Origin of the sequence: Longimicrobium sp. (assembly GCA_036389135.1) — a bacterium.
Taxonomy (GTDB): Bacteria; Gemmatimonadota; Gemmatimonadetes; order Longimicrobiales; family Longimicrobiaceae; genus Longimicrobium.
In genome coordinates this window covers 1-57671 of sequence record DASVQP010000104.1, presented here as the reverse complement: position 1 = coordinate 57671, position 57671 = coordinate 1, and the positions used below count along the sequence as shown (strand labels likewise).

40 protein-coding genes and 1 tRNA gene are annotated in these 57671 nt (G+C 70.6%); 26 read left to right on the top strand and 15 right to left on the bottom strand.

Going from position 1 to position 57671, the window contains the following annotated elements:
* Positions 1 to 39: 39 nt before the first annotated feature.
* From VF584_21975 to VF584_21955, 5 genes are all read left to right on the top strand, one after another.
* Positions 40 to 348, top strand: a complete 309-nt coding sequence (locus VF584_21975; GenBank protein HEX8212859.1) for a HigA family addiction module antitoxin — start codon at positions 40 to 42, stop codon at positions 346 to 348.
* Positions 349 to 577: 229 nt separating this feature from the next.
* A complete protein-coding gene (locus VF584_21970) occupies positions 578 to 1870 on the top strand; it encodes a DEAD/DEAH box helicase (GenBank protein HEX8212858.1) in 1293 nt (430 codons plus the stop codon).
* Between the two features lie 420 nt (positions 1871 to 2290).
* Complete coding sequence (locus VF584_21965) at positions 2291 to 4795, top strand: PBP1A family penicillin-binding protein (protein ID HEX8212857.1); 2505 nt, start codon at positions 2291 to 2293, stop codon at positions 4793 to 4795.
* Positions 4796 to 5481: 686 nt separating this feature from the next.
* Positions 5482 to 7698 carry a BamA/TamA family outer membrane protein gene (locus tag VF584_21960; GenBank protein HEX8212856.1) on the top strand — a complete coding sequence of 739 codons (2217 nt, stop codon included), beginning with the start codon at positions 5482 to 5484 and terminating at the stop codon, positions 7696 to 7698.
* Positions 7698 to 12698, top strand: a complete 5001-nt coding sequence (locus tag VF584_21955) for a translocation/assembly module TamB domain-containing protein (protein ID HEX8212855.1) — start codon at positions 7698 to 7700, stop codon at positions 12696 to 12698. The genes VF584_21960 and VF584_21955 overlap by 1 nt, the downstream gene beginning before the upstream one ends.
* A gap of 446 nt (positions 12699 to 13144) precedes the next feature.
* Here the strand turns inward: VF584_21955 and VF584_21950 are convergent, their stop codons facing one another.
* The 6 genes from VF584_21950 to VF584_21925 form a co-directional block, all read right to left on the bottom strand.
* Entirely contained in the window at positions 13145 to 13444 is a 300-nt protein-coding gene (locus VF584_21950; protein ID HEX8212854.1) for a hypothetical protein, read from the bottom strand.
* A gap of 177 nt (positions 13445 to 13621) precedes the next feature.
* A complete protein-coding gene (locus tag VF584_21945; GenBank protein ID HEX8212853.1) occupies positions 13622 to 14482 on the bottom strand; it encodes a purine-nucleoside phosphorylase in 861 nt (286 codons plus the stop codon).
* 52 nt (positions 14483 to 14534) lie between these two features.
* A complete protein-coding gene (locus VF584_21940; GenBank protein HEX8212852.1) occupies positions 14535 to 15035 on the bottom strand; it encodes a hypothetical protein in 501 nt (166 codons plus the stop codon).
* Positions 15036 to 15257: 222 nt separating this feature from the next.
* Positions 15258 to 15464: a hypothetical protein gene (locus tag VF584_21935; protein ID HEX8212851.1), complete on the bottom strand. Its 207-nt coding sequence runs from the start codon at positions 15462 to 15464 to the stop codon at positions 15258 to 15260.
* 307 nt (positions 15465 to 15771) lie between these two features.
* A complete protein-coding gene (locus VF584_21930; GenBank protein HEX8212850.1) occupies positions 15772 to 16266 on the bottom strand; it encodes a BsuPI-related putative proteinase inhibitor in 495 nt (164 codons plus the stop codon).
* 195 nt (positions 16267 to 16461) lie between these two features.
* A complete protein-coding gene (locus VF584_21925; GenBank protein ID HEX8212849.1) occupies positions 16462 to 18030 on the bottom strand; it encodes a hypothetical protein in 1569 nt (522 codons plus the stop codon).
* Between the two features lie 383 nt (positions 18031 to 18413).
* Between VF584_21925 and dnaK the strand changes: the two genes are divergently transcribed.
* The 8 genes from dnaK to VF584_21885 all read left to right on the top strand — a co-directional run bounded on the left by dnaK (position 18414) and on the right by VF584_21885 (position 28126).
* Positions 18414 to 20369: a molecular chaperone DnaK gene (gene dnaK / locus VF584_21920; GenBank protein HEX8212848.1), complete on the top strand. Its 1956-nt coding sequence runs from the start codon at positions 18414 to 18416 to the stop codon at positions 20367 to 20369.
* 284 nt (positions 20370 to 20653) lie between these two features.
* Positions 20654 to 22189: a trypsin-like peptidase domain-containing protein gene (locus tag VF584_21915; GenBank protein ID HEX8212847.1), complete on the top strand. Its 1536-nt coding sequence runs from the start codon at positions 20654 to 20656 to the stop codon at positions 22187 to 22189.
* A gap of 218 nt (positions 22190 to 22407) precedes the next feature.
* Positions 22408 to 22489, top strand: a tRNA-Leu gene (locus VF584_21910).
* A gap of 101 nt (positions 22490 to 22590) precedes the next feature.
* Positions 22591 to 23892: a trigger factor gene (tig, locus tag VF584_21905; protein HEX8212846.1), complete on the top strand. Its 1302-nt coding sequence runs from the start codon at positions 22591 to 22593 to the stop codon at positions 23890 to 23892.
* Positions 23893 to 23972: 80 nt separating this feature from the next.
* Complete coding sequence (locus VF584_21900) at positions 23973 to 24602, top strand: ATP-dependent Clp protease proteolytic subunit (protein ID HEX8212845.1); 630 nt, start codon at positions 23973 to 23975, stop codon at positions 24600 to 24602.
* 78 nt (positions 24603 to 24680) lie between these two features.
* Complete coding sequence (gene clpX, locus VF584_21895) at positions 24681 to 25922, top strand: ATP-dependent Clp protease ATP-binding subunit ClpX (protein ID HEX8212844.1); 1242 nt, start codon at positions 24681 to 24683, stop codon at positions 25920 to 25922.
* A gap of 392 nt (positions 25923 to 26314) precedes the next feature.
* Complete coding sequence (yihA, locus tag VF584_21890; GenBank protein HEX8212843.1) at positions 26315 to 26977, top strand: ribosome biogenesis GTP-binding protein YihA/YsxC; 663 nt, start codon at positions 26315 to 26317, stop codon at positions 26975 to 26977.
* A 387-nt stretch (positions 26978 to 27364) separates the two neighbouring features.
* Positions 27365 to 28126: a hypothetical protein gene (locus tag VF584_21885; protein HEX8212842.1), complete on the top strand. Its 762-nt coding sequence runs from the start codon at positions 27365 to 27367 to the stop codon at positions 28124 to 28126.
* 144 nt (positions 28127 to 28270) lie between these two features.
* Here the strand turns inward: VF584_21885 and VF584_21880 are convergent, their stop codons facing one another.
* A complete protein-coding gene (locus VF584_21880) occupies positions 28271 to 28906 on the bottom strand; it encodes an SGNH/GDSL hydrolase family protein (protein ID HEX8212841.1) in 636 nt (211 codons plus the stop codon).
* A gap of 2 nt (positions 28907 to 28908) precedes the next feature.
* Positions 28909 to 29331, bottom strand: a complete 423-nt coding sequence (locus VF584_21875) for a hypothetical protein (GenBank protein ID HEX8212840.1) — start codon at positions 29329 to 29331, stop codon at positions 28909 to 28911.
* A 287-nt stretch (positions 29332 to 29618) separates the two neighbouring features.
* On the opposite strand from VF584_21875, the gene VF584_21870 reads away from it, so the two are divergent.
* Positions 29619 to 31274 carry an alpha-amylase family glycosyl hydrolase gene (locus tag VF584_21870; protein ID HEX8212839.1) on the top strand — a complete coding sequence of 552 codons (1656 nt, stop codon included), beginning with the start codon at positions 29619 to 29621 and terminating at the stop codon, positions 31272 to 31274.
* Positions 31275 to 31333: 59 nt separating this feature from the next.
* Entirely contained in the window at positions 31334 to 32638 is a 1305-nt protein-coding gene (locus VF584_21865; GenBank protein HEX8212838.1) for an erythromycin esterase family protein, read from the top strand.
* Between the two features lie 530 nt (positions 32639 to 33168).
* Here VF584_21865 and VF584_21860 read toward each other — a convergent pair.
* The 4 genes from VF584_21860 to ggt form a co-directional block, all read right to left on the bottom strand.
* Positions 33169 to 33555 (bottom strand): response regulator, encoded by a 387-nt coding sequence (locus tag VF584_21860; protein HEX8212837.1) that lies wholly within the window; start codon positions 33553 to 33555, stop codon positions 33169 to 33171.
* Positions 33552 to 34496 (bottom strand): HAMP domain-containing sensor histidine kinase, encoded by a 945-nt coding sequence (locus tag VF584_21855; GenBank protein HEX8212836.1) that lies wholly within the window; start codon positions 34494 to 34496, stop codon positions 33552 to 33554. Before VF584_21855 ends, VF584_21860 begins: the two co-directional genes overlap by 4 nt.
* Before the next feature lie 36 nt (positions 34497 to 34532).
* A complete protein-coding gene (locus VF584_21850) occupies positions 34533 to 36320 on the bottom strand; it encodes an ABC transporter ATP-binding protein (GenBank protein HEX8212835.1) in 1788 nt (595 codons plus the stop codon).
* Positions 36321 to 36709: 389 nt separating this feature from the next.
* On the bottom strand, positions 36710 to 38503 hold the full coding sequence (ggt, locus tag VF584_21845) for a gamma-glutamyltransferase (GenBank protein ID HEX8212834.1): 1794 nt from the start codon (positions 38501 to 38503) through the stop codon (positions 36710 to 36712).
* 296 nt (positions 38504 to 38799) lie between these two features.
* Here ggt and murQ point away from each other — a divergent pair, with 296 nt between their 5' ends.
* The 8 genes from murQ (at position 38800) to VF584_21805 (ending at position 51296) form a co-directional block, all read left to right on the top strand.
* Complete coding sequence (gene murQ, locus VF584_21840; protein ID HEX8212833.1) at positions 38800 to 39714, top strand: N-acetylmuramic acid 6-phosphate etherase; 915 nt, start codon at positions 38800 to 38802, stop codon at positions 39712 to 39714.
* The gene (locus VF584_21835; protein ID HEX8212832.1) at positions 39711 to 40208 is read left to right on the top strand and encodes a hypothetical protein; all 498 of its coding nucleotides are present in this window, start codon (positions 39711 to 39713) and stop codon (positions 40206 to 40208) included. Before murQ ends, VF584_21835 begins: the two co-directional genes overlap by 4 nt.
* Before the next feature lie 4 nt (positions 40209 to 40212).
* A complete protein-coding gene (locus tag VF584_21830) occupies positions 40213 to 41373 on the top strand; it encodes an anhydro-N-acetylmuramic acid kinase (protein HEX8212831.1) in 1161 nt (386 codons plus the stop codon).
* Between the two features lie 23 nt (positions 41374 to 41396).
* On the top strand, positions 41397 to 42566 hold the full coding sequence (locus VF584_21825) for a HEAT repeat domain-containing protein (protein ID HEX8212830.1): 1170 nt from the start codon (positions 41397 to 41399) through the stop codon (positions 42564 to 42566).
* 424 nt (positions 42567 to 42990) lie between these two features.
* Positions 42991 to 44448, top strand: a complete 1458-nt coding sequence (locus VF584_21820) for a glycoside hydrolase family 3 N-terminal domain-containing protein (protein HEX8212829.1) — start codon at positions 42991 to 42993, stop codon at positions 44446 to 44448.
* Positions 44449 to 44786: 338 nt separating this feature from the next.
* Positions 44787 to 46103, top strand: coding sequence for an AmpG family muropeptide MFS transporter (locus VF584_21815; protein ID HEX8212828.1), 1317 nt, complete (start codon positions 44787 to 44789; stop codon positions 46101 to 46103).
* A complete protein-coding gene (locus VF584_21810) occupies positions 46100 to 48034 on the top strand; it encodes an N-acetylmuramoyl-L-alanine amidase (GenBank protein HEX8212827.1) in 1935 nt (644 codons plus the stop codon). The genes VF584_21815 and VF584_21810 overlap by 4 nt, the downstream gene beginning before the upstream one ends.
* A gap of 271 nt (positions 48035 to 48305) precedes the next feature.
* A complete protein-coding gene (locus VF584_21805; protein ID HEX8212826.1) occupies positions 48306 to 51296 on the top strand; it encodes a hypothetical protein in 2991 nt (996 codons plus the stop codon).
* 356 nt (positions 51297 to 51652) lie between these two features.
* On the opposite strand, the gene thiD is transcribed toward VF584_21805, so the two are convergent.
* The 3 genes from thiD to VF584_21790 all read right to left on the bottom strand — a co-directional run bounded on the left by thiD (position 51653) and on the right by VF584_21790 (position 54324).
* Positions 51653 to 52441 carry a bifunctional hydroxymethylpyrimidine kinase/phosphomethylpyrimidine kinase gene (gene thiD / locus VF584_21800; protein HEX8212825.1) on the bottom strand — a complete coding sequence of 263 codons (789 nt, stop codon included), beginning with the start codon at positions 52439 to 52441 and terminating at the stop codon, positions 51653 to 51655.
* 147 nt (positions 52442 to 52588) lie between these two features.
* Positions 52589 to 53485 (bottom strand): M48 family metallopeptidase, encoded by an 897-nt coding sequence (locus tag VF584_21795; protein HEX8212824.1) that lies wholly within the window; start codon positions 53483 to 53485, stop codon positions 52589 to 52591.
* Positions 53482 to 54324, bottom strand: coding sequence for a M48 family metallopeptidase (locus tag VF584_21790; protein HEX8212823.1), 843 nt, complete (start codon positions 54322 to 54324; stop codon positions 53482 to 53484). The genes VF584_21795 and VF584_21790 overlap by 4 nt, the downstream gene beginning before the upstream one ends.
* A gap of 72 nt (positions 54325 to 54396) precedes the next feature.
* Between VF584_21790 and VF584_21785 the strand changes: the two genes are divergently transcribed.
* The 3 genes from VF584_21785 to VF584_21775 all read left to right on the top strand — a co-directional run bounded on the left by VF584_21785 (position 54397) and on the right by VF584_21775 (position 57096).
* Positions 54397 to 55161, top strand: coding sequence for an RNA methyltransferase (locus VF584_21785; GenBank protein ID HEX8212822.1), 765 nt, complete (start codon positions 54397 to 54399; stop codon positions 55159 to 55161).
* Between the two features lie 6 nt (positions 55162 to 55167).
* On the top strand, positions 55168 to 55938 hold the full coding sequence (locus tag VF584_21780) for a prepilin peptidase (GenBank protein HEX8212821.1): 771 nt from the start codon (positions 55168 to 55170) through the stop codon (positions 55936 to 55938).
* A gap of 141 nt (positions 55939 to 56079) precedes the next feature.
* Entirely contained in the window at positions 56080 to 57096 is a 1017-nt protein-coding gene (locus VF584_21775) for an alpha/beta hydrolase-fold protein (GenBank protein ID HEX8212820.1), read from the top strand.
* Positions 57097 to 57671: the final 575 nt, after the last annotated feature.

Genomic DNA, 57671 nt, shown 5'->3' with positions numbered 1-57671 from the left:
CGGCGTACTGGACAGGCCTGGTCCCTGACAGGAAGCGTAATGAATCGGCTGCCAAAGAACCGCCCGCCCACGCATCCGGGCGAAATGCTCCTGAACGAGTTCATCGTCCCGCACGGGCTCTCGCTCGCGGAAACCGCGCGGCGCCTGCGCATCTCGTATCCGCGGCTCCACGAGACCGTAAAGGGGCGGCGCGGCGTAACCATCGACACGGCGCTGCGGCTCCAGCGCATGTTCGAGATGGACGCGGATTTCTGGCTCAACCTCCAGCGCGGTTGGGATCTGTGGCACGCGCTCCGCTCGCCGCTGGCGGAGGAGCTGGAGGCCATTCCGGCGCTCAAGCGAGCGTAAACCCGGCGCGGGGTGTCGTAAACGCGGCAAATGCGTTAACTTAGAGGACTTGGAAAGATTCCGAGTCATGCGGTCGTGCCCCGCGCCAGAATGGGCGTGTGATTCTTCTGGGCACTACGTCCAATCCTGGACAAACTCACGAGCGGCGAACGATGGGCACCACGCGGTGCCTGCGCTGCGACCAGCGGCGGACCCGGAGGGAAGAGTCCGGGCCACCCAACAAGGAAAAATGCATTTCAACGAGCTGAACCTCGCGCCCGAGCTGGTACGCAACGTCCTGGCGCTCGGGTACGAAATCCCCACCCCCATCCAGCAGCAGGCCATCCCCGCCGCCCTCGAAGGGCGGGACGTGTTAGGCCGCGCCCCCACCGGGACGGGCAAGACGGCCGCCTTCATGCTTCCTACGCTGCACCGGCTGCGCGGCAAGGAAGGGCTCCGCGCTCTCGTCCTCTGCCCCACGCGCGAGCTGGCGATCCAGGTGGGCGAGTCCGCGCGGGACTACTCGCGCGGCAGCGAGCTGTTCGTGGGCGTGGTGTACGGCGGCGTGCCGCTGGACAAGGACATGCGCGGCCTGCGCGCCGGCTACGAGATCCTCGTGGCCACGCCGGGGCGCCTGATCGACCACATCGAGCGCGGCAACATCGACCTCTCCAAGGTCGAGGTGCTGGTGCTGGACGAAGCCGACCGGATGCTGGACATGGGCTTCCGCCCGCAGATCAACGAGGTGATGCGCCGGATGCCAAAGGAAGGGCGGCAGACGCTCTTCTTCAGCGCCACCATGCCCAACTCGGTGAAGTCGCTGGCCTACGACATCCTCCGCGACCCGGTCACGGTGGAGGCGGCGCCCAAGGTGCAGGCCGCCGAGGGCGTGGACCAGTTCGTCTACCCGGTGGACGCGCGCCAGAAGACGGGGCTCCTGCTGGAGCTGCTGCTGAAGCCGGAGTTCAAGAGCGCCCTCGTGTTCTGCCGCACCAAGTTCGGCGCGGACCGCGTGGCGCAGGCCGTGGCCCGCGCCGGCATCAAGGTGGAGGCGATGCACAGCGACCGGAACATGCAGCAGCGCGTCCGCGCGCTGGAGTCGTTCCGCAGCGGCGAGGTGCAGGTGCTGGTGGCTACGGACGTGGCGCAGCGCGGGATCGACGTGGACGGCATCTCGCACGTCATCAACTACGACGCGCCCAAAGACCCGGAAGGATACGTGCACCGCGTGGGCCGCACCGCGCGCGCCGGCGAGACGGGCGTGGCGATCACCCTCATGTCGGGCGGCGAGATCGGCGACGTGGCGGCGGTGGAGCAGCTCCTTGGCGCGCGCATCCCGCGCGTCAACGTCCCCGGCTACTCCTTCTTCGTGGCCGACACCCCGCTGATTCTGGGCGAGGATGGCGAGCCGGCCCCGCCGGTGGAGCAGGCCCCGATGCCGCAGACCAAGCGCGCCGCCCAGAAGGAGGCCCGCACCACGCGCGGCCGCAAGAGTGGCGAGCTGTCGCAGGAAGATCTGGCGAAGCTGCTGCGGGTGGGCTGAGGACCCCTCACCCCCCCGGCCCCCCTCTCCCAAACTGCTGGGAGAGGGGGGAGATCGCGGCCATCCCCACTCGGCCCCGACATCGAAGAACGCCCCGATCCGTGATCGGGGCGTTCTTCGTTATGTGCGGTGTGCAAGGGCGTCGTCGGGGGCTCGCCCGCACGCGCGACCTCCGCCTGACGAAACCAAACCCGTAGGGGCCGCCCCACGTGGCTGCCCGTGCCATCCACCGCGCCGGTGCCGGCCTGTCGTCACCTGTCCTCTATCAGCCATTCCCATCCCCCATCCCCCATCCCCCATCCCCCCTCCCCCATCCCCCATCCCCCATCCCCCATCCCGGGCCCCTTTTGTGCAGTCCACCACCCGCGAGCAACCGAGCACGGCGCGCCGCCCCCGCGGATGCGTCCCCGACCGCCATACATGACCGATCCCCAAGACCAGCCCCGCGTCAGGAACATTTACCGAGGCGGCTACTTTCCGCGCGTGCGCCAGCGCTGGGAGGAGTTCGTCGCGACGGCGAAGTATGCCGCAAAGAACCCGCGCGGGTGGGTGCGCGACACGCTGCGGCGCGACGCGGAGTTCTTTCTGCACCTGGTGGACGCCACGGTAGGGGCGCTCGGCGCGTCGCTGCGCGATCGGAAGCGGCGCAGGTGGGTGCTGGGGGCGTTTGCGCTGGTGGGGTTCATCCCCGCGTTCATGTGGGAGCGGTGCGGGTTCATGGGGTGCCCGGACGTGGCGCGCGTGGCATCGCTGCAGCCCGGCGGCGCGGCGACGGTCTACGATGCGGACGGCGGCATCCTGGCGCGGCTCACGCCCGTGCGCTGGGAGGTGGTGAGGATCACGCGGCTTCCGAAGTACGTGCCGCAGGCGTTCGTGGCGGTGGAGGACCAGCGTTACTATTCACACCACGGGGTGGACTGGCGGCGCTTCCTGGGAACGACGGCGCGCAACCTGATGCCGGGCGGGCGCAGCCAGGGCGCCAGCACCATCACCATGCAGGTGGCGCGAAACGTCTTCCCGGACCGCCTCCCCGCCTCCGAACGCACCATCAAGCGCAAGCTGCTGGAGATCCGCGTCGCGACGGAAATCGAGGGGAAGTACGACAAGGACCAGATCCTCCAGACGTACCTCAACCAGATCTACTTCGGCGAGGGGGTCTACGGGATCGAGTCGGCCGCGCGGATCTACTTTGGGAAGCACGCGGCGAACCTGACGCTGCCGGAAGCCGCGCTGCTGGCGGGGCTTCCCAAGGCGCCCACCAACTACAACCCGCGCCGCAACCCCGATCGATCGCTCGCCCGGCGCAACCTGATCCTGGGGCTGATGGCGCAGCAGGGGCGGATCACGCCCCTGGAGCGTGACCAGTCACGCGCGGCGGGGCTGAAGCTGGCGCGCCTGGAGACGGAGCAGCAGCGGCGGCGGGCGCCGTACTTCGTGGAGATGGTGCGGCGCGTGCTGGAAGAGCGCATGGGGGAGCAGTTGTACGCGGGGGCGCTGCGCATCCGCACCGGGCTGGACCCGCGCGCGCAGGCCGCCGCCGAGAAGCAGCTGGAGGCGCAGATCCGGCGCGTGGAGGGCGGCGTGTTCGGGCGCTTCGAGGGTCCGCGCCGCAAGGACGCGACAGTAGGCGCCGAGACGCCGTACCTGCAGGGGAGCGCCGTGCTGATGGACGCGCGCACCGGCGACGTGCGGGCGTGGGTGGGCGGACGGTCGTTCGAGGATTCGCGCTTCGACCGCATCTCGCAGGGATTCCGGCAGCCGGGGTCGGCGTTCAAGCCGTTCGTGTGGGCGGCGGCGATCGAGCGCGGCGTGGCGCTCACCGACACCTTCATCGACGAGCCGCTGCGCCGCACCATGCCCGCCGGCGACGTGTGGGAGCCGCGCAACTTCGACGGGCGCTTCCGCGGTCCCGTGTCGGTGCGCAACGCGCTGCGCTGGTCCGTGAACACGGTGGCGGTGCGGCTGGCCGAGCGCGCGGGGCTGGACGAGGTCAGCTCCGAGGCGCGGCGCATGGGGATCACGGCCAAGGTGCCCGCGCTTCCGTCGGTGGCGATCGGCGCGGCGGCGCTGCGGCCGCTGGAGCTGGTGAGGGCGTACACCGCCTTCGCCACGCTGGGGTCGCGGGTGGAGCCACGCTTCGTGACGCGGGTGGAGAACGCGGCGGGGGAGGTGCTGTGGGAGCCCGGCGTGCGGCGCCGGCGCGTGCTGGACCCCGGCGTCGCCTTCCTGGTGACCGACGCCATGCGCGACGTGGTGGACCGGGGCACCGGCCGCAAGGCGCGCGACGTCGGCCTGCGCGGCCCGGCGGCGGGGAAGACGGGGACCACCAACGGCGCCACGGATGCGTGGTTCGTCGGCTTCACGCCGGACGTGGTGGGCGCGGTGTGGATCGGCTTCGACCGCGGGCGCCCCATCACGGCGCGCGGCTCCGGAGGCGAGCTGGCGGCGCCGGTGTGGGGGCGCATGGTGCGCGCGGCGGCCAACGGGCGCGTGCCGGTGGCGTGGGAGCCGCCGGGCGGAGTGGTGGAGCGCAAGGTGGCGGTGTCCGGGCTGCGCGTGATCTCGCCGGGGTGCCGGGCCCGGGGCGCGTCGTTCGACGAGTACTTCCTGCGCCGCGCCGTGCCGCCCAGCGTCTGCCCCCGCGGCGCCCCGGACGCCCCGCCCTGGTGGGAGCGCGCCGTCGATGCCGCGGAGACGCAGGTGCGCGAGTGGGTGCGCGAGCAGTCCGCCCGCGTGTGGCGCGACGTGCGCCGCCGCGCCGGCTTCCCGGTGGACGGCTCCGCGCCGCGTGCCGAGCAGTCGACGCGCCCGCGCCGCGAAGAGCCTGAGGCGCGCGAGCCGGCGGGAGTGGCCGACCCCGTGACGCCGGGGCCGCGCGACAGCATCTTCATCCCGCCGGTGCAGGTAGACACCATCTCGCTGTAGAAGCGTCTGGAGCCGCCCCCCGCGCCGTGATCCGTACGGGCCTTGGCGAGGAACATGGGCAAGTGCCGAGCGGGCGGCATGGACCGCTTCCTTCACTCCGCGCCCGAAATTCCGGCGCGGAAGCATGGATCGGGGCGGCGCTTCGTTCAGGAGGTAAGGCGCTTTAAGCAGAGCATTGAACACCACGCCTTACTTCCTGAACGAAGCGCTACACGCACCTGCCTCCGCGCCGTCGCGTGTCGCGGAGTGAAGGAGACGACCGGCGCCCCCCACGCCGAAACGGCCCCCGCGCCACGGTCCGTACGGGCCCGGCTGAGGAACATGGGCCAGTGCCGATCTGGCCGCATGGATCGCTTCCTTCACTTCGCGCCTGAGTTGCGGCGCGGAGGCATGGATCGGGCGGCGCTCCGTTCAGGAGGTGGTGATGTGGAGGCGCTTTCTGGCTGCCGCGCCAACGATTTGCGATGCGCCGATGGCGCGCTCGGAACGACTGTTTCGACGGCCGGGTACACCGGTGCACGAACGTACCGGTGCGGGGATGAAAGGTGCCGCTTTGCCTTGCCCGCGCCGCGCAGTAGATTGCCGTGATTATGCACTCCGGCCCGGCGCGCACGCTGCCCCCGGAGAGCGCCGCCGTACGCCGCCTGCCCAAGCGTAAACCGATGCACGCTGCGCCCGAGCGCAGAATGATGAGACGCCGGCTCCACGCCCTCGCCCTGCTGGTGGCGGTGGTGCTGCTGGGTGCGTGCGCCGGCGGCGGCGGGGCGCCCACCGGCCCCTTTCCCGGCCTGGCGCAGTTCGCCGGGCGGGAGATCCGCCGCGTCCAGTTCGAGGGCGACCTCGAGATCTCCGAAGACACCCTCCGCCGCGTCGTCACCACGCGCGGAAGGTCGTGCAAGCTCTTCATCCTCCCCATCTGCCCCTTTGGCTTCGGGCGCACGGAGCCCACGCTGGACCTGGGCGTCCTCTCGCGCGACGTGGTGCGCATCCAGCTCGCCTACCGCGACAACGGGTACTACGGCACCCGCGTCGTCCCGGACGTGCAGGAGATCGCGGGCGGAAGCGTGGACGTCACCTTTCGCATCAACCCCGGCGACCTGGTGACGCTGCGGGTGCTGGAGGTGCAGGGGGTGGAGCGCGCCGACAGCGCGGGCGAGATCGCGCGCAAGCTGCCGCTGAAGCTGAACGAGCCGTTCCGCCGCAACGACTTCCTGGCATCGGTGGATACGGTGCGCAACAACCTGCTGGACAGGGGCTTCCCCTACGCCCAGGTGCTGCGCAACTACTCCATCGACACCATCGCGGACGTGGCGGAGGTGCAGCTCGTGGCCAACACGGGGCCGCTGGTGACGGTGGACACCATCCTCTTCGCCGGGCTGGACCGCATCACCGAACGCACGGCGCGGCACCAGATCGCAATTCGCGAAGGGCGCCGGCTGCGCGCCACGGACCTCTCCCGCAGCCAGCGCAACCTGTTCGAGCTGGAGCTGGTGGACTTCGCGGCGGTGGAGGTGGCGCCGGACTCGCTCCAGCTCACGCCGGACAGCGCGGAGCTGGAGATGGACAGCATCGGCTCCACCGTGATCGTGCGCGTGGCCGAGGCGGCGCGCTACGCCGTGGACGCCTCCGTCGGCTACGGCACGCAGGACTGCCTGCGCGCGCAGGGGAGCCACACGGACCGCAACTTCCTGGGCGGCGCGCGGCGGCTGGAGGTCTCCGGGCTGGTGTCGAAGCTGGGCGCGGCGGGGCCGGTGGACGCGCTGCGCGACACGCGGCTGTGCGACGAGTTCCAGCTCGATTCCACCTCCACCTCCATCGACACCACCATCGCCAGCGCGCTGAACTACCGCGTCGCCGCGGACTTCGTGCAGCCGCGCCTCTTCGGCATCCGCACCTCGTTCCTGGCCAGCGTCTACGCGGAGCGGCTCACCGAGGTGGGGCTTTACATGCGCAGCGCGCGGGGCGGGCAGGCCGGCTTCGTGCGCCAGGTGGCGACGGGGACGCTGCTCTCCGGCACCTTCACGGTGGAAAGGTCGCGCACGGAGGCGAACGACTTTTTCTTCTGCGTGGCGGTGGAGGTGTGCAACCGCGAGGACATCGAGGCGCTGAAGCGGTCGCGCTGGTCCAACTCGCTGAACACCTCCGTGCTGCGCAACCGCGTGCGGCTGGACCCCTTCCCCAGCGGCGGCCACCAGCTTCGCACCACGATGGACTACGCCTCGGCGGCGCTGGGGTCGCAGGACGAGTACCTGCGCGTCTACGCCGACGGCACGGTGTACCGGCGGCTGGGCGGCCCCGTCATCGCCTCCGCGCGGCTGGCGGGGGGGACGTTCTTCCAGGGGCTGCTGAACGGCGACGGATACATTCCGCCCAACCGGCGCTTCTACGGCGGCGGCCCGGCGGGGGTGCGCGGCTTTCCGCGCAACGAGCTGGGCCCGCAGGTCTACGTGGAGCGCACGCGGCTGAGCGACGACGGCAGCGTCACCGAGCTGGACGTGGACACGCTCAACTCGGCCACGGGCGGAACCCGCACGCTGCTGGGGACGCTGGAGGTGACCGCGCCCTCGCCCTTTTTGCGCGAGTCGCTGCGGCTGGCCGGCTTCGTGGACGCGGGGCGCGTGTGGGACCCCGCCACCCGCCAGGCGGAAGGGTGCCAGAGCCGCGACCCGGGGCTGCGCATCACGCCCGGGGTGGGGCTCCGCTACGCCACGCCGGTGGGGCCGCTGCGGGTGGACGTGGCGTACAATCCGTACGACCCGGAGCGCGGGTGCCTGTACGCCATCGACGAGAACGACCGGCTCCTTCCCACGCCGATCAACCAGAGCTTCGCGCCTGAGGGGCGGGGAGGGGCGCTGAGCCTCAACCGCTTCATCTTCCAGCTCTCGGTGGGGCAGACGTTCTGATGCCGCGCCGCCGCCTGGGTCGAATCGGGCTCCTCATGCTGGGGCTGCTGGTGGGCTTCGCGCTCACCTTTGGCGGCGTGTGGATGTTCGTCCGCCGCACCCAGACCATGGAGGTGGCCGAGGAGCGCGTCAGCATGGCGCTGGGGCTGCCGCGCGAGGCGTTCACGGTGCAGGCGGTGGAGGAGGACGGCTCGCTCGCCATCGCGCTGCGCAACGTCGCCTTCCTGGACGCGAACGGCGACACGATCGTCGCGGCGCCGCTGGCGCGCGGAACGCTGGACGCGGGCTCCGTGAGCGGCACCGGCGCGTACGTGCTGCGCGATGCCGAGCTGGTCCGCCCCGACCTGCGGCTGTCGCAGGATGCCAGGGGCGAGTGGAACGTCTTCGGGATCGTGGTGGCGGAGGCGGACGGCACCCCCGTGCGCCCCACGGGCGCCAACGGCGACGAGGCCGCGGCGCGCTCCATCGTCATCCGCGGGATGCGGATCGTGGACGGGCGCGCGCGCATCGCGTACCCGCTGGAAAGCCGACCCGCCGCCCCCACCGGCCGCTTCGCCTCCCTCAAGCAGCCGGAGATCCGGCGCGAGGGCGGGCGCTGGGTTCGCGTGTCGTACCTGAGCGACCTGGACGCCGTCCTCCCCGGCATCCGCTTCGGCGGCGGGGGCGGGTGGCGCGTGGACATCGGTTCCATGTCCGCCACGGTGCGCAACCCGGACACGCGCATCGCCCAGGTTCGCGGCTTCTTCGAGGACCGCGGCGACCAGGTGATCCGCTTCAACCTGGCCGAGGTGCGGGCCGCCCACTCGCGCTTCGCCGGCGGCGGGACGATGACTCCAGCCGGCGAGGCGCTGGCGTACGACATCGACCTGCGCTTTGCCCCGCTCGACTTCCGCGACCTGCAGGGGATGGGGATCGCGATTCCGGGGCAGGGGATGGCGGCGTTCTCGCTGGGGATCAACACGCTGAGCGGCGGGCGGATGCAGTACGCCGTCACCGACGCGCGCGTGGCGATCCTGGATTCGCGGTTGGGCGGCGACGTCACCGTCATCACCGCCCCCGGCCAGGCCACGGCCGTCCGCGACGCGCGCCTGACGATGGAGCGCGTGCGCCTGGCCGACCTGGAGACGCTCGGCTACCTGGACCGCAGCGAGTTCGCCGGCATCCTGAGCGGCACCGTCGTGAGCGAGGGCGAGGCGCTGCGCGTGGACGTCGCCGCGCGCGTCACGCCGCGCGACGCTCCGGAGGCCACGCCGTCGGTGCTCACCGCGCAGGGGCGCGTGCTCCTGGCGGCCGGGCGGCAGCCGATGCGGCTGGACGGGTTGCGCGTGGGGGCGGACCCGCTCTACCTCTCCACGCTGCGCCCGCTGGCACCGGAGAGCGCGGCGATGCTGCAGGGGGTGATGCGCGGCGGCGCCACGCTTTCCGGCCCGCTCTCCGCGATGCGCATCCAGGAAGGGAGCCTGGCGTACGCCGTCGGCACCGCGCCGGAGAGCCGCATCCGCGGGCTGTCCGGCACGCTGGCGATGGGCCCGCCGATGCGCTACTCGCTGGAAGGGCGCGCCGAGCCGCTCGCCCTCGCCACGCTGACGCAGCTCTTCCCGGCCCTCCCCTTCCGCTCCGCCACGCTGTCCGGCCCCATCGCGGTGAGCGGGACCTCGGAGAGCGTTGACTTCCGCTTTGACCTGAGCGGCGCGGCCGGCGCCATCGCGGCGCGTGGCAACGTGGCGATGGGCGGCGCGGTGCCGCGCTTCGAGGTCACCGGCTCGGTGGAGGCGTTCCGCGCGGCCTCCGTGCTGGAGAACGCGCCCGCCGCCGCGCAGGGGCTGCTGACCGGCACCTTCAACGCGCGCGGCACCACCGAAGACCTGCGCTTCGGCGTGAACCTGGCGCAGGGCGGCGGCACCTTTGCGCTCGGCGGCACGGTGCGGCGCCCCGGCGGCTCCCCCGCGCAGTTCGACGTGGCCGGGCGGGTGGACAACTTCCGCATCGGCTCCATCCTCGGCCGGCCGGATCTGCTCCCCTCGCCGGTCACGGGGCCGATTGCCGTCTCCGGCGGCGGGCGGCAGCCGTACCGTTTCGACGTGGCGCTGCGCGGCGAGCAGGGGCTGCTGGACGTGGATGGGTGGTACGCGCCGGGCCCCGTCCCCTCGTACGCGGTCAACGGCGCCGTCGCCGACCTGGACGTGAGCGGGCTGCCGGGGATGACCTCCGCGCCGCGCACGCGCCTCACCGGCACCCTCGCCATCCAGGGCCGCGGCACCACGCCGGAGACCTTTGCCGGCACCGTCGCCTTCCGCGCGGAGCCGGGGTCGCTGATCGGGCGCTACCCGCTGCAGACCGGGCTCGCGCGGCTGGAGGCGCGCGGCGGCATCCTGCGGGTGGACACGCTGGACTTCGCGCTGCGCGGCGCGCGCTTCTCGGCCACGGGCGCCATCGGGCTCACCACCCCCTCGCCCACGCCGCTCCAGTTCGCGCTGAACGCGCCGGACCTGGCGCTCCTTCGCCCCATCATTCCCGGCGGCGACACCCTCCCCGATCTCGCCGGTGCGCTGACGGCTTCGGGAACGATCACGGGCACCGTGAAGGCGCCCACGATCGCCGCGCGCGGTAACGCGCGGGGTCTCCGCTACGGCAGCATGGCGGCGGGCACGCTGGCCTTCGACGTGAGCGGCCTGCGCGCCGGCACCGCCTGGAACGGGCGCGTCAACGTGGCGGGCACGGCGCTGGAATACGGCACGCAGCGGCTGGATTCGCTGCGGCTGGACGCCGTCATCGCGCCGGGGAGCAGCACCTTCACCCTTGCCGCGCGCCGCGACCCCGCCACCGACATCACCGCCTCCGGACGGCTGGAGCTAGACGGTGCGACGCCGGTGGGGGCGATCTTCGACAGGCTCGCGCTGCGGCTGGGCGATTCCCGCTGGGAGCTCGGGCAGCGCGCCCGCCTCGGCTGGGGCGACCGCGGGCTGGCGGTGGAGAACTTCGCCCTGCGCCGCGCGGACGGCGGGCGCGGGTTGATAGAGGCCGACGGCGCCCTCCCGACCACGGGCATCGCGGACCTGCGCATCGGCATCACCGACCTGAGCCTGGTGGACGTGCGGCGCCTGGCGCCCAACACCGCCGTGCCGGACCTGGCGGGCGCGCTGAACCTGCAGGCCGCCATCACCGGCCCCGTCGCCGCGCCGCTGATCACGCTGGACGCGCGGGTGGACTCGCTCCTGGTGCGCGGCTTCCGCCTGGACCGCTTCGCCCTGGTGGGGCGCTACGCCGCCGGGCGCATGGACGTCACGGGCGACGCGCAGATCGGCGGGCGGCGGGTGATGGAGCTGCGCGCCGGCGTCCCGATGGCCGTCTCGCTGGGCGGAATGGTCCCGCAGGTGGAGCTGGCGCGCGACGGTGCGCTCACCGCCACCTTCAACGCCGACTCGCTCCCGCTGGCGCTCCTCGCCTCCGCCGTCCCCACCATCGAGGACGCGGAGGGCGTCGCGCAGGCCCGCGTGCAGGTGACGGGGACGCTGCGCAGGCCGCGCGTGAGCGGCGGAGCGAGCCTGATCGGCGGCGCGATGACGGTGGTGCCGCTGGGGGTGCGCTGGACCGGGATCGCCGGCCAGGTCACGCTGGATGGGAGCCTGGTGCGGCTGGACTCGCTGGTCGCGCTCTCCGCGGGGGGCCGCGCCCGCGTGGACGGCACCGTGCGCCTGGACGATCCCGCACGCCCGGACATGTACGTCCGCCTGGCGCTGGACAACTTCCAGGTGATCGACAACCGCGAGATGGCCGAGCTGGAGGTGGACGCGGCGCTCGCAATCTCCGGCCGCTTCCCCAGCACGGTCGCGACCGGCAACGTCCGCATCGAAGACGGCACCATCTACCTCCCCGCGCTCGGCGCCGAGCGCGAGGCGGAGATCCTGGGCGCCGAGGTGGGCGAGATCGGCGCGGACACCGTGAGCGCCCCGGCGGGAGCCTCGGCGCTGCTGGCCGCGCTGCGCCCGCGCAACCTGCGGGTGGAGATCGGCGACAACGTCTGGCTCCAGTCGCCGGACGCGCGCATCCAGCTGGGCGGCGAGCTGCTGGTGGACCAGCCGCCCGGGAACCCCACCTTCTCCGTCTTCGGCGACCTGGAGGCGCGTCGCGGCACCTACACCGTCGCCATCGGCCCCATCGAGCGCGAGTTCGAGATCCAGTCCGGCGTGGTGCGCTTCTACGGCACGCAGGAGTTCAACCCCGGCCTGGACATCCTGGCCGAGTACCAGGTGCGCGACCCCGAGCTGGGCGGCGAGGACATCACCGTGCAGGTGCGCCTCACCGGCACCGTGCAGAACCCGCAGGTCGCCTTGAGCGCCAACACGCGCCAGCCCCTGCCGTCGTCGGAGATCGCGTCGCTCCTCGTCTTCGGCCGCCAGAGCGCCACGGCGGGCACGGCGTTCGAGGCGCTGTCGAGCCAGATCGTGGGCGGCGTGTTCCTGGAGGAGTTCATCGGAAACCTGATCACGCGGGAGCTGGAGGAGCGGCTGATTCAGACGGGCCTGGTCGACTTCGTGCGCGTGCGGGCGCGGCCCAGCGGGGCCGGGCTGGGAGCGTTCAACGTGTCGTCGGGCGCCAGCATCTTCAGCGCGGTCTCGCTTGAAGCGGGGAAGGAGCTGGTGGACGACGTCTTCCTGACGGGCCAGATCTTCAACATCTTCTCGACCGAGAACGGGGCGCGCCGCTTCGGCCTCGCGCTGGACTGGGAGATCACGCGCACGCTGAGCCTGCGGCTGGCCGTGGAGCCGGTGCGCCGCGATCCGATCCTGCAGCAGAACCTGCGAAATCGCGACTACCAGGGCTCGCTGGACGTGCGCCGCCGCTGGGAGTACGGCCGCTCGCGCAAGCGCGACGAGGCGATCCAGCGTCCGCGCCCGCGCACCGAGCCCGCGCCGGGGGAAAAGTCGACCCCCACCGGCCTCCCGCCGCCCCCACCCCCGCCGGAGAACGTCTCCACGACCCCTCCGGCACCTCCGTAACACCACGCCCCCGGATGCTAAGGCATCCGGGGGCGTGGTGATTTTGGGGGCGCACACCGGGCGCAACACCCCGGGGGCACCCCCGGGGGGCCGCAGCACCGGGGGATAAATCCCCCGGCTGGAACCACGGGAAGACCGCTGAAGCGGTCTCGCGGCCCGCAGCATCGGCGCGGGGGCCGTAATCGGTAGGGGCGCGATTCATCGCGCCCACCCTCGCCCCCACCTCGACCGCCGCCCGACAGGAAGGATCCGGTAGGGGCAGTCCTGCGTGTCTGCCCGCCCTCGTCTCCACCACGATCACGGCCCAACGCGCCGTTTCCGTAGCCCCGCGTGGCTGCACGTGCCCGCCCCCGCGCCGCCGCCCGCCAACCACGCACGGCCCAAAATCCCCTCTCCCACGGCGGTTTGTGGGAGAGGGTGGCAGCTGTAAGCTGCGGGTGAGGGCCCTACCCCGCGTACGGCGTGGTCCGCGCCTGCGCGCCGGAGTCCAGCTGGCGGCGGAAATCCGCGTCCTCCTGCAGCGCGCCGACGTTGCGGTCGATGCTGTGGAGGTGCTCCTCCAGCAGGGCGATCCGCTGCTCCATCAGGGCAACCTTTTGCTCCTCGCCCTTCATCTCCTTCATGCGGGCAAAGGCTTCGACGATCGGCTTCAGGGCGAATCGCGCGGTAATGCCGATGACGGGGACCAGCACCACCATGATGCCGAGTGTGACCGCCATCAGTCCGGTCAGGGCGTGGATGTCCATTGGCCGTAGCTCCAGAGGAGGGGTGGGAGGTGAGGAGGAGACTCCTCGTGGGAACGGAGAGACCGGGTGAGCCTCGCCAGGTGGAGCGGGGTACGGAAGTTCGCGAACTCAGGATTCAGCAACGGCAGCCTCACGCCTTTCTTGCTGTCTCCTCTGTGTCTCTGTGTGATGCGCCGTTCAGGTCGCGGCCTCCGAAGGCAGGTTCGGCCCCGCGATCCGCGGCAGCACGCCGCGCACCAGCGCCGCAAGCCGGTCGCGGACGCGGGCGCCCACCTCCATCACCTCGTCGTGCGAAAGATGCGAGCCGCCCAGCCCCGCGGCCAGGTTCGTGATGCACGAGATCCCGAAGCAGCGCACCCCCAGTGCCCGACCCACGATCACCTCGGGCACGGTGGACATCCCCACCGCGTCGGCTCCCAGGCGGGCAAGCATGCGGATCTCGGCAGGCGTCTCGTAGCTGGGGCCGGGGAGTCCCGCGTACACCCCCTGCGAAACCGGAATGCCCAGCTCCAGCGCCACCTCCTCGGCGATGCGGCGGAAGCCGGAGTCGTAGGGGTCGCTCATGTCGGGGAAGCGCTGCTCGCCCGGCAGCACCGCGCCGATCAGCGGGTTGCTCCCCATCAGGTTGATGTGATCGGCGATGATCATCAGGTCGCCCGGCGTCATCCCGGGGCGCACCCCACCGGCCGCGTTGGTCAGTAGCATGACTTCCGCGCCCAGCGCCACCAGCGCGCGGACGGGAAGGGCGACGTCGCGCGGCTGCCATCCTTCGTACAGGTGGAAGCGGCCCTGCATCGTCGCCACTTCGACGCCGGCCCAGCGCCCCACCACCAGCGTCCCCGCGTGGCCCGCCAGCTCCTGCGTCCGCCGCGGAAAGCCGGGGATGTCGCCGAAGGGGATGCGCACGGCGTCCTCGATCTCGTCGGCCAGGCCGCCGAGGCCGGAGCCGAGCACCAGGATGGCGTGCGGCGCGCGCGTCACCCGCTCGCGCAGAAAGGTGATCGTCTCGTGGATGTCGTTCGCGGCACCGGCCGTCATCGCTCCTCCGGGAAAGGTTGAGACGGCAACTTGGATGCGCCGCCCGCGTCCGTCAACGGCGCCGCGCCCGCTCCACGAACTCCACCACCACCGGCCTGCGCGGCACCTGCACCAGCGAAAGGGGCACGGTGCTGATGCCGCGCCCCGGCGGCGGCCGGGTGGTGCGGCTCTGCAGGATCACCGCAGTCACCGTGTCGCCGCGGAAGTAGAGCGAGTCCACCGAGACGTAGCCGCCGGGGAGCGCCCCCTGCGTCGCCACGATCACCAGGTGGGTGTTGAAGTCCACCGGGCGCAGCGCGCGGTCCGGCAGACCGCTGAACGCGCGGACCGCCGCCCACTCCGCCGGCGTGCGCACCACGCAGCGCAGCGGCACGCGAAAGCGCGTGCCGCCCTGCGCGTACCCCGACCAGGCCAGCGCCGGGAGCGGACGCGTCCACCGGTAGTCGCGCGGCGCGTACGTCTTCGCGACTGGCCCGCCCGCGCGCTCGCCCTGGCAGAACCCGCGCAGCGCCTCGGGCACCTCCGCATCCCCCGCGTCCGGCGCGAACGCCACCAGTCGCGGCGGCTCGGGCGGCGCATCCCGCGGAGGGGGCGCTCCGGGCGAGCACGCGGCAAGGAGCAGGGCGGGAACGAGAGCGAGGAAGCGCAGAATCCGATCCTGTCGAGGGGTGGAAAGCGGGTGCCAACGTATCGCGCCCACAACCGCAAAGAAAGCGCTCCGGCCCTAGCAATGGGACCGGAGCGCCTGCCCGCGGCTTCATCGCCGCTCCCACGCTCAGGGTTCGCAGCGGCACCCGGTTTCGGGGTCACACACCGCGAACAAGTTCTGCGACTGGCATTCGAAATAGCACTCCGTTCGCTCCTGCGCGGTCATGCAGTACGCCCCTGCCTGCGCGGTGGAGCTCGCGAACGCGTGGGTCGCTCCGTAGCCCAGCCCTAGCGCGATCGCGGCTCCTGATAACATCGTTCCGAGCTTCTTCATGGTGCCTCCGGAAAGTAGGATCGAGCACGGCCGGCTTGGGCGCGCTGGGCACACCGCGGTGGCGCGGAGTCGTGTGCTGAAAACATATAAAGGCGGAAGACGGGTAGCAAGCCGTCCAAATTATTTAGGCGTTTTCTCCCGGTGGTCAGGCCGCGGGCTTGTCGGCGTCGGGGAGCTTCGGTGCGGTGACGAGGCGATCGCGGTACTGCTTTGGAGCTTCATGTAATACTCGATTAGGCGCGCGGGATCGTGCCCGAACCGCTCGGAAATCCGATGGCGGACTTCCCGAACGTCCTCCACGAGGGGATCAGGAGTACTCATCGTACCTCGTTGCCGACAGTGAGCCGACGTAGGACGGATCATCCGCCCAAGATACGTCGCGCCGCCCCCGTGCGCACTTCGCAGCGCCCGCCCCAATCGCCTGGCGCGGCGCGACTATCAAGGTTCGGGACGGCGTCCTGAGCATTCGGTGCGGCATCGTATCGGCGTCGATCAAGGCGTGAAGGGTGTAGCGGCCCGGGGGTACAGGGCACCCGCGGTTGTCGCGCAGATCCCAGTCATCCATGAAGACGATTTCACCGCCCGGAGGCAACTGCCGCTCGCGCAGGGCCAGGGGGATCGCCTCGACGTGGTGCATGCGCGACCACAACTCGCCGCCATCCGAGCCAGTGACCACGAAATCGAAGCTGTAGGCGCTGTCGCCCATCTCAAGTGTGAGCGGACGGGTTCCGGTGTTTCGGGCCGTCAGACGGAGCGGGACCACGTCGCCCTGCCGCACCTCGGCAGGCACAGCCAGGTCCATACGTAACGGAGGTGACGGCAGTACGGCCTCCGGACGTGCGTCGGCAGATGGCAACGTGCGAGGGGCCGGCTCGCACGCTGAGATGAGGAGCGCGGCGGCCGCTGAAAACGGGAGCGTGCGCATGGCGGCCGACAAGGGTGCACTGGGCAAGCCCGACTCCGGGTGCACCGGAGCCGGGCGTTAGAGTGTCGTGCGTCAGTAGGTTCGCAGGCGGTACGACTGCGAGCCCTGTGCCTGGAAGTCACGCCGGATGCCGGAGATCGGGCTCACCCAGGTTCCACCGTTTGGGGTCGTCGCAAAGGCGATCCCCACCAGGTTCACACATCTGCAGGAAGCCGTGAGGTAGCTCCGGAAAACCGGACCGCCGCTGTCCCCGTGGTCGGCGCCCGCGGACATCCAGGTGGAGCAATAGAAGGTCCGTCCGTACTGGGAGACGTTCTGGCACGGACGAGCAGACTTTCCGCGGGTCCAACCGGTGCGCGAGCCGATCTTCTCAAAATAGTATGCTTCGACGAGGGAGCCCTCCCCTGCAATCCGGATCTGCTCGGCGTAAGGGTCGATGTCCGTGCTTCCCCTCGCGAAAGCGCCGGTGATGGCGCCACCCTTTGTGCGGGAAATATACCCGAGACTCGATCCTACTCCGGATGCCACACCGTTGAAGGCGACGTCCGAGTAGCGGGCATTGTACACGTTCGACTGAGGGTCGTGAGACTCACGCCCGACGTATTTCGTGTAGTTGACCGCTTCTGGCTGGTGCCACTCGGTCCCGTCCAACCAGGTGGTGTTGTTGCCGCAATGCGACGCCGTGGTGAAGACGCGCCGGCCGTCGTAATCCGCCACGAACCCAATCGAGCAGCCACCACCCGTGCCCTTGCTGATCCGTACTGCTCCACGGAGCGGGCGCACCGTCCCCAGCAGGGACTTGACGGACGGCTCGGAGTAGACGTAGTTGGGGTCCATGATATAGCTGTAGCTCGGCTCCGGTGCCGGAGAAATGTTGCCGTCGCCGGGGTATGGCTCCGGGCACCCTTCCAGCGACGGATCGGTAGCGCAGGGGTCGTCGGCACACCCCGGCGCGGTCGGATCCATGGTGCACGGCTCACCCGAACACTCGAGAGATGTCGGGTCGGTCGTACACGGGTCCGTGCTGCAATTCGGGTCGTCTACCATACAGTAGTCTTCGACCGCGACCGCCATCGTGCCCACGTCGAAGAGCACCGCTTCGATTGGTATACCGAGCTTCGCCACAGCGCCTTCTACCTCTGCGCGCGCCGTTGCCGCCTGCGCAGGCACCAGCCCGACGGTGAGGCGGTTTTCGCCGTAGCCGATGCCCGCGTACATCACGCCCGGAACCGCGAGCACCGTGTCCGTCATACGGTTGCGCCAGCGAACCAGCTGCATGAACTCGTAACGGCCCCTCCGCACCATCACTTTGGGAGTGCCGCGCCGCCCCTCGCGAGCGGCGGCCGCCCTCATCAGCGGCTCAACGGCAGCGGCAGCTGCAGGTCTCTGCCGGGGATCCACCAGACGAACAATTGCGTTCCCCTGGCCGTCATACCGCATCCCGCCGAAACCCGGTACGCGGCGGGCGAGCTCCGCCATCTCCTCCTCCATCGGATACACCTCGTCGTCGCGGAAGGAGTGTACGGCGTTAAGGGCGGGCGGGGTTGCAACAGTGTGCGCTGCGGTTGGGACGGCGCGGTCGGCACAGCCCGCAAGCAGAAAGAGTCCGACGATCCCGGCGGGTGCGGAGAGCCATTCCATACACATTGTGGATTAGTCCTGCGGGAGGGTAGAAGGACCGCGAACGCGGGTGGAGAAGCACTGGCAGGAAGGCGACACTCCAACTGTACAACCGTTTAGCGACAATTGTCAAGCGAGGTGCCTTATCACTTCGGAGACGTAGACGCGACTGCGGCCGCGGCCGCGCGCTTGGTTTACGTGGCGAGCAGGGAGGGAGTTTGGAGCGGGCGTCCTCCGCCACAATGGCCGGGCGCGCGGCCGCTTCCTGCCAAAAGCACAGGAAAACCAGCACTTAGCACGGCACGGGCGTTGCCTTTTCCTCGGGCAGTTCGGCGCCCCACGTGTTCAAAGGCATGGCGGGCAGCGCGCCGATTTCAACCAAACCAACTACGTCAGGAGAGCCCATGGCGAAGGTCATTGGGATCGATCTTGGGACCACCAACTCCGTCGTCGCCGTGATGGAAGGCGGCGACCCAGTGGTGATCCCCAACGCCGAAGGCGGGCGCACCACCCCCTCGGTGGTCGCCTTCACCAAGGACGGGGAGCGCCTGGTGGGCCAGGTGGCCCGCCGCCAGGCGATCACCAACCCCACCAACACCGTCTTCTCCATCAAGCGCTTCGTGGGCCGCAAGGCCGGCGAGGTGAGCGAGGAGCAGAAGAAGGTGCCGTACAAGGTCACGTCGGGGGCCAACGGGATGGCGCAGGTGGAGATCCCCAACACGGGGAAGACCTACACGCCGCCCGAGATCTCGGCGATGATCCTCCAGAAGATGAAGCAGACCGCGGAGGACTACCTCGGCCAGACCGTCACGCAGGCCGTGATCACCGTGCCCGCGTACTTCAACGACGCGCAGCGGCAGGCCACCAAGGACGCCGGCAAGGTGGCGGGGCTGGAGGTGCTGCGCATCATCAACGAGCCCACCGCCGCCGCGCTGGCGTACGGGCTCGACAAGAAGAAGGACGAGAAGATCGCCGTGTACGACCTGGGCGGCGGCACCTACGACATCTCGGTGCTGGAGCTGGGCGAGGGCGTCTTCGAGGTGAAGGCCACCAACGGCGACACCCACCTGGGCGGCGACGACTTCGACCAGCGCGTGATCGACTGGCTGGTGGAGGAGTTCCGCAAGGACCAGGGGATCGACCTTTCCAAGGACCCGATGGCGCTCCAGCGCCTCAAGGAGGCCGCGGAGAAGGCGAAGATGGAGCTGTCGACCACCATGTCGACGGACATCAACCTCCCCTTCATCACGGCGACGCAGGAAGGCCCCAAGCACCTGAACGTGACGCTGAGCCGCGCCAAGTTCGAGTCGCTGGTGGACGACCTGGTGCAGCGCACCATCGGGCCGATGGAGAAGGCGCTCAAGGACGCCGGGCTGAAGCCGGGTGAGATCGACGAGGTGATCCTGGTGGGCGGCTCCACCCGAATCCCCAAGATCCAGGAAGTGGTCAAGACCTTCTTCGGCAAGGACCCGCACCGCGGCGTCAACCCAGACGAGGTGGTGGCCGTGGGCGCGGCGATCCAGGGCGGCGTGCTGGCCGGCGAGGTCAAGGACGTGCTGCTGCTGGACGTGATCCCGCTGTCGCTGGGGATCGAGACGCTGGGCGGCGTGTTCACCAAGCTGATCGAGCGCAACACCACCATCCCCACCAAGAAGTCGGAGACGTTCTCGACGGCCGAGGACAGCCAGACGACGGTGGAGATCCACGTGCTGCAGGGTGAGCGCGAGATGGCGATGTACAACAAGACCATCGGCAAATTCCAGCTCACGGGGATTCCGCCGGCACCGCGCGGCATGCCGCAGGTGGAGGTCACCTTCGACATCGACGCGAACGGCATACTGCACGTGTCCGCCAAGGACCGGGCGACGGGCAAGGAGCAGAAGATCCGCATCGAGGCCAGCAGCGGGATGAGCGAGGCGGAGATCGAGCGGATGGTCAAGGACGCGGAGGCCCACGCCAGCGAGGACAAGGGGCGCCGCGAGGCCGTGGAGGCCCGCAACCAGCTCGACTCCATGGTCTACCGCGTGGAAAAGGACTCGGCCGAGTGGCAGGACAAGCTGGACGAGTCCGCCAAGACGGGGCTGAACGAGGCGATGGAGCGTGCCCGCAAGGCGCTGAAGCAGGACGACCTGGGCGAGGTGCGCGGGGCCACGGAGGCGCTTCAGCAGGCCTTTGCCGCGGCGGGCGCCAGCATCTACGCGGCGCAGCAGGCCACCGCCGATCCGGGCGCCGACGCCGGCTTCTCGGGCGGCGCCACGGCAGGCGCCGGCTTCGACGACGACGCCACGGACCGCGCCACCGTCCCGCAGGACGACGTGATCGAGGCGGACTACGAGATCGTCGAGGACGACAAGAAGTAACCCGCGGAATGCGCGGATGAAGGATTGGGGGCGGCGCCAGGTACGGTGCCGTCCCTGATTTCGTAAAGGGCCTCACACAGAGGGCACGGAGGGAACTACAAGGCGCAGAGAAAACCACTTTTTAGTTCTTGCCGTACTCCTCCGTGTCTCTGTGTGGGGCCGCAGTTTCCCGGGCCGGTGTTTTGCAGCCGGTTCGGGAACCGGAGACGCGCGGCGGGTTACTCTCTGGGAGCCCTCCGCACGGCACCGGGACGTCCCGGTACCCCTTTCGATACGAGCGTGCAATGCCTGAGCGCCGCTTCAACCGTACCCACGTCGCCGGCCTGACCGCCGGCGCCTTCGCCGGCGGACTCCTGCTGGCCTCCGGCCTCCAGTTCACCCCCGGTATGCACGCGGCGGCGCTGATGCAGACGCCTGCCCAGCCCACGCGGCAGGAGGTGCGCCCCGTGGCCGAGCTGAGCCAGGCCTTCATCAGCATCGCCGAGTCGGTGACGCCGGCCGTGGTCGCCATCACGATGGAGCGCGCCGGGCGCCGCACTTCAAGCCGCCGCGACATCCCCGAGGAGCTGCGCGACATGCTCCCCTTCGACGTTCCGGAGGGCGGGGGGCGCGGGCCGCAGCAGGGGAGCGGCTCCGGGTTCATCATCAGCCCGGACGGCTACATCATCACGAACAACCACGTGGTGGAAGGGGCGGACAAGATCACCGTGGTGCTGAGCGACAACCGGAGCCTGGTGGCCCGCGTGGTCGGCCGCGACCCCAACACGGACGTGGCGGTGATCAAGGTGGAGGGGAGCGGGTTCCCCGTGGTGCGGCTGGGCACGAGCGACGGCGCCAAGATTGGCGAGTGGGTGCTGGCCATCGGAAACCCGCTGGACCTGGGGACGACGGTCACTTCGGGGATCATCAGCGCCAAGGGACGGCCGCTCCCCATCCTGCGAGAGAGCACGGGAAGCCGCTGGGCGATCGAGGACTTCATCCAGACCGACGCGCCCATCAACCCCGGCAACTCCGGCGGGCCGCTGGTGAACCTGCGCGGCGAGGTGGTGGGGGTGAACTCGGCCATCGCGTCGCCCACGGGGTTCTACGCGGGGTACGGCTTCGCGGTGCCCATCGACCTGGCGCGCAAGGTGGCGGACGACCTGATGCGCTACGGCAAGGTGCGGCGCCCCGCGCTCGGCATCACGCTCAAGGACGTGCGCCCCGAGGACGCCGAGGTCTTCCGCCTTCCGCGCATCGCCGGGGTGGTGGTGAACGATCTGACGCCCGGGACGAGCGCCGCCCGCGAGGCCGGCATCCGCCAGGGCGACGTGATCGTGGGGGTGAACGGAGCCGAGGTGGAGCGCACCGGCCAGCTGCAGCGCATGGTGGCCACACACCAGCCCGGCGAGACGATCACGCTGGACGTCATCCGCGGCGGGGAGCGCCGCCAGGTGCGCGTGCGGCTCGCAGAGGCGCCCACCGAGCCGGAGCAGCGCGCCTCACGTGAGGTGACGGCGCCGGTGCAGCCCGTGCGCAACGACGTGGCCCGCCAGCGCCTGGGCATCACGGTGGAGCCGCTCACCGCCGCGCTGGCCAAGCAGTACGGTCTCCGCTCCACCAGCGGCGTGGTGGTGGCCGAGTCCGACCGCTCCGGGCCCGCCGGGCGGCAGGGGATCGGGCGCGGCGTGCGCATCGTATCGGTGGACGGGCAGCCGGTGGGCGACGTCGCCACCTTCCGGCGGCTGGTGGAGCGCAAGCGCGCCGGGCAGGTGGTGTCGCTGGTGCTGGAGTTCAACAGCGGCCAGCAGGGGATCGAGAACATCCGCCTCGCCGAGTAGCTTCGTCAGGCGTGAGGCAGGCGGCCGCTCCCGGTTCCGGGGGCGGCCGCTCTCTTTTGATGAGGGACAGTGGGCCTCACACAGAGACGCGGAGAAAAACAGCAAGAGGAGGAGAGTTCGGTGAGTTCCTCCGTGCCTCTCCGTTTCCTCCGCGTCTCGTGCAACCCGAAAGGTTGAGATTGGGGAGGGGGGGAGGTTATCTTGTCGCGCCGGAGCGGGCCCGCTTGGTGGAATCGGCAGACACAGCAGCCTTAGGAGCTGCCGCCGCAAGGCGTGGGGGTTCAAGTCCCTCAGCGGGCATCCCGTACAGCACGAGCTCCGCCACCCGCGAGTGGCGGAGCGGGGCCGGGCCGTTTTTCCATCGTCGCCGTATTCAACCGTTTGCCGGATAAAAGCACGGAATGGCCGCAGAGACTACTTCGACCGACCTTCGCATCGACGTCCAGCAGCCCGAGTCGTGGAGCCGCCGCCTGGCGGTGACCGTGCCGCGGGAACGCGTCAAGCGCATCCGCCAGAGCGTGGCGTCGCAGCTCTCGCGCAACGTGCGGCTTCCCGGCTTCCGCAAGGGGAGCATCCCCGCGTCGCTGGTGGAGAAGCAGTTCGGGCCCGCCATCGAGCAGGAAACGGTGGACCGGGTGATCCAGGAGAGCTACAAGGAGGTCCTGGAGAACGGCGACTTCCAGCCCATCACCCAGGGCGTGGTGGAGAACGTCCACTACCACCCGGGCGAGGACCTGACCTTCGAGGTCCACTTCGAGGTGCAGCCCGCCATCCAGATCACCAACACCGCCGGCTTCACCGTGCAGCGCCCCCCCGCAGAGGTCACCGACGCGGACGTGGAGAGCGTGATCGAGCGCATCCGCGCCGAGCGCGGCACCGTGCGTGTGCTGGAGGACGGCGTGGCGGACCAGGGCGACGAGGTGACGGTGGAGATCACCGACCTGGACGCGGTGGAGGAGAGCGACGACGCGGGCGCGCGCCCGTTCCGCTTCACCCTGGGCGAGGGGCAGGCGATCCCCGACATCGAGGACGCCATCCGCACCCTGGCGCCCGGCGCAGACGGCGAGTTCACCGTGCGCTACCCCGCCGACTTCCCGGACGAGGAGCTGCGCGGCCGTGAGCAGCGCCTGCGCATCGCTCTGCTCGAGCTGCGCCGCCGGGACCTCCCCGCCATGGACGACGCCTTCGCGCAGTCGCTGGGCGAGTTCGAGTCGGTGGACGCGCTGCGCGAGCGCATCCGCGCCGACCTGGAGGGCGAGAAGCATCGCAACTCCGAGGCGGCGATGCGGGCGGCGCTGGTGGAGCAGGTGCTGGCGGCGAACTCCTTCGAGGTTCCCCCCTCGATGGTGGACCGCTACCTGGGCTTCATGACCGGCGAGGCGCAGCAGGACCCCAAGAAGATGCCCAAGCGGACCCCCGAACAGGAGGAACGCTTCTCGCAGATGCGGCTGATGATGCGCCCGGAGGCCGAGGCCGCGCTCAAGCGGATGCTGGTGGTGGAGCACCTGGCGGACCGCGAGGGGCTGCGCGCCACGGCCGACGAGGTGGACGCCCGGGTGGAGAAGCTGGCCGAGGATCACGGCATCTCCCCCAGCGACGCATGGATCCAGCTGGAGAAGGGCGGCCAGATCCAGGCGCTGGAGAGCGAGATCACCGAGGACAAGGTGTTCGAGTACCTCCGCTCGCAGAACACCGTCGCCTGACGCGGCGGGCGCACGCAGGGGCCGTCCCACGGGGCGGCTCCGCAGCAACCCACCGTACTTTCATCAGCGCTTAAAGGGTCATGGCCATCTATCCGCCGTACGTGATCGAACGCTCCAGCAGGGGGGAAAGGAGCTACGACATCTTCTCCCGCCTGCTGATGGACCGCATCGTCTTCCTGGGAAGCGGGATCAACGACGACGTCGCAAACATCATCATCGCGCAGCTCCTCTTTCTCCAGGCGGACAACCCGGAAAAGGACATCCACATCTACATCAACTCGCCGGGTGGCTCGGTGTACGCGGGGCTGGCGATCTACGACACGATGAAGTTCATGTCGTGCGACGTGAACACGTACTGCATGGGGCTGGCTGCCAGCATGGGGTCGTTCCTCCTTGCGGCGGGGACGAAGGGGAAGCGCTACTCCCTCCCCAACTCGCGGATCATGCTGCACCAGCCCTCGGGCGGGAGCCAGGGGACGGCGGCGGACATCGAGATTCAGGCGCGCGAGATCCTCTTCGTGCGCGAGCGGATGAACCAGATCTACGCCGAGAACACGGGCCAGACGGTGGACCGCATCGCCGAGGACCTGGACCGCGACCGCTTCATGTCGCCCGAGGAGGCGCTGGCGTACGGGCTGATCGACCACGTGATCGCCCACGCGACCGAGGTGATCGATCCGCCGGTGCACGTGGAGACGGCAGGCGTCTGATTCGGTCTCTCGCCCCCGCCGCCCTGAACGGCGGCGGGGGCCGTATGGAACTTCGAACCACCCGCGTTCCCGGCCACCATGCCTAGTGACAAGCACCTCCGCTGTTCCTTCTGCGGCAAGTCCAAAGACTCGGTCAAGCGCTTCATCTCCGGGCCTTCGGTCTACATCTGCAACGAGTGCATCTCGCTGTGCAACGAGATCCTGGCCGAGGAGGAGATCAAGGAGGCCACCAGCGCGGCCACCCCGGTCCCCACGCCGCTAGAGATCAAGGAGGTGCTGGACCAGTACGTAGTGGGGCAGGACCGCGCGAAGAAGGCGCTGGCCGTCTCCGTCTACAACCACTACAAGCGCGTCAACCACCACGGGGTGATGGACGAGGTGGAGCTGGACAAGTCCAACATCCTCCTCATCGGCTCCACGGGCGTGGGCAAGACGCTGCTGGCGCAGACGCTGGCGCGCGTCCTCCACGTCCCCTTCACCATCGTCGATGCCACCACGCTCACCGAGGCGGGGTACGTGGGCGAGGACGTGGAGAACATCCTGGTCCGCCTGCTGCAGGCCGCGGACTTCAACGTGGCGGAGTGCGAGCGCGGGATCATCTACATCGACGAGATCGACAAGATCGCCCGCAAGAGCGAGAACCCGTCGATCACGCGCGACGTGAGCGGCGAGGGGGTGCAGCAGGCGCTCCTCAAGATCCTGGAGGGTACCACCGCCTCGGTGCCGCCGCAGGGCGGGCGCAAGCATCCGCAGCAGGAGTACATCCAGATCAACACGCGCCACATCCTCTTCATCTGCGGCGGCGCCTTCGACGGTCTCGAAAAGATCATCGAGGCGCGCACGGGGAAGCGGCAGATCGGCTTCGGCGGTGTAGACGACGTGAAGCGGATCGGCCCCAGCAACCTGTTCGACGAGGTGGAGCCGGAGGACCTGCTGCGCTTCGGCCTGATCCCGGAGCTGGTGGGCCGCCTTCCCGTCTCGGTGACGCTGGACAACCTGGACGAGGGCGCCCTGGTGCGCATCCTCACCGAGCCCAAGAACGCCCTGGTGAAGCAGTACCAGAAGGTGTTCCAGATGGACGGGGTGGGGATCACCTTCGACCCGGGCGCCATCCGCGCCATCGCCAAGCAGGCGATCGAGCGCGGCACCGGCGCCCGCGGCCTGCGCGCCGTGATCGAGAACCTGATGCGCGACATCATGTTCGACATCCCGAGCCGCCAGGACGTGCGAGAGGTAGTGGTCACGCCCGAGTGCGTCACGGACAGCGTGCCGCCGCTGCTGATCCTGTCGGCGGAGCCGAGGCGGAAGAAAGAAGCTTGAGCGCGGGCCCCGCGGGCCCCCTCCCCCGCTCGTCACCTCGCGGCCCCTCCCCCAACAACTACCAGGGGGAGGGGCGATTGGCATGCATTGGCGCGGGCTGACGGCATCGCGGGCCCTCACCCCGCTCGTTCCTCGCCGCCCCTCTCCCAAACTGCTGGGAGAGGGGCGTATCCGTGATCCCTGCGGGCGGCGCGGGTCTCCGCGTGGCCGCCCGTGCCCGACGCCGCACCGCCGCCGGCCCGACGCGCCGCCCAAAATCCCCTCTCCCACGGCGGTTTGTGGGAGAGGGCGGCAGCTGTAAGCTGCCGGGTGAGGGCTCCACGCCTTGCGCGCGTCTTGCGGGTGGGCCACACTCCTGCGCGACGGCAGGGCCACACCCGGAATCAAGTGCAATGAGAATCTTGTCAGTGGAGTTCGCGGGTGCCATCGGGCAGATCGGGCAGGCGCCACCGGAGATTGCCGTTGGTGCTTTGCAGGTGGCGTTCGCGGGGCGGTCGAACGTGGGGAAGTCGTCGCTGATCAACCGGCTGCTGGGGAGGACGCGGACGGCGATCGCGCGCGTGTCGGCGGAACCGGGGAAGACGCAGGAGATCAACTTCTACCAGGTGCGGTCGGACCTGGGTGACTTCGTGCTCGTGGACCTGCCGGGGTACGGGTACGCCAAGGTGCCGCAGGGGCTGCGCGAGAAGTGGAGGCCGCTGATCCACGCCTTCCTCACGCACAATCCGGATTTGCGCGGTGTCGTGCAGCTGGTGGACGTGCGGAACGGGCCCAGCGAGGACGACGTGCGCTCCGTCGACTACCTGGCCGAGCTCGGCATCCCCGTGCTGTTTGTGCTCACCAAGGTCGACAAGCTCAACAGTCGTGAGAAGGGGAAACTTATCCCCAAAGCGATCCAGACGCTCGGGGTGGATGCGGACCAGGTGATCCTCTTCTCCGCCACCAAGGGGACGGGCCGCGACGAGTTGCTGGAGACGCTCGCCTCGCTGCTCTTCCCGGATGCAGAGGGCGAGGCGGGGGGCGACCGCGTCGAGGAGGAAGAGACGGAAGAGTGATGCGGGGCGCAAACGAAGAGGCCGGTGCGAGCGTTGGCTCGCACCGGCCTCTTTGCGCTTCCACGGCGGAGCGACGATCAACCGCCGCAGGTGAAGACCAGGCAGCCCGGAAGGAAAGCGATGGCCGCGAGGAGTGCCAGGCGATAGATCTTGCGAGTATGCATCGGCCGCTGGGTTCGAGGGATCACGGTTGACGCTCCGCCCCTGGCGCAAGGAGCAAACCCGCCCGCGTTCAGCGCGGTTTAGCCTCAAAGATGTTTCGGACTACCCACTGTGCAGTAGGAGGAACGGACGGTGCGTAGTGGGTCGGCGCGTAGTTCCCCGTCGGCCGATCGGGATCGTACGGCACCTCACGGGCGGCGGTCCTCGTAGGCCCGCAGCACAGTCGTGGCAGTCAAGACCTTCAAAGAGAAAGGGGGCGGCGTGGAGGGTCCAGTTCTTCGCGACGGACAGCTATTCTCCGACTTCATGGAGGGTGGGCTCCTGCTGGAAGCGCAGGTCTTAGAAGCTGCTTCAGAAATCCGGGAGCGATCGAAGCGAGGCTATAAGCAGGAGTGGAGGGATGCGCGGCTCCTGCTGACCGCGACCCTGGCGAAACTGCTGGCGGCGAAGAGTGGCGTCCCAGGCTCCACGAATCAAGGGCGCAGCGATCGTATTCTGCTCGTGGCGAGCTTCGTTCAGGGTATAGGGGTTACTGAGACGTTGATTTCAGAAGGTCAGTATATCAAAGCCGCCGCCGTCCTGAAACAGGACTACGAAATTCTCACACGGATTCGCGAGACGAAGGCTGGTGCCGCAAAACCGGGACAAACCCCCCAGGTCCGGCACGCCCCGGAAGGAAGCCAACATTTCTATGGTGACCTGAACAAGATCGCGCACCCATCAAATCCAGCTCTGATCGCGGAACTGCTCCAGGTTCAGCAAACCAACCAGGCGATCGGATCGAGCTTTGTGCCAAGATACGTTGAGCAGACCGCAAGCTCGCTCTATGAACTCCACGTGTGGTTGCTGTTGGAGAGCACACGTGAAGCAATATTGCTTATGGCAGAGTTGTACGGGGCGGAGGAAGCCTTCATGGCCGATGCATTGATCCAGTTCCATACGGCTCTCGCCGTGCTTGAACGCGCTGGGTTTCGGCCAAGCTTGTAGCGTTCTATCAGTCACGCGCAGAAATCATCCCGCCGAGGATTCGAACCCGTAGTCGGCACGCCTCAGAGTCGATAGAGCGCGAGGCGGCGCGGTCCATCTCTGCCGAGTGTCAAAGATCACCAGCTAATTCTCCCGGTGCGAGAATCAGCCAAAGATCGCCGTGCGCCTGCGGGTGAAGTCGTGCTCCGCCAGCATCGTGGCGATGGCGGAGACCATTTTGTCGCCGCCGATCACCGAGGGCTCGATGGGGTTGGCGAAGTCCTCGTCGGAGCCGCAGATGGAGCGCAGCTCGAGGACGGGGACGCCCGCCTCCAAGGCGACGCGCAGGATGGCGTCGTTGAAGACGGCGAGACCGAGGGCGGCGTAGCGGCGCTCCTCCGGGTCCGGGAAGACCGGGTTGTAGACGGTGCACACCGCGGTCGGAAGGCCGCGCGCGAGCACCTCACCAAGCATCGTGCGGTAGCGGGCTTCGAAGGGAGCCACGACGTCGCCCAGCATCGCCAGGCCCGCGCCCACGGTGCGGGCGCCGCGGTAGAGCACGTCCACGCTGCCGAGCGCGTCGTTGCCGCCGGCGCTCACAACCAGATGCGTGGCATCGGGCGGGATGCGGGCGATCTGGCGGCGTACGCCCTCCGTCACGGCGCCGTCGACCGCCACCAGCGTCGCCTGCCAGCCGACGGGACCAAGCCGGTCGCGCGCCTGCCGCACCACGTCCGGCCCGCCGCGCACGTAGGCGGCGTTGTCGAACACCGAATCTCCCATCAACACCAGGTGCGGCATCGTCAGTCCAGCGGGGGGGCAAAGGGTACCGGGAGCAGAAAGGAGCCGCCCTCCTCCCCCTCGTCCGGCTCGTCGAGCAGCCCCAGGAGCTGCAGGTGCCGGCGGCGCAGGCGGTTGGCGGCGAGGCGGGCCTCCTCCTCGGTGGCGCCGAAGCCTTCCCACGCCCACGCCTTCTCGTGCGGCGGGGCGCTCACCCAGGGCGAGTCCGCGCCGTGGATGCGCGGCGAGCGCCAGGGATGGCCAAAGGGGTCGAGGTAGGTGCCGAGCACCGCGCCCTCGCGGTTCAGCACCACGCCCCACGCGCCGCCCCGCCTCGCCCGCCGCCGCCGGAACCCGCTCCAGGCCCGCGGCACGTAGTCGAAGAGGACGACGACCGACGAGAGCAGCGCCAGCCCGACCGTCACTCCAAAGATCAAGTCACGCATCCCACATCCCTGTGCGCATCCTGTGCAGGCGCATACCGCGCCGTTGCCTGGAGATAAACCCCGTGCCGCGATCCGTTCCGCGTGTGCGGACCGGGGGCGTTCGGGGTCTACGGTGTGGACGCGTGAGAGGTTGCACGGGTCACCGAGGGGACGGGGTGCAGGGGACAGCGGTTAGCCTACAACGCCTGTGGCCGGCGGTTTCTGCCCGCTGTCCCCTACTCCCTAATCGTTCCGCACGGCACGCGGGTTGCCCCCGCTCCCCGCCTCACGCGGAACGGGAGGGCGATGTGGGGGACGGACGGATGGACGGCGCCGGCGGCGATCCGCAGGAGTCGGCGGGGACGGGGGTGCAGGGGAGCGGCGAGCATCCCTGGTGGAAGCACGGCGTCATCTACCAGATCTACCCGCGCTCGTACCAGGACACGAACGGCGACGGGGTGGGGGACCTGCCGGGGATCGAGGCGCGGCTCGACTACCTGGCGTGGCTCGGGGTGGACGCGACGTGGATCTCGCCCTTTTACCCGTCGCCGATGGTGGACTTCGGCTACGACGTGACTGACCACCGCGGCGTCGATCCCCGCTTCGGGACGCTGGACGACTTCGACGCGCTGGTGGCGGCGGCGCACGCGCGCGGCCTGCGCGTGATCCTCGACTACATTCCCAACCACACCTCGGACCAGCACCCGTGGTTCGCGGAATCGCGCCGCTCCCGCGACGATCCCAGGCGCGACTGGTACATCTGGCGCGATCCGGCGCCGGACGGCGGTGTGCCCAACAATTGGCAGAGCGCGTTTGGCGGGAGCGCGTGGACGCTGGACGAGGCCACGGGGCAGTACTACCTGCACTCGTTCCTCCGCGAGCAGCCGGACCTAAACTGGCGCAACCCGCGGGTGGAAGCGGAGATGCTGGAGGTGATCCGCTTCTGGATGGAGCGCGGCGTGGATGGCGTGCGCGTGGACGCTGTCCAGAAGGTCATCAAGGACGAGGCGCTCCGCGACGACCCGCCCAACCCCGACTACCGCCCCGGCGAGGACGACCCGTACGACGCCTATCTGCGCATTCTCTCCGGCGACCGGCCGGAGGTGCACGAGGTGATCGCCCGCATGCGCCGCGTGACCGACGCGTATCCCGACCGCGTGCTGATCGGCGAGATCTACAACGCCATCGAGCGGCTGATGCCGTATTACGGGCGCGACGGCGGCGGCTGCCACTTCCCCTACAACTTCCAGCTCATCAAGCTGCCGTGGGACGCGCGCACCATCGACGCGGCCATACGGCGCTACGAGGCGCTCCTGCCTTCCGGCGGGTGGCCCAACTGGGTCCTGGGGAACCACGACCGCCACCGCATCGCCAGCCGCGTGGGCCCGGCGCAGGCGCGCGTCGCGGCGATGCTGCTCCTCACCCTGCGCGGCACCCCCACGCTGTACTACGGCGACGAGATCGGGATGCGCGACGTGCCCATTCCGCCCGAGCGGGTGCAGGATCCGTGGGAGAAGAACCTCCCGGGCCAGGGCCTCGGCCGTGACCCGGAGCGCACCCCCATGCAGTGGGACGCATCGCCCGGCGCCGGTTTCACGACGGGGGAGCCGTGGCTTCCGCTGGGCGACTTCGCGCGGATCAACGTCGAAGCCCAGCGCGGCGACCCGGCGTCGCTCCTCTCCCTCCACCGCCGTCTGATCGCGTTGCGCCGCGCCGAGCCCGCGCTCTCCCTGGGCGGCTGGACGCCGGTGGACGCGGAAGGGGACGTGCTGGCGTACATCCGCTCGGGAGGTGGCGCGCGGTTCCTGGTGGCGCTCAACCTGGGCCCCGCACCGGCGCGCCTCGCGGGCGAGTGGTCGGGCGAGATCGCGGTATCCACGCACCCGAACGCGGACGGGAGGGCGGTAAGCGGCGCCCTGGAGCTGCGCGGGGACGAGGGATTGGCTGTGCGGCTCCGGGCGTAGAACCTGCGCACCGGCGCGCCCCGTTCATAGCCACGAACCCGGGGGAGGAGCGAGAACGAATGTCCACGCAGGCTCTGGTCGACGCGGTGGGGCGCCACGCCCGCCCGCTCCGCGACGACGCGGATCTGGACCCGCTGATGGAGCGCATCGGCGACGCACGCGTCGTGCTGCTGGGCGAGGCGTCGCACGGCACCTCGGAGTTCTACACCTGGCGCCACCGCATCAGCCGGCGCCTGGTGGAGGAGAAGGGCTTCCACTTCATCGCCGTCGAGGGCGACTGGCCGGACTGCTACCTGGTCAACCGCTACGCCAAGGGGCTGCCCGCCGGCGGCGCCACCGCGCGCGAGGTGCTGCACGCCTTCTCCCGCTGGCCAACCTGGATGTGGGCGAACGAGGAGGTGGTGGCGCTGGCGGAATGGATGCGCTCCCACAACGCCAGCGTCCCCGAGGAGCGGCGCGTCGGCTTCTACGGCCTGGACGTGTACTCGCTGTGGGACTCGATGGACGTCGTCACGCGCTACCTCGAAAAGGTGGACCCGCAGCTCGCCGCCCGCGCGCGCGGCTCGTACGGCTGCTTCGACCCCTACCAGCAGGACGTGCAGGAGTACGCGATGGCGACCGCCCTCGTCCCCACCGACTGCGAAGACGAGGTGGTGCAGATCCTCGGCGAGATGCGGGCAAAGGGGCCGAACTACGAGGAGGAGGGGCGCGAGGCGTTCTTCAACGCCGAGCAGAACGCGCTGGTGGCGCTGAACGCGGAGCGCTACTACCGCACCATGGTGCGCGGCGGCTCGGCGTCGTGGAACGTGCGCGACACCCACATGATCGAGACGCTGGAGCGCCTGCTGGAGCACCACGGCCCCGGCTCCAAGGCCATCGTGTGGGAGCACAACACGCACGTGGGCGACGCCCGCGCGACGGACATGGCGCGCGCCGGAATGGTCAACGTGGGGCAGCTCGCGCGCGAGCGGTGGGGCGAGCAGGTGGTGATCGCCGGCTTCTCGTCGTACGCCGGCTCGGTGATCGCGGGCCAGCAGTGGGGCGCGCCCATGCAGCGCATGCTCGTGCCCGAGGCGCGCGAGGGGAGCTGGGAGCGCATCTTCCACGACGCTGGCGCCGAGGACAAGCTGGTGATGGTGGAAGATCTGGACGAAGCGGAGGGAGGCCTGGACCCGCGCGGACACCGGGCCATCGGCGTGGTCTACAACCCGCAGGCGGAGCGCTTCGGCAACTACGTCTCCACCGTGATGCCGTACCGCTACGACGCCATGCTCTACATCGATCGCTCCACCGCGCTGCGCCCGCTGCACCTGGAGCCGCGCGAGGACCGGGAGCCGGCGGATACGTTTCCGTCGGGGATGTGAGGGGCGGGCCCTCACCCCCGGCTCGTTACACTCGCCTGCCCCCTCTCGGGTCGGCGGGTTTTTGAGCCGCGCAGAGTGCCCCCTCCCCCCGACCCCCTCCCCCGCCTGCGGGGGCGCAGGGCGGGTGAGGGGGAGAATTCGGCGCGGGCCGCACGGATCTGGTAGGGGCGCGATTTATCGCGCCCACTCTCTCCCCCACCTCGACCACCGCGCCACATACCCGAACTGGTAGGGGCAGACCTGCGTGTCTGCCCACCCTTGCCCCGTCTCTGTGTCCGCTCTTCAGACCAAACCGGGTAGGGGCCGCCCCGCGTGGCTGCCCGTGCCTTTCGCTACTCCGTCCTCCGCGATTGCGCCGACGTGTGCGACGGCCGGGTGGCCGGCGCCTGCGCGGGGGCAGGCACGGGCGCGATGAATCGCGCCCCCACAGGATGTGCGCGATTCCGCACCGATGCATGCAAATCCCCCCTCCCCCAAGCAGTTTTGGGGGAAGGGGATGCGTCGCGGAGCGACACTGGGGGTGGGGGGGGCTACCCCTTCTCCGGCGCGGTGCGGAGGTGGCGCTCGATGGTGCGGAGGAGGGTGTGCGTGTTGATCGGCTTCAGGATGTACTCCGCGCAGCCGGCTTCCATGCACGCCCGGCGGCTCCCCGCGTCGTCGCGGCCGGTGAGGGCAATTACGGGGATCTCGGCGGTGACGGGCTGGGCCTTGAGGGCGCGAACGACGTCCAGGCCGTCCATCCCGGGGAGGCCCATGTCCAGGAGCACCAGGTCCGGCGCGTGCTCGGTGGCGGTGCGGACGGCTTCGTGGCCGTCCTCGGCCGAGTGCACGCGGTAGCCGGTCTCTTCCAGGAGGATGGTGAAGGCGGTGCGGATCGGCTCGCTGTCTTCCACCAGCAGGACAGAGGCGAGCTTCACGAAGGCTCCCCGCCGTTGCCGGAGGTCTCGACGGCGGCCTCGGCGCTGGGAAGGGTGAAGAAGAAGCGGCTGCCGCGGCCCAGCTCGCTCTGCACCCGGATGTCGCCGCCGTGCAGCTGCACGAACTGCCGCGCGATCGCCAGCCCCAGCCCCGTGCCGTGGTGCGCGCGCGCGCGGGAGGTGTCCACCTGCGCGAACTCCTGGAAGATCAGCTCGTGGTACTGCGGGTCGATGCCGATCCCCGTGTCCGTGACGGCGATCTCCACCCAATCCGGACGCTCGGGGGCGCGGCGGGCCTCCACCACCAGATGGCCCTCCTCCGGGGTGAACTTGATGGCGTTGCCGATCAGGTTCCCCAGCACGTGCGCTACCTTGTCCTTGTCCGCCCGCACCGGCGGGAGCCCCGGCTCGGCACGCACGTCGAAGTTCAGGTGCTTGCGGTCCAGGAGCGACGCGTTCATCCCATGCACGCCGTGCACCACCTCCTCCACCGGGAACTCGGTGGTCTGCAGCGTGATGGCCTGCGCGTTGGTGCGGGCGTAGGTGAGGATCTCCTCGATCATCCCCAGGAGCTGGCGGCAGGCGCCGATCATCGACTCGATGGCGTCCGTCTGCCGCGTGCTCAGCTCCCCCAGCAGCCCGTCGCGCAGGATCTCGCCGTAGGTGACGATGGCGGTGAGCGGGGTGCGCAGCTCGTGCGAGACGTTGGTGAGGAACTGGCTCTTGGCCACGTCCAGGTTGCGGAGCTCCAGCACGAGGCGCTCCAGCTCCTCGATGCGCTGCCCGGTACCGCGGGCGCCCTCGTCGTCCGACTCCAGCACGAGGTCGTGCGGGGGCCCGGCGCGCGGCGGCTCCACAATGCGGAACCCTTCGCGGGCCAGCACGTCGCGCAGCCGCGCCGCCTCCTTGTCCCCCTGGATGGAAAGCCGGAGATCGTTCATGCCCGCCCGGAAGTGAAACGTTTGTAGACCCTCAATCTAGGCCTCCCGCGAAGCGGCGGCAAGGAGATCGCCCCCGTCCAGATCCTCCGCCAGCAGCTGCCGCCGCTGGAGCGCCGCGTACACGCCGCCGCGCTGCAGCAGCTCGGTGTGCGTCCCCTGCTCGGCCACCCGGCCGTCGTCCAGCACCAGGATCAGCTCCGCGTGCATCACCGCGGTCACGCGGTGGCTGACGATGATGGAGGTTCGCTCCTCCAGTACGCCGCGCAGTCCTTCCAGGATCTCATATTCAGTGTGCGTGTCCACGGCGGAGAGCGCGTCGTCCAGCACCAGCACCCGCGCCTCCCGCGCGATGGCGCGGGCCAGGGCCGCGCGCTGCTTCTGCCCGCCGGAAAGGTTGATCCCACGCTCTCCCAGCAGCGTGTCGTACCCCGCCGGGAAGGCGCCGACGGTCTCGTGCAGCCGCGCGACCTTTGCGGCGGCGCGCACCCGTTCGGCCCGGCGCTCCGGGTCCGGCTCGTGGAAGCCGAGCGCCAGGTTGTCCTCGATGGTGGTGGAGAAGAGGAAGGTGTCCTGCGGCACGACCGCGACCTCCGCCCTCAGGCGCTCCAGCGGCCAGAGGCTCACCGGCACCCCGTCGAGCCACACCGCGCCCTCGCTGGGATCGTACGTCCGGGTCAGGAGCTGCACCACCGTGCTCTTGCCGCTCCCCGTGGGGCCCACGATGGCCACCGTGGCGCCAGGCGGGACGCGGAAGCTGACGTCGCGGAGGACGTCGCGCCCGGTGCCGGGGTAGCGGAACGACACCCCGCGGAACTCGATCTCCCCGCGCACCCGCTCCGGCGCGGCCGCGTCCGGCGCGTCGGCGACGGCGGGGACGGCGTCCAGCACCCGCGACACGCGCCCCATGGATGCGGCGCCGCGCTGGAAGAGGTTCACCACCCATCCGAGCGCGATCATCGGCCAGATCAGCATCCCCAGGTAGAGGATGAAGACCACGAAGTCGCCATTGGTGATGTCGCCCGCCATGATCGCCCGCCCGCCCACCCAGAGCGCCGTCATCATCGCCAGCCCGCCGAGCAGCCCCAGCGATGGGTAGAAGAGCCCGGAGGTGCGCGCCAGCTCCACGTTGCGCAGCAGGTACTCGTGCGAGATGTCGCGGAAGCGGCGGCTCTGGTACTCCTCCTGGCCGTACGCCTTCACGATGCGCTGCCCCGCCAGGTTCTCCTGCGCCACGGTGGAGAGGAGGCCCTGCTGCTCCTGGATCTTCTCGAACCGCTCGTGAATCACCTTGCCGAACCAGATGGTTACGGGCGGCAGGAGGAGGATGGGGATCAGCGTGGCGCCCGTCATCCAGGCGTCGATCCACACCATCCGCGTGAGCGCGAAGAGGGCGAAGGTGATGGTGCTGGCGAGGTACATGTACGCGGGCCCGGCCACCTGGCGCACCGCGGCGATGTCGCTGGTGGCGCGGCTCATGATGTCGCCCGTGGGGTGCTGGGCGTAGAAGCCGGCGTCCAGCCGCAGCAGCCGCTCGAAGAAGTCGTTGCGCAGGTCCAGCTCCACCCAGCGCGACACGCCGTTGAGGATCTCGCGCATGCCGTAGCGCGCGGCGCCTGCCAGGAACGCCACTCCCAGCGAGAGCGCGGCGTAGCGGAAGACGGTCATGCGCGTGGTTCCGGGCACCGCGAGCGCGTCGATCCCCCATTTGACGCACTCCAGGCTCAGCACGCTCAGCGCATTCGCCGCCACTACCATCACCATCCCCCACGCGATCTTCCCGCGGTAGCGGCGGAGGTAGGGGATCAGCGCTCTCAACTGCTTCACGTACACCTCTGTGGGCCGTGGCACCCGTGCGTGCGGAGTTGCAGCTTAATGCGTTGTACCGTGTCTGTACAAGGCTTGTGCTGTAACGAATGAGCGCCCCACCCCTCTCTGCGGATGGAGCGCTCCTCTTCGGCCAGCGCGGGGCAGGTTAGGGGCCCGGGCGAGTGAACTCGCTGCAACAACAGCACAAAGTCCGCCTCCGCGGACTCCGGGTCCGATGCCGCGTTTCTGGAGCCGGCTTCAGCCGCCTTCCCGTGATTCCAGCCGAGGGCTTCAGCGCCCGGCGGTGCGGCACCGGCCTCCGGCGTTCGGCACCCAATCCCGCCCTCCGAGCCTGCGAAGGGAGGCTTCCCGCAGTTGTTGCAGCGGTTTCAACCGCCGGGTTTCCCCTACTGCACCACCGGCCTCGCCACCTCCGTCACCCCCACGGCGGCGCCGCCGCGGCGCGGGTCGGCGACGGCGGTCATGGCGCCGTTGGTGACCACGATGGACTGCACGTCGCCCTGGAAGCCCTGGCGCTCGGCCATGGCGTGGCCCATCGCGCGGAGCCGGGATACGGTGGCCGCGTCCAGGCCGCGGCGCTCGAAGCGGAGCGAGTCCGGGAGGTGCTGGTGGTGGAGGCGCGGGGCGGAGGTGGCGGTCGCCACGTCCATCCCGAAGTCCACCACGTTGGATACCTGCTGCACGATGGAGGTGATGATGGTGGAGCCGCCCGGCGTCCCCGTCACCAGCTTCACCCGGCCGGAGGGGTCGAGGACGATGGTGGGCGTCATCGCCGAGAGCATGCGCTTGCCGGGGGCGACGGCGTTGGCGGCGCCCTGCACCAGCCCGAACTGGTTGGGAACGCCGGGCTTGGAGGTGAAGTCGTCCATCTCGTTGTTGAGCAGGAAGCCCGCCCCCGGTACCGTCACCAGGTTTCCGTACAGCGAGTTGATGGTGGTGGTGACCGACACCGCGTTCCCCCGCTGGTCCATGATGGAGTAGTGCGTCGTCTCCGTCCCCTCGGTGGGGGGCGCGCCCAGGCCGGGCGCCACCTCGGCGGAGGTGGTGGCGCGGTCGCGGCGGATGGTGGCGCGGCGGGTGGCGGCGTAGGCGTCCGAGATCATCCGCGCGGTGGGCTGCGGGACGAAGTCGGGGTCGGCCAGGTACGCGTTGCGGTCCGCGTACGCCCGGCGCGCGGCCTCGGCGAAGAGGTGCACGTGCTCGGGCCCCATGAACCTCATCCGCCGCAGGTCGTAGCCCTCCAGGATCTTGAGCATCGCCGCCATCGTGGGGCCGCCGGAGGAGGGGGGGGGCATGGAGATCACCTCGTGGCCGCGGTAGCGGAAGCGGACCGGGTCGCGCCATACGGCCCGGTAGCGCCCCATGTCCTCGCGCGTGATCAGCCCGCCGCCGCGCCTCATCTCCGCTTCCACCAGCTCGGCGGTGCGTCCGGTGTAGAAGCCGTCGCGCCCGTTGCGCGCCACGCGTCGCAGCGTCTCGGCGAGGTCGGTCTGCACCAGGCGGTCGCCCACGCGCAGCGGCTCGCCGCGGCGGGTGAAGATGCGCGCCGTCTCCGCGTTCTTGACCAGCTCCTTGCGGTTGTTGTAGAACGACTGCGCCAGCCGCTGGTGCACCACGATCCCGTCGGCCAGGTTCGCCGCCGGCTCCACCAGCTCGGCCCAGGGAAGGCGCCCGAACCGCTTGTGTGCCTCCCACATCCCCGCCACGGAGCCGGGGACGCCGGCCGCCAGGTGCCCCTCGGTGGACTTGCTGGTGACGTTCCCCGCGGCGTCCAGGAACATGTCGCGGGTGGCGCGCCCCGGCGCCATCTCGCGGAAGTCGAGCGAGGCGGTCGTCCCGTCCGCCATCCTCACCACCATGAACCCGCCCCCGCCGATGTTGCCGGCCTCGGGGTTGACCACGGCGAGCGCGAAGTGCGTGGCGACCGCAGCATCCACCGCGTTGCCGCCGCGGCGCAGGATCTCGGCTCCCACTTCGCTCGCCATGCGGTCGGTCGTCACCACCATACCGGCGGTGGAGCGTACCGGAGCGATCCCCCCGCGCGGGTGCTCCCACGCCGGCGCGAAGAGGCGCGAAGTGTCCTGCGCCACGCCTACATGCGCGGGAGCGGCCCCGCCCTGCCCGATCACCAGAACCATGAGCGGAAGGACGGGAACGAGTGCGGCGCGGCGGAGATTCATGCGAATGGACGGTGCGGGTGAAGGGACGGCAAACTTCTTAGTGCTAAGTCCTAAGTCCTAAGTCCTAAGTGCTGCAGTGAACGAGCGCACTCACGCATTAACGCACTCACGCACCGCTGTTCAGCACTTAGCACTCAGCACTCAGCACTTCCTTTCATGCTACACCCGCCGCCCGCGCCCGGCCAGCCCCCGTAAACACCCGCCGCAACGGCTGCGCTCTTGCATCGGGGCCGATCTCCGCCCACGTTGGGGCGTGCGTGCGCGGGGCGGTCCCGCGCCTTTCCCCACTCGACGCGATGACCCAGAGACCCCCGCTGGACCCGCGCCTCACCGAGCAGCGCAACCCCGCCACCACGGAGATCGACCGCCTTTCGGCGCTGGAGATCGTCCGGGTGATCAACGAGGAAGACCACAAGATCGCCCCCTCCGTCGCCACGCAGCTGGAGCAGATCGCCGAGGCGGTGGAGATCGCCGCCGACTGCTTCCGCAACGGCGGGCGGCTGGTGTACTTCGGCGCCGGGACCTCCGGCCGCCTGGGCGTGCTGGACGCATCGGAGATGCCCCCCACCTACGGCATCGACCCCAGCCTGGTGCGCGGGGTGATCGCCGGCGGGTACGAGGCCCTCACCAACGCCATCGAGGGCGCCGAGGACAGCCGGGAGGAGGGCGCCCGCGCCGTCGACGATATGAAGGTGGGGACGGGCGACTTCGCCTTCGGCATCGCCGCCTCGGGCACCACGCCGTACGTGCACGGGGCGCTGGCGCGGGCCAGGGAGCGCGGCGCCCGCACCGGCTTCCTCCTCTGCACCCCGCCCGCGGACTGGATGCTGGAGAAGTACGACGTGGTGATCGCGCCGCTCCCCGGCCCGGAGGTGGTGACGGGGAGCACGCGCATGAAGGCGGGGACGGCCACCAAGCTGGTGCTCAACACCCTCACCACCGGCGCGATGATCCGCACGGGGAAGGTGTTCGGCAACCTGATGGTGGACCTGCGCGCCACCAACGAGAAGCTGCGCGACCGCAGCGAGCGCATCCTCATGGAAACGCTCGACCTGGAGCGCGACGCCGCCCGCGCCCTCCTGGCCCGCGCCGGCGGCAGCGTCAAGACGGCGATGGTCATGTTCTGGTGCGGCACCGACCGCGACGAGTCCACCCGCGTGTTGCTGCGCGCGGGCGGGCGGCTGGGCGACGTGCTCAAGAGCGCGCGGTGACGTTCCCGGGCACCTTTGAGTGGATGACGGAGCTCCAGCACCGTCTGATGATCTTTCCCGCGCGTCCGCCCTCGGAAGTGGAGTGGGAAGAGCTGCTCGCGCGGCTGGACCTCGCGCCCCGGGCGTTCCAGTTGGCCTCGGACGATGTCGGCGGCAACCCCCGGGTGGTCCATGTACTCGCCTCGGCGTTCGCGCTGGAGAACTGGTTCGCGATCGCGCTTAAGGAGCTGCAGGCCGGCGGCATGATTCCGCTCGGCTTCGGATTTATCCCGGCCGCGGGGGGCACAACGGCGGCCCGGGAGGTGCTCGACGGGTTCTCGGCGTTGCGCGCGCGCAACTTCGCGGCGCTCCAGCGAAGGGGGATTGACGTGTGGGAGTGGAGCGCCGCCACCAAGGAGGAGGGAGGGCGTGTGACGACCTTCCAGGCCGTGTCGGCCGTGGTGGAGATGGACGGCCGGCACCTGGCCGTCCTCCGCGGCGACGCGGCGAGGTAGCGCGATGCTGATCGTGGGGCTGATGTCCGGCACCTCGCTGGACGGGGTGGACGCCGCGCTGGTGGAGGTGGCGGGGGAGGGGATCGAGGACGTGCGGGCCAGCGTCGTCCGCGCCATCACCCTGCCGTACGACGAGGCGCGCCGCACGGCCATCCACGACGGCATCCTTGCCGGCACCGCCGAGGCGCTCTGCGGGCTGCACGCGGATCTGGGCGAGTGGATGGCGGAGGCGGTTGTGCGGGTTTGCCGCGAGGCGGACGTTGATCTTTCCGCGGTCGATGCGGTCGGGTCGCACGGGCAGACGGTGTGGCACCGGCCGCCGGCCGGCTCCCGCCGCGGCGCTACGCTCCAGCTCGGCGATGCCGCGACGATCGCGGAGCGCACGGGAATCGCGGTGGTATCCGACTTCCGCACGCGCGACATGGCGGCGGGGGGGCAGGGGGCGCCGCTGGTGCCGTGGGTGGACCAGCTCCTCTTCTCGGTGCCGGACCGGGCGCGCGCCCTGCAGAACATCGGCGGAATCGGCAACGTGACGCGCGTGCCGCCTCGCGGGTCAGGAGAGGAGGTGTTCGCCTTCGACACGGGACCGGGGAACGCGCTGATCGACGCGGCGGTGGAGATCGCGACGGGGGGGAAGCTGACCTTCGACCGCGACGGCAGGCTGGCCGCGCGCGGCACGGTGGACGAGTCGCTCCTGGCCGACCTCCTGCGCCACCCGTACTTCGCCGCGGAGCCGCCCAAGAGCACGGGGCGCGAGGAGTTCGGGCGCCCGTTCGTCGCGAAGCTGGTGGAGCTGCTGGAGCCCGAGGGAGACCAGGACTGGATGGATCTCGTCGCCACGATGACCGAGCTGACCGCCCGCACCATTGCGGACGCGTACCGCCGCTGGCTCATTCCGCGCGGCCTGGACGAGGTGATCCTCACCGGCGGCGGGGCGATGAACCCGACGCTGGTGGCCCGCATCCGCGCCCTGCTCCATCCGCTGCCGCTGGTGGACGGCGCCTCGCTCGGCGTCGATCCCGAGGCGAAGGAGGCGGTCGCCTTCGCCGTGCTGGCCTGGGCCCACCTGCGTGGCATCCCCGCCAACCTCCCCTCCGCGACGGGGGCGGCGGGGCCGCGCGTCCTGGGCTCGCTCACCCCCGGCTTACTGCGAGTGAACGCGTGAAGCTAGTCCGCCCGCGCACCCGAATGGCACCCTGGCCGGCACGCCTTCTGGCGCTGCCGCTGCTCGCCGTGCTTTCCGGCTGCTTCCTCGTGGGCGGAGGCGCCGGCCCGGGGCCGGACCGTCTGCAGGCGCGCGTCACGCGCATCCTGGACGCGGAGACGCCCTCGCCCGCGTACTACCGGGAGCGCGCCCGGCTGGAGGTGCTGGGGCGCGAGCTGGACGAGGTGCTCATCCGCATGGTGCTCGACCCGGGGATCGCGGAGCACGTGCGCGCCAACGCCGTCACGCTCCTGGCGGACCGTGGCTCGCCGGGAGCGCTCACTCTGCTGCGCCGCATCCTGATCTCCAGCGCGGACGACGGGGTGCGGCTGGCGGCGGTTGCGGGGGTGCAGCGCTTCGCCGTCGACTCGCCGCAGGCCCGCAACGCCCTGCGCGCCGCCGTCGGCGACCCGTCGCCGCGCGTGCGGCTGAACGCGCTGCAGGGGCTGGACGTGGAGGACGTGGGGCTCCTGCGCTCCGTGGCGGCGCGCGAGCCGGACCCGCAGGTGAAGCTGATCGCCCAGCAGCTCATCACGCTCTTCGAATCGCGCGGGGGTCCGCTGGCGCGCAACGCCCGCGGCGAGCTGCGCACCACGGCGGCGGACTCCGCCCCGCAGATCGTCTTCCACACGGAGTCGGCGGACACGATCGGTGGGCTGCGGGTGGGGTCGCTCTGGATTGAGCTTCCGCGGGCGCGGCTGGTGCCGCTGGCGCAGGGGGTGGAGGTGGTGGACAGCGTCGTCCCCGCCTTCCTGAACAGCGGCCGCACGATGGTGGTCTACGAGGCGGGGCGCATGATCCACGTCCGCAACCTGCGCAGCGGGGAGACGCGGGTGGTGGCGCCCGGGATCGCGCCGCGCCCCCTTCCGCTCACGGACCGCTTCGTCTTCCTGCAGGAGGTCCCCTCCGAACGGCAGGACACCGCGGGGGGCACCAGCCTGGTGTACCGCGTGATACGGGCTCCCTTCGCGGGCGGCCCCACGGAGCGCCTCGGCCTGGTGAGCGCCGTCGCGCGTCCCGAGCGGCACCGCGGCGCCTCGCCGGTGCGGCGCATGGTGGTGGGCGAACTGCGCCAGGGTTTCGTGCTGCGCGCGCCCGGCATGGCGCCGTTCGTGCTGCCGCCCGGGCCGACGGAGCCGCCGGCAAGGCCGTAGAGAGGTGCGTGAGTGCAGGGAATGGGGGATGGGGAATGGGGAATGGGGAATGGGGAATGGGGAATGGGGAATGGGGGGACCGGGGAACAGGGGAAGACAGGCAGGGAACCATAGCCCCCCCATTTTGTCATCCTGAGCGAAGCGCTTCACCATCGCTCTCCGTGCTACAAACTTTGGCGCTGCGCGAAGGATCTACTGCGCGTGCCGAGGGGTCCGTCGTGTGGCGCCGGCCTCTTGCCTCGCCGGCTAGATCCTTCGGTCGCCACAAGGACTCGGCGTGTACCGCGGGCTTGGGCGGGGGCGGCTCCCTCAGGATGACAGAGGCGGGGCCGCCGGTTGCACTAGGCACTAGGCACTAGGCACTTAGGACTTAGCACTTAGGACTTAGCACTCAGGACTTTTTCTCCCAACCAGGAGCGATTCGTTGAACGTTGCACGTCTGCTGCTTCCCGCCGTGCGGTGGAGCGCCGAAGATGGGTTCGAGAAGTACAGGGCGACGATCGAGCACGGGCTGGAGCTCGGGGTCGGGGGGTTCATCCTCTTCAACGGGGACACGGAGTCGGTGCGCGCGCTGACTGAGGAGCTGCATCGCCGGTCGAGGCACCCGCTGCTCGTGGCGAGCGACCTAGAGCGCGGGGCGGGGCAGCAGTTTCGCGGGGCCACGCCGCTTCCCCCCGCCGCCGCCATCGGGTCGCTGGGGGAGCCGGAGGCCTGCGAGCGCGCGGGGGAGCTGACGGCGCGCGAGGCGCGGGCGCTGGGCGTCAACTGGATCTATGCGCCCGTGGCGGACGTGGACCTGGAGCCGGAGAACCCGATCATCGGGTCGCGGGCGTTCGGGACGCGGGCGGAGAGCGTGGCGGCGAACGTGGCGGCGTGGGTGCGAGGGTGCACGCGCGGCGGCGCCCTCTCGTGCGCCAAGCACTTCCCCGGGCACGGCCGCACCGTGGGCGACTCGCACATCGAGCGCCCCTGCGTGGACGTGTCGCGCGAGGAGCTGGAGGCGGACCTGCTCCCCTTTCGCCAGGCGGTGGAGGCAGGCGTCAGCTCGCTGATGACGGCGCACGTCTGCTACCCGGCGCTCGACCCTACCAACGCCCCGGCCACCCTCTCGCGCCCCATCCTCACCACGCTGCTGCGCGAGGAGATGGGCTTCGACGGGCTGGTAGTGACGGATGCCATCATCATGGAAGGGCTGACGGCGGGGACCACCGAGGTGGAGGGCGCCATCATGGCCGTCGCCGCGGGCTGCGACGTCCTTCTCTATCCGGATGACCTGGACGCGGTGGTGCAGGGCGTGGAGGCCGCCGTGGATGACGGGCGCCTTCCGCGCGCGCGGGTGGAGGATGCGCTCGCCCGCATCGCGCGGGCCGCGGAACGGGTGGCCGGCGGCCCCATGGGCGACGTGGGCGCGGACGATGACCGGCGCTGGTCGCTTGAGACCGCCGTGCGCTCGCTGCGCGTCATCCGCGGCACGCCGCGTCTGCACGGCGGCCCCGTGCGGCTGATCGAGGTGGAGGACGACCTGGGCGGCCCGTGGCCCCCGTACCCGCGCGTCGCCTTCCCCGCGTCCTTGACGGAGGCGGGGGTGGAGCTGTCGGACGACGGCGAGCCGCTGGTGGTGGTGTACTCCGACATCCGCGCGTGGAAGGGGCGCCCCGGCATCTCGCAGGCCGCCCAGCAGCGCGTCAGCGAGCTGATGGAGGCGCATCCCGACGCGACCGTCATCCTCTTCAGCCTCCCGCGGCTGGCCGATGAGATCCCCGCCGCGCGCAACCTGCTGGCCGCGTGGGGCGGCGAGGGGATGATGCAGCAGGCCGCCGTGGCGTGGCTGACGGGGCGCAGCGGCGGGCTGGCGGGGTTGCACGCGGGGATGGACCGGTAACCGCGGACAACGAGACAGGGCAGGGGAGGGCAGACACGCAGGTCGGCCCCTACGAGGTTTTGTGCGGGTGGTGGGGGGCGGTGCCGGGGCGGGGGCGGCCGCGCGGGGCCGCCCCTACAAGGTGGGTGTTTTCAGGCGGGCAGCGGCGTGGGGGCAGGCACGGGCGCGATAAATCGCGCCCATACCGGGGATCCGGGGGGCGCCGCAGAGATCCGCGCGTACGCCCCATTCCCCATTCCCCAATCCCCATTCCCCCTCGGTTCGGTCCTCTTCTTGCTCGCCCGCAGGCACAGCCACGCGCCGCAACGCAGTCCCACGCTTCGCACGAGGGCCCCTCGTTGAACGCCGACACCCGCTCCCGGTCGCTGCTGGGCGTCTTCGGACAGCCCAAGATGGCGGCGCTGCTCTTCCTCGGCTTCTCATCCGGCCTCCCCCTCTTTCTCACCAGCCGCACGCTGCAGGCTTGGATGACGGTGGAAGGGGTGGACCTGGCGACCGTCGGCAAGGTCAGCCTCCTGGCCCTTCCGTACTCGCTCAAGTTCCTGTGGGCGCCGCTGATGGACCGCTACGTCCCGCCCTTTCTGGGGCGGCGGCGGGGGTGGCTCGTCATCACGCAGGTGCTGCTGGCGATCGCCATCATGGCGATGTCGCTGCACGATCCCAAGCAGGGGCTGCGGCTCCTCTTCATCAACGCGGTGCTGATCGCCTTCTTCAGCGCCAGCCAGGACATCGCGGTCGACGCGTACAGCATCGACGTGGTGGACGACCGTGAGACCGCCGCCGGCGCCTCGCTCAAGGTGGTGGGCTACCGCGTGGCGATGATCCTGACGAGCGGGATCGCGCTGATGCTGGCCGACCGGATGCCGTGGCCGTACGTCTACGTGGCGATGGGGCTGCTGATGGTCGTGGGGATCGCCACCGCGTTCGTGGCGCCGGAGCCGGTGCTGCGCGAGGGGCGGCCGGTCAGCCTGGTGGACGCGGTATGGAAGCCGTTCATGGAGTTCTACAACCGCGCGGGGCCCGCCACCGCGCTGGTGCTCCTCCTCTTCATCGTGCTGTACAGCCTGGCGGACCGGCTGGTGCAGAACATGTACACCCCCTTCCTCATCTCCGCCGGCTACACGCTTACGGAGATCGGGGCGGTCCAGGGGGTGCTGGGGCTGGGGGCCACCATCGTGGGCGTGCTGGCCGGCGGCGCCATCGTGGCCAAGATCGGCATCAACCGCGCGCTCTGGCTGATGGCGGTCCTGCAGCTCCTCAGCAACCTGGTGTACTACGGGCTGTCGCTCACGGAGAAGGACGTGGGACTGCTGACGGGCGCCATCATCGTGGAGAACTTCTGCGGCGGGCTGGTGACGGCCGGCTTCGTGGGGTTCCTGATGATCATGTGCAGCCGCCAGTTCTCCGCCACGCAGTACGCGCTCCTCTCCAGCTTCATGTCGTTCGCGCGTGACGTGCTGGTGGCGCCTTCGGGCGGCATCGCGGAGCGCACGGGGTGGCCGCAGTTCTTCATCCTGAGCATCGTGGCGGGGATTCCCGCGCTGCTGATGCTCCCGTACGTGGCGCCCTGGAACCGCGACGTTCCGCGTGGCGCCGCGCCGCACGATGGCGAGGTGGCCGACGCGGCCGAGCTTCGCCGCGCAAGCTTCGAATGACGAACCGAATGCGCACCCCCTTCTTCCGCCGCGCGCCGGCACTCGCCGCGGGCGCGCTGCTCGCGGCGTGCACCGCGTCCACTCCCGGCACGGGTCCCGCTCCGGAGGGGACGCGCATGGCCTCCACCGACCCGCTGAGTGGCACGCTGCCGCCGATCCCCGCCGTGCGCGGGCCGCTGCGCGTCGACGTCGTCTACCCCGCCGAGGACGCGCGGCTGACGGCGAGCGACAGCAACTTCGTCTTCGGCAGCGTGGGGACGGGGGAGGCGCGGCTCACCATCAACGGCGACGTGGTGGAGGTGGCGCCGAACGGTGCCTTCCTCGCCTTCATTCCCGTGCCGCGCGACGGCGTGTACCGCGTGGCCGCCAGTGCGGGGGCGGAGCAGGCCACCGCCGTCCGCCGCATCCGCCTCCCCGCCGGCGCGGGTGAGACCACGGCCGGCATCGCGGCCCTCGCCCCGCGCGCGGCGATGACGGTGCAGCGCGGCGAGCGGGTGACGGTGCGCTTCCGCGGGGCGCCCGGGGGACGGGCGCGCATCGTCTTCCCCGACGGCTCCGCCGCGCCCCTGGTGGAGACCCGCACGGTGGAGCGCGACGAAGGCTTTCTGCAGGACCGCTCCGCGACGCGCGAGTACACGCAGTACGCGGGGAGCTTCGCGGCGACGGCGCCCCTTCTCTCCCGGGACCGGCAGGTGGGCGTGCCCACGCTGGCCGAGACGGGGCGCGCAGGCACCGCCACCATCGAGCTGGTGCACGGCGCCGACACCGTACGCACTCCGCTCGAGCTCTCGCTCGCCGTGCTGAGCCCGGGCGAGACGCGCACCGCCGTCGCGGCGAGCGACCGCCCGGACTCGCTGACGGTGGCGACGGCGATCCCCGGCTCCGGCACGCCGTACCACTGGACCTTCCCCAACGGCACGCGCTTCACGCTGACCGGCGAGCGCGAAGGTGCGTACCGCGTGCGCCTGACCGAGGACCAGTCGGTGTGGGTGGATGCGCGTTCGGTGCGCCTCCTTCCCGCCGGCGCGCCCGAGGCCAGGGGAACGATCGGCGCCGTGCGGGTGGTGCCGCAGGCGGAGTGGGTGGACCTGCGGCTGGCGATGACGGAGCGCCTCCCCGCGCGCGTGCTGCTGGAGGGGAGCTTCCTGACGGTGGAGGTGTTCGGCGGCGAGTCGCGCACCAACTGGCTGTACTACGGCACCGAGGACCCCTTTGTGCGCCGCGCCACCTGGGAGCAGGGGCGCGACGACCTGTACTACGTCCGCATGGAGCTGGCGAGCCCCGCATGGGGGTGGCGCACCTTTTACGACCGCGACGGGACGCTGGTGGTGCGCGTCCGCCGTCCGCCGGCCATCGACGCGCGGCGTCCGCTGGCCGGGATCCACGTCGCGGTGGACGCGGGGCACCCGCCCGGCGGCGCCATCGGCCCCACGCGCCTCACCGAGGCGGAGGCGAACCTCGCCATCTCCAAGCAGCTGGTGAGGATGCTGCGCGACGCCGGCGCGCGCGTGACGGAGACGCGGCCGGATTCGGCGGCGGTGGCGCTGGGGGCGCGGCCGGTGATGGCGGAGCAGGCGGGGGCGCAGCTCCTGGTCTCCGTGCACAACAACGCGTTTCCCGATGGCGTGAACCCGTTCACGAATTCGGGTACTACGGCGTTCTACAACGCGCCGCAGTCGCTGGACCTCGCGCGCCACATGCAGCGCGAGATCCTGCGCGAGCTGGGGCTGCGCGACCTGGGGATCGCCCGCGCCGATCTCGCGCTGGTGCGCCCCACCTGGATGCCCTCGACGCTCACCGAGTCGATGTTCCTGATGGTGCCGCGGCAGGAGGCCGCCCTGCGCAACCCGCAGGCGCACGAGCGGATCGCCCGGGCGCACTTCCGCGCGGTCGAGGCGTTCCTGCGGGAGCGGGCGGGGGGCGTGAGGTGATTGGCGGAAACTGGCGCCCGGATCACCGGGGGATGAACGCCGGGGGATGAACGCCGGGGGATGAATCCCCCGGCTGGAACCACGGGAAGACCGCTGAAGCGGTCTCGAGAGATGCGGCATCGGGCTGGGGAGCGGACTTCCCGCCACGCCGCCATGCTGCCAAACGGGCGGACCTCCTCGCCGAGTCCGCGAAGGCGGACTTTGTGCTGTTGTTGCCGCGAGTTCACTCGCCACCGTTGAGCAGATCAACCTTCATCCGCCAACCCGCACCATGACCTTCCGCCGTCTCGCGCTGTTATTCGTGGCGCTCCTTTTCGCGCTTCCGCTGGGGGCGCAGGTGCCGCCGAACGTGGAGTGGCGCACGCTGGACACGGAGCACTTCCGCGTCCACTTCACGCCCGCGCTGGAGCCGCTGGCCCGGCGCGCCGCGAATCGCGCGGAGACGGCGCACGCGGCGCTGCGGGAGGTGCTGGTGCAGGCACCGAGGCGTAGGATCGATCTGGTGCTGAGCGACAACGTCGACTTCTCCAACGGGTACGCGACGCCGCTCCCCAGCAACCGCATCGTGGTGTACGCGCACCCGCCGGTGGACACGCCGGAGCTCGCCTTCTACGACGACTGGCTCCAGCTGGTGGTGTCGCACGAGCTCGTGCACATCTTCCACCTGGACTACGCGGCGGGCTTTCCCCGGCTGCTCAGAAGGGTGTTCGGGCGCACGCCCTTCGGCTTCCCCAACGTCCTGGTGCCGCGCTGGACCCAGGAGGGGCTCGCCACCGCGCTGGAGTCGCGGATGACGCGCGCCGGACGGGTGCGCGCGACGCTCTACGACATGATGCTGCGCACGGCGATCCTGGAAGACGAGTTCTTTTCCATCGACCGCGCCACCGGCCATCCCGTGACCTGGCCGGGCGGGAGCGCGCCGTACGTGTACGGTTCGCTCTTCATGGACTACCTGGGTGACCGCTTCGGGTACGAGAAGCACGGCGACTGGGTGGAGACGATGGGGCGCCGCGTCCCCTTCTCGTATGGCGCGGATGGGGCCGCGAAGCGCGCGTACGGCGAGAAGTTCACCGACACGTGGAACGAGTGGCGCGACTCGCTGCGCACCGAGTACACGGCGCTCGCCGACTCGCTGCGCCGCCAGGGGCTCACCGAGCCGGAGGTGCTGGTGCGGGAGGGGCGCCGCACCGAGGGGCCGCGCTGGTCGCCGGACGGGCGGACGATCGCCTTCGCTCACTCGACGGGGCGCGAGGAGACTTCGACGCGTCTGTGGACCGAGGGTGGGGTCCAGGTGCTGGACCCGCGCACCTCGCTGGGCGCATCGGCGTGGCGCTCCGACGGATCGCTGGTGACGGCGATGCTCGATGCGGTCGATCCCTACCGCTACTACTCCGACCTGTACGTGATCCGCCCCAACGGCGACCGCGACCGCATCACCAATGGCGCGCGGCTGCTGGATCCGGACGTGCACCCCGCATCAGGCCGCATCGTAGCGGTGCGCGGCGGGGGCGGGACCAACGTGCCGGTGGTGATGGAGGCGGACGGGAGCGGCGCGCGCGACCTCGCCGCGCCCTCGCCGGACGTGCACTGGACGCGCCCGCGCTGGTCGCCGGACGGAACGCGGATCGCCATCGCGCGGTGGCGCACGGGGGCGCTGTACGACGTGGTGGTGCTCGATGCCGCCACCGGCGGCGTGGTGCGCGAGCTGACCAGCGACCGCGCGGTGGACAGCTCGCCCGCCTGGTCGCCGGACGGTCGATACGTGGTGTTCAGCTCGGACCGCAGCGGCATCTCCAACCTGTACGCCTACGACCTCACCGATGGCCGCCTGCAGCGCATCACCAACGTGCTGACGGGCGTCTTCGATCCCGACGTGTCGCCGGACGGGCGCTGGATCGCGCTGACGCTGTACCGCGCGGACGGGTACCACCTGGCGCGCATCCCGTTCGATCCCGCGCGCTGGACCGCCGCGCCCGCGTTGCGCGCCGAGGTGCGCGAGGCGGGTGCGGGCGCGGAGCTGGCGCAGCGCACGGCGGGCGGCGCGGCGCGCGGCTACTCGGCGCTTCCGTCGCTGCGCCCCACCTCGTGGTCGCCCATCATCGAGTCGGACAAAGCCCTGGGGACGGGGTTCGGAGTGGCGATCTGGGGGGAGGACGTGATCCAGCGGCACAGCTACGAGGCTCACGCGCAGGTGCATCCGCGCGAGACGCGCACCGAGGCGGGCGCCAGCTACCTCTTCACGGGGCTGGGGAACCCCGTGATCGGCGCGTCGGTGTTCCAGGAGTGGGACCGCGTGGGGACGTTCGCCACAGTCAGCCCGTTCGACGAGCCCATCACCGCCACGCTGCTGGAGCGCGAGCGGTCCGCGTCGCTGGTGGCCACCTTGACGCGCCCGCGCTTCCGCTCGTTCAGCTGGCTGAGCTTGGGGGTGGGCGCCCGCCAGCGCGACTACTCCTTTCGCGAATCCGAAGTGGCCGCCATGGCGCCGAACCCGCCCGCGGAGGCCGGGGGCGCGGCGACGCTGGGGTACTCCACCGCACGCCGATACGAGTACTCGGTGAGCCAGGAGGAAGGCTTCGTGGCCGCCGCCTCGGTGGAGGGGCGCCGCTACCTGGAGGACGTCTTCCTGGACAACGGCCCCGGCGACGGGCAGGGCGACGCCATCCGCGGCTACGTGCGCACTACGGCGCGGGCGCAGCACTACGTCCCCCTTCGCGGGCGGGGCTACGCGCGCCACGTGCTGGGCCTGCGCATGGCGGGCGGCGCGGACCACGGCAGCCTCACTCCGGGCTACTCGGTGGGCGGCACGGCGGGCGGGGTACCGGCCTTCCCCCTCTCCACATTCGTGACGATGGGGAGCGAGCTGGACCTGCCGGTGCGCGGCTACCGCGAGGGCGTCCTCTTTGGCGACCGGGCCGTGGCGGGGACGCTGGAGTGGCGCTTCCCGCTGGCGCTGATCGAGCGCGGCCGCAGCGTCATGCCGGTGTACCTGGACCGGCTCTGGGGCACGGCATTCCTGGACGCGGGCCGCACCTGGTGCAGCGACGACTGCCTCACCCGCAGCGCCCGCGGCGACGCGTCGACGATCGCGTCCGTCGGCGCGGAGCTGGGGCTCAACCTGAGCATCTCCTACGTCCCGCCGTTCCCCGTGCGCGCGGGCGTCGGCTTCCCGCTCCGTTCCATCAGGGTCGTGCACGACGACATCGTGCTGCGCGAGCGGCCGAAGCCGCGGGCGTATCTGACGTTTGGGCTGTCGTTCTAAAAATGCCCCCCCTCCCCCCGGCCCCCTCCCCCGCCTGCGGGGGCGCAGGGCGGGTGAGGGGGAGAATTCGGCTCGTATAGCACAGATCCCGTAGGGGCGCGATTCATCGCGCCCACCCTTCGCGTTACTCGACCTTCGCCCGCCGCACCGATTGTGGTAGGGGCAGACCTGCGTGTCTGCCCACCGCCCGCCTCTCCTCGACCCCCGCCCCGACACGATGATCCCGTAGGGGCCGCCCCGCGTGGCTGCCCGTGCCGGCCCCTGCGCCCGGCCCACGCGCCCCGCACGGATGCACGCAAACGCCCCTCTCCCAGCAGTTTGGGAGAGGGGCAGCGAGGAACGAGCGGGGTGAGGACCTACACCATGTGGTTCAGCGGCCCGTGCCCCCCGCCCAGCCCCGGCGCGGCCTGCATCGCCCGGCTCACGTAGCCTAGCGCATCCTCCACCGCGCGTGTCAGCGGACGCCCGTGCGCCAGGCCCGCGGCGATGGCGGCGGACAGGGTGCAGCCGGTGCCGTGCGTATTGCGGGTGTCAAGCTTGGGGCGGCGCCACTCGTGCCAGTCCTGCCCGTCGAAAAGGACGTCCACAAGCTCGGAAGAACGGAGGTGGCCGCCTTTGAGCAGCGCGGCCCCGGCGCCCATCTCCACCAGCGCGGCGGCGGCGCGGCGCATCCCGTCGACATCCTCCACGGGGGCGCCGACCAGGATCGCGGCCTCGTCCAGGTTGGGCGTAACCAGCGAGGCCAGCGGCATCAGCTCGTCGGCCACGGTGCGCTCGGCGTCCGCGTCCAGCAGGCGGTCGCCGCTGCTGGCGACCATCACCGGGTCCAGGACGAAGTGGGGGAGGCGGTGCTCGCGGATGGATCCGGCGACGGCGCGCACCAGCTCGGCGGTGGCGAGCATCCCGCTCTTGCAGGCGGCGGGGTGCAGGTCCTCCGCCACGGCGCGGATCTGCGCGCGGACGATGTCCACCGGAATGGGGTGGACGCCGGTGACGCCGCGCGTGTTCTGCACCGTGACGGCGGTCAGCGCGCTCGTGCCGAACACGCCGAATGCGTGGAAGCTCTTGAGGTCGGCCTGGATCCCCGCGCCGCCCCCGGAGTCGGAGCCGGCGATGGTCAGGGCCACCGGAATGCGGTCGGTCATGCTCGCGTGCGAAAAATGATGCGGTGAGAGCAGATGAGAACAGCTGGTCTCACACAGAGCCACAGAGACAACTGAGAGAACAACCAGGAGGTTCTCTGTGCCCTCGCTTTTCCCTCTGTGTCTCTGTGTGAGGCTTGTCTCGGGGCGCTACTTGTGCCAGGGAAGCTGCTGCGCCGGGTTCAGCGACGGCGCGCCCGGCATCACCGGCGGCGGCGGGGGAAGGGCGTGCAGCCGGCGCAGGAAGTCCTCGTACGAGGGGATCTGCGTCGCGAGCTGCTTCTTCGCCGCGGGGCGCCGCACGCGGATCTCGTTGCGGGTGATCTTGAGCCGCTGGAGGGTGGCCGGGTGCGTGGCGAACCACTGCCCCACGCCGCCCTGCGGCAGCGTCGCCTCCTCCTTCACGAAGCCGTTGAAGAGGCTCAGCATCCCGTTCGGATCCACCCCCGAGGCGATCAGGTAGCCCACGGCCAGCTTGTCCGCCTCCTGCTCGTCGTTGCGCGAGTGCGAGGCCGTCCACACCGCGCCGCCGATGTCCAGCGCCTCCTGGTTCAGGAGCGGCTCCCGGTCCAGGATCACCTTGTACAGGATGCCGGACATGGAGCGCGTCCTCATCTGCCGCTGCATGGTTTCCGCGCCGTGCCGCGCCGCCACGTGCCCGATCTCGTGCGCCAGGACCCCCGCCAGCTCGCTGACGTTGCGCGTTCGCTCGATGAGGCCGCGGTTCACGTAGATGTGGCCGCCGGGGAGGGCGAAGGCGTTGACCCCGCCCGTGTCCACGATGTAGAAGCGGTACGGCACGTTGGGGCGGGCGCTGTGCCGCGCGATCATCCGTCCCAGGTCGTTGACGTACAGCGTCAGCGGCGCGTCATTCAACAGCGGGACGTGCGTGTTGATCTGCGCGGCGATCTGGTCGCCCAGCACCTGCTCCTGCTTCTCGCTGACGCATGCGCCGAGAAGGGGGAGGAGGGCGGCCGCCGCCGTCGTCCGGCGGGCCCGCGCCGCGAGGGCGCGGGCCCGGTGCTGCCAGCCGCCCGAGGCGCTCACCGGCCGCGGTCCTGCGGCTGCGGAGTCAGGGAGCGCACGCGGGCGCGGAAGTTCTGGTATGCCTGGTTGTCCCTCACCAGCCGCGGGTTGTTGCTGGCACCGGGGGTGGCCTGGATCATCGCCTGCACGTTCGTGATGCGCTCCTGCGTCTGGGGGTGCGTGGCGAACCACGTCTCCACCTTGCTGGGGTTGCGCTGGCGCTCGCCCATCAGCGTCTGGAAGAAGGTGGCCAGCCCCTGCGGGTCGTACCCGGCGCGCAGCATGATGTTGACGGCGCCGCGGTCCGCCTCGCGCTCCGCGTCGCGGCTGTAGCCGGCGAACACCGCCGTGCCCACGCCCTGCACGCCCACCCGCTCGATGGTCCCCGGGTTGCGCCGGAGGACGCCACCGTACAGGATTGAGATGAGCGCGTTCGCGCCCTGTGCCCGCTGGAGCTGCTCGATGCTGTGCCGTTCCGATACGTGGGTGATCTCATGCGACAGCACGCCCACCAGCTCAGACAGGTTGTTGGCGCGCTCGATGGTGCCGCGGTTCACGTAGATGAAGCCGCCCGGAACCGCGAAGGCGTTGATGGCGTCCGAGTTCACCACCTGGAAGGTGTAGCGGATGCCGCGCTGGTCCGCCACGGCGGCGAGCTGGTTGCCCAGCGTGTTGATGTAGTTGCGCGTCGCCGCGTCGTTCACCATCGGGAGCTGCTGGTTGATCTGACGCGCATAGTCCGAACCGAGCTGGACCTCCTGCTGCGTGCTGACGGTGGCGCAGCCGCCCGCGGCCGTCGCGCCGCACAGCGCAAGCACGGCGGCCCCCCGCCGTGCGCGAGCCTTAAGTGCAAGTGCCATCTTGATCTCCATGCTTTGGATTGTGGGCTTACGGCCCATTCGAAAAGCAAGACGCGGACCACCCACGGGGCAATGCTGACCCGCCGCGAGGAGCGCCTCCTGCGCACCCTGCGGCAGCGGCGCGCGCGCGAGGAAGAGGGCCTCTTTCTGGCCGAGGGGGTGCGCACGGTGGAAGACCTTGTGGCGTCCCCACTTCCGGTCCGTTTCGCCGTCGCGTCGTCCACCCTGGGGGACACGCCTCGCGGACGGGGCCTGGTCTCCGCCATCGAGGCGCGCGGCATCGCCGTGCACGAGGTGGACGAGCGCGACTTCCGCGACTGGTCGGACACGGAGACGCCGCAGGGCGTGCTCGCGGTGGCCGAGATCCCGCGCGCCGGGCTCGCCACCATCCCGCTGGATGGAGACCCCGCCGTCCTCCTGGTGCTGGACGCGGTGCAGGACCCGGGCAACTTCGGCACGCTGGTGAGGACGGCCGAGGCGCTGGGGGCCGCCGGCGTGGTCGCGCTCCCGGGCACCGTCGATCCCTGGAACCCCAAGTCCGTGCGCGCGGCGATGGGCTCCTCCTTTCGCCTCCCCGTCGTCGAAGCGGACTGGGCCGTGCTGGAGCCCTGGCTGCGCGGGCACGGCGTCGTCACCGTGGCGTCGGCGGTGGGCGCGCCGCCGCCCGATTCGCTTCCCCGGCGCGCGGCGCTGGTGCTGGGCAACGAGGGCGCCGGCGTCTCGGCCGACACCCTGCGCCGGGCCGACGTCACGCTGGGCATCCCGCTGCGCGGCCGCGCCGAGTCGCTGAACGTGGCCGCGGCCGGCGCCATCCTCCTCCACGAGCTCCTTCGCTGACATCCATTGACGCCCGACTACCTGATCTGGGGCTACGCGGCTCTCCTGGGGGCCTGCATCGGCTCCTTTCTGAACGTATGCGTGTACCGCTGGCCAGCGGGGCTGTCGGTCATCCGCCCCCCGTCCCGTTGCGGCGAGTGCGGCACGCAGATCCGCTGGTACGACAACGTCCCCGTCTTCGGCTGGATCTTGTTGCGAGGCCGCTGCCGTGCGTGTGGCACCCGCGTCTCCATCCAGTATCCGCTGATCGAGCTGACGGTCGCCTCGCTCTGGCTGGCGGCGGTGCTGCGGCACGGGGTGAGCTGGCAGGCGCTCTCGTCCGCCCTCTTCTTCACCCTGCTGCTGGGGATCGCGCTGACCGACGCGCGCACCTACATCATCCCCGACGAGTTCACGTGGGGCGGCCTGGCGATCGGCCTGGCGCTCTCCTTTGCGCCGGGCGGCATCACGCCGCAGCAGTCCGCGCTGGGGGCGCTGCTGGGCTTCGGGCTTCTCTGGATGGTGGCGGAGCTGGGGGAGCGCGCCTTCAAGAAGCAGGCGATGGGCGGCGGCGACATCAAGATGATGGCGATGGTGGGCGCGTTCGTGGGGATGCCGGGCGTCCTCCTCACCATCTTTCTGGGCGCGCTGCTGGGCACGCTGATCTTCGGCCCGATCTCGTGGCGCACGAAGAAGCTCGTCCCCTTTGGCATCTTCCTCGCCCTCGGCGCCGCCATCGCGGAGCCGTGGGGGAGCGCGATCGTCCAGTGGTACCTCCGCGAGTTCGTGGGCATCTGAAGAACAGCATCACACAGAGGCCACAGAGGGAACTGCAAGCCACAAAAGCGGTTCGGCGCTCTGTTCAGGTTGCCCTTGTCTGTGGCCTTGCGGTTCCCTCTGCGTCTCCGTGTGATGCTTTTTTCATTCTTCACGCCCCGCATGAGATCCGCGGCCGCCGCGCTGGTGCTCGCCGCGGCCGCCTGTACCCCTCCGCGGCTGGCGCCCGAGATCGCCGCCGGGCGTGTGGTGGCGGACACCGTCCACTCCACCGCGCTCGCGGACAACCCGCTCGGCGACTCCCCGCATCGCGCCGTCTCCGTCTACCTGCCGCCGGACTACGGGCGCACCTCGCGCCGCTACCCGGTCGTCTACCTGCTGCACGGCTTCGACGGCGGCCCGTCTCAGTGGACCGGGCGCTTTTCGCTGCGCACGGCGATGGACTCGCTGATCTCCTCCGGCGCGGTGCGGCCGATGATCGTGGTGATGCCGGACGGCGGGAACCGGTTCGGCGGATCGTTCTTCGCCAACGCCGCCGCCACCGGCCGCTGGGGCATCTTCCTCGTCCGCGAGGTGGTAGGGCACGTGGACTCCCGCTACCGCACGCTCGCGCGGCCGGCCAGCCGCGGCATCGCCGGATGGTCGATGGGGGGCCACGCGGCGCTGCACCGCGCGGCCCAGCACCCGGAGGTCTTCGGCGCGGCGTACGCGCTCAGCCCGTGCTGCCTGGGCCCCGAGCTCCTGGGCGACTTCGGCGACGCGCCGCGCGCCGCCGCCCTGGCGCTGCGCACGCCGGATGAGGTGGCGGCGGCGCCCTTTGGCAGCAAGCTCCTCGTCGCCGTGGCCGCGCTCCACTCGCCGGACCCGTCGCACCCGCTCGGCCTCGCGCTCCCGTTCGCCCCCGGACGCGAGGATGCCCTCGCGCGGTGGAACGAGCATACGCCCGCGCGCCTGGCGCAGAGCTACGCCGCCAACCGCGTCCGCCCGCGCATCGCTTTCGACGTGGGCACGCGCGACGGCCTCCGCCACATCCCCCCGACCGCCCGCGCCCTCCACGCCGCGCTCGCCGATGCCGGCGTCGCGCACACCTTTGAGGAGTATGACGGCACCCACGGCAGCCACATCGCCGAGCGCATGCGGACAAGGGTGTTTCCGTTCTTTTCGCGCGTGCTGCGGTAGGCCCCCTCCCCCGCTCGTCACCTCGCGGCCCCTCCCCCCAAACTACCTGGGGGAGGGGCGGTGGCGTGCGTTGGTGCGCGTCGGCGGGGTTCGTCGCGGCGGCGGGCACGGGCAGCCACGTGGGGCGGCCCCTACGGGATCGGGGCGGTGGGGCAGGGATGGGGGTGTGGCGGGCGGTGGGCAGACACGCAGGTCTGCCCCTACTGGATGGCGGTGTGCGTTGGGCAGAGCGGCGGAGCAACGCTGGACACGGGCGCGATAAATCGCGCCCCTACCAGATCTGGGCGCCGCTGACGGAGTTCTCCCCCTCACCCGCCCTGCGCCCCCGCAGGCGGGGGAGGGGGCCGGGGGGAGGGGGCCCTCTGCGCGGCACAAAACCCGCCAAACCGCACGCAAGCCCCCTCTACCGATAACAGAGGGCGCAGCCCTCTCCTGTTATCGGGAGAGACATCTGAGGTGGTCCGTCAAGGCTTTTCGGTTCAGGCGGCGGCCGCCAGGCTGATTCGTGACGCCAGGGGCGACCCGCGCTCCACCAGTGCCTTGACGTATTGAGCCTCGTTGTACGGCGTACGTTC

Bases quoted from the DNA above. Each gene is read 5' to 3' on its own strand.
- VF584_21790 (HEX8212823.1), bottom strand. From the start codon at position 54,324: ATGGCACTTGCACTTAAGGCTCGCGCACGGCGGGGGGCCGCCGTGCTT.
- VF584_21865 (HEX8212838.1), top strand. From the start codon at position 31,334: ATGTCCACGCAGGCTCTGGTCGACGCGGTGGGGCGCCACGCCCGCCCG.
- VF584_21880 (HEX8212841.1), bottom strand. From the start codon at position 28,906: ATGCCGCACCTGGTGTTGATGGGAGATTCGGTGTTCGACAACGCCGCC.
- VF584_21950 (HEX8212854.1), bottom strand. From the start codon at position 13,444: ATGGACATCCACGCCCTGACCGGACTGATGGCGGTCACACTCGGCATC.
- dnaK (HEX8212848.1), top strand. From the start codon at position 18,414: ATGGCGAAGGTCATTGGGATCGATCTTGGGACCACCAACTCCGTCGTC.
- VF584_21830 (HEX8212831.1), top strand. From the start codon at position 40,213: ATGCTGATCGTGGGGCTGATGTCCGGCACCTCGCTGGACGGGGTGGAC.
- ggt (HEX8212834.1), bottom strand. From the start codon at position 38,503: ATGAATCTCCGCCGCGCCGCACTCGTTCCCGTCCTTCCGCTCATGGTT.
- VF584_21965 (HEX8212857.1), top strand. From the start codon at position 2,291: ATGACCGATCCCCAAGACCAGCCCCGCGTCAGGAACATTTACCGAGGC.
- VF584_21955 (HEX8212855.1), top strand. From the start codon at position 7,698: ATGCCGCGCCGCCGCCTGGGTCGAATCGGGCTCCTCATGCTGGGGCTG.
- VF584_21805 (HEX8212826.1), top strand. From the start codon at position 48,306: ATGACCTTCCGCCGTCTCGCGCTGTTATTCGTGGCGCTCCTTTTCGCG.
- VF584_21945 (HEX8212853.1), bottom strand. From the start codon at position 14,482: ATGACGGCCGGTGCCGCGAACGACATCCACGAGACGATCACCTTTCTG.
- thiD (HEX8212825.1), bottom strand. From the start codon at position 52,441: ATGACCGACCGCATTCCGGTGGCCCTGACCATCGCCGGCTCCGACTCC.
- VF584_21960 (HEX8212856.1), top strand. From the start codon at position 5,482: ATGATGAGACGCCGGCTCCACGCCCTCGCCCTGCTGGTGGCGGTGGTG.
- VF584_21930 (HEX8212850.1), bottom strand. From the start codon at position 16,266: ATGGACCTGGCTGTGCCTGCCGAGGTGCGGCAGGGCGACGTGGTCCCG.
- VF584_21915 (HEX8212847.1), top strand. From the start codon at position 20,654: ATGCCTGAGCGCCGCTTCAACCGTACCCACGTCGCCGGCCTGACCGCC.
- VF584_21855 (HEX8212836.1), bottom strand. From the start codon at position 34,496: ATGAACGATCTCCGGCTTTCCATCCAGGGGGACAAGGAGGCGGCGCGG.
- VF584_21970 (HEX8212858.1), top strand. From the start codon at position 578: ATGCATTTCAACGAGCTGAACCTCGCGCCCGAGCTGGTACGCAACGTC.
- VF584_21925 (HEX8212849.1), bottom strand. From the start codon at position 18,030: ATGGAATGGCTCTCCGCACCCGCCGGGATCGTCGGACTCTTTCTGCTT.
- VF584_21975 (HEX8212859.1), top strand. From the start codon at position 40: ATGAATCGGCTGCCAAAGAACCGCCCGCCCACGCATCCGGGCGAAATG.
- VF584_21775 (HEX8212820.1), top strand. From the start codon at position 56,080: ATGAGATCCGCGGCCGCCGCGCTGGTGCTCGCCGCGGCCGCCTGTACC.
- clpX (HEX8212844.1), top strand. From the start codon at position 24,681: ATGCCTAGTGACAAGCACCTCCGCTGTTCCTTCTGCGGCAAGTCCAAA.
- tig (HEX8212846.1), top strand. From the start codon at position 22,591: ATGGCCGCAGAGACTACTTCGACCGACCTTCGCATCGACGTCCAGCAG.
- VF584_21785 (HEX8212822.1), top strand. From the start codon at position 54,397: ATGCTGACCCGCCGCGAGGAGCGCCTCCTGCGCACCCTGCGGCAGCGG.
- VF584_21825 (HEX8212830.1), top strand. From the start codon at position 41,397: ATGGCACCCTGGCCGGCACGCCTTCTGGCGCTGCCGCTGCTCGCCGTG.
- VF584_21810 (HEX8212827.1), top strand. From the start codon at position 46,100: ATGACGAACCGAATGCGCACCCCCTTCTTCCGCCGCGCGCCGGCACTC.
- murQ (HEX8212833.1), top strand. From the start codon at position 38,800: ATGACCCAGAGACCCCCGCTGGACCCGCGCCTCACCGAGCAGCGCAAC.
- VF584_21900 (HEX8212845.1), top strand. From the start codon at position 23,973: ATGGCCATCTATCCGCCGTACGTGATCGAACGCTCCAGCAGGGGGGAA.
- yihA (HEX8212843.1), top strand. From the start codon at position 26,315: ATGAGAATCTTGTCAGTGGAGTTCGCGGGTGCCATCGGGCAGATCGGG.
- VF584_21935 (HEX8212851.1), bottom strand. From the start codon at position 15,464: ATGAAGAAGCTCGGAACGATGTTATCAGGAGCCGCGATCGCGCTAGGG.
- VF584_21875 (HEX8212840.1), bottom strand. From the start codon at position 29,331: ATGCGTGACTTGATCTTTGGAGTGACGGTCGGGCTGGCGCTGCTCTCG.